65 protein-coding genes and 1 pseudogene (1 of these 66 only partly in view) are annotated in these 54,870 nt (G+C 61.7%); 49 read left to right on the top strand and 17 right to left on the bottom strand.

Translation table 11 applies throughout. The annotated features are described in order from the left end of the window. Window positions 1-207, bottom strand: a 207-nt coding sequence (locus PSV05_RS00475; RefSeq protein ID WP_300059868.1) for a hypothetical protein, incomplete at its 3' end; no start/stop codon positions are given. A 332-nt stretch (window positions 208-539) separates the two neighbouring features. Between PSV05_RS00475 and rpsJ the strand changes: the two genes are divergently transcribed. From rpsJ to PSV05_RS00625, 30 genes are all read left to right on the top strand, one after another. Further along, window positions 540-851 (top strand): 30S ribosomal protein S10, encoded by a 312-nt coding sequence (gene rpsJ / locus PSV05_RS00480; protein WP_223626372.1) that lies wholly within the window; start codon window positions 540-542, stop codon window positions 849-851. A gap of 11 nt (window positions 852-862) precedes the next feature. Next, the gene (gene rplC, locus PSV05_RS00485) at window positions 863-1,519 is read left to right on the top strand and encodes a 50S ribosomal protein L3 (RefSeq protein WP_300059874.1); all 657 of its coding nucleotides are present in this window, start codon (window positions 863-865) and stop codon (window positions 1,517-1,519) included. Window positions 1,520-1,521: 2 nt separating this feature from the next. Then, window positions 1,522-2,127: a 50S ribosomal protein L4 gene (gene rplD, locus PSV05_RS00490; RefSeq protein WP_300059877.1), complete on the top strand. Its 606-nt coding sequence runs from the start codon at window positions 1,522-1,524 to the stop codon at window positions 2,125-2,127. Next, on the top strand, window positions 2,124-2,423 hold the full coding sequence (gene rplW, locus PSV05_RS00495; RefSeq protein ID WP_300059880.1) for a 50S ribosomal protein L23: 300 nt from the start codon (window positions 2,124-2,126) through the stop codon (window positions 2,421-2,423). Before rplD ends, rplW begins: the two co-directional genes overlap by 4 nt. A gap of 11 nt (window positions 2,424-2,434) precedes the next feature. Continuing rightward, on the top strand, window positions 2,435-3,262 hold the full coding sequence (rplB, locus tag PSV05_RS00500; protein WP_300059883.1) for a 50S ribosomal protein L2: 828 nt from the start codon (window positions 2,435-2,437) through the stop codon (window positions 3,260-3,262). Between the two features lie 6 nt (window positions 3,263-3,268). Next, a complete protein-coding gene (gene rpsS / locus PSV05_RS00505; RefSeq protein ID WP_300059886.1) occupies window positions 3,269-3,541 on the top strand; it encodes a 30S ribosomal protein S19 in 273 nt (90 codons plus the stop codon). A 10-nt stretch (window positions 3,542-3,551) separates the two neighbouring features. Beyond that, on the top strand, window positions 3,552-3,887 hold the full coding sequence (rplV, locus tag PSV05_RS00510; protein ID WP_300059888.1) for a 50S ribosomal protein L22: 336 nt from the start codon (window positions 3,552-3,554) through the stop codon (window positions 3,885-3,887). 1 nt (window position 3,888) lies between these two features. Continuing rightward, complete coding sequence (gene rpsC, locus PSV05_RS00515) at window positions 3,889-4,632, top strand: 30S ribosomal protein S3 (protein ID WP_300059891.1); 744 nt, start codon at window positions 3,889-3,891, stop codon at window positions 4,630-4,632. 2 nt (window positions 4,633-4,634) lie between these two features. Continuing rightward, a complete protein-coding gene (rplP, locus tag PSV05_RS00520) occupies window positions 4,635-5,048 on the top strand; it encodes a 50S ribosomal protein L16 (RefSeq protein WP_300059894.1) in 414 nt (137 codons plus the stop codon). After that, window positions 5,048-5,233 (top strand): 50S ribosomal protein L29, encoded by a 186-nt coding sequence (rpmC, locus tag PSV05_RS00525; RefSeq protein ID WP_300059897.1) that lies wholly within the window; start codon window positions 5,048-5,050, stop codon window positions 5,231-5,233. The genes rplP and rpmC overlap by 1 nt, the downstream gene beginning before the upstream one ends. A 12-nt stretch (window positions 5,234-5,245) precedes the next feature. After that, window positions 5,246-5,509: a 30S ribosomal protein S17 gene (gene rpsQ, locus PSV05_RS00530; RefSeq protein WP_300059900.1), complete on the top strand. Its 264-nt coding sequence runs from the start codon at window positions 5,246-5,248 to the stop codon at window positions 5,507-5,509. 16 nt (window positions 5,510-5,525) lie between these two features. Next, the gene (gene rplN, locus PSV05_RS00535; protein WP_036167737.1) at window positions 5,526-5,894 is read left to right on the top strand and encodes a 50S ribosomal protein L14; all 369 of its coding nucleotides are present in this window, start codon (window positions 5,526-5,528) and stop codon (window positions 5,892-5,894) included. Between the two features lie 14 nt (window positions 5,895-5,908). Next, window positions 5,909-6,223 (top strand): 50S ribosomal protein L24, encoded by a 315-nt coding sequence (rplX, locus tag PSV05_RS00540; RefSeq protein ID WP_300059910.1) that lies wholly within the window; start codon window positions 5,909-5,911, stop codon window positions 6,221-6,223. A gap of 2 nt (window positions 6,224-6,225) precedes the next feature. After that, a complete protein-coding gene (gene rplE, locus PSV05_RS00545; RefSeq protein ID WP_300059913.1) occupies window positions 6,226-6,768 on the top strand; it encodes a 50S ribosomal protein L5 in 543 nt (180 codons plus the stop codon). An 8-nt stretch (window positions 6,769-6,776) separates the two neighbouring features. Further along, entirely contained in the window at window positions 6,777-7,082 is a 306-nt protein-coding gene (gene rpsN, locus PSV05_RS00550) for a 30S ribosomal protein S14 (RefSeq protein WP_300059916.1), read from the top strand. A gap of 190 nt (window positions 7,083-7,272) precedes the next feature. Beyond that, window positions 7,273-7,668: a 30S ribosomal protein S8 gene (rpsH, locus tag PSV05_RS00555; RefSeq protein WP_300059919.1), complete on the top strand. Its 396-nt coding sequence runs from the start codon at window positions 7,273-7,275 to the stop codon at window positions 7,666-7,668. Between the two features lie 13 nt (window positions 7,669-7,681). Next, window positions 7,682-8,209, top strand: a complete 528-nt coding sequence (gene rplF / locus PSV05_RS00560) for a 50S ribosomal protein L6 (RefSeq protein WP_300059922.1) — start codon at window positions 7,682-7,684, stop codon at window positions 8,207-8,209. Between the two features lie 44 nt (window positions 8,210-8,253). After that, window positions 8,254-8,607, top strand: a complete 354-nt coding sequence (gene rplR / locus PSV05_RS00565; protein WP_300059925.1) for a 50S ribosomal protein L18 — start codon at window positions 8,254-8,256, stop codon at window positions 8,605-8,607. Between the two features lie 180 nt (window positions 8,608-8,787). Continuing rightward, the gene (gene rpsE / locus PSV05_RS00570) at window positions 8,788-9,318 is read left to right on the top strand and encodes a 30S ribosomal protein S5 (RefSeq protein ID WP_300059928.1); all 531 of its coding nucleotides are present in this window, start codon (window positions 8,788-8,790) and stop codon (window positions 9,316-9,318) included. After that, entirely contained in the window at window positions 9,311-9,532 is a 222-nt protein-coding gene (rpmD, locus tag PSV05_RS00575; RefSeq protein WP_300059931.1) for a 50S ribosomal protein L30, read from the top strand. The genes rpsE and rpmD overlap by 8 nt, the downstream gene beginning before the upstream one ends. Then, window positions 9,532-9,975 carry a 50S ribosomal protein L15 gene (gene rplO, locus PSV05_RS00580; protein WP_300060102.1) on the top strand — a complete coding sequence of 148 codons (444 nt, stop codon included), beginning with the start codon at window positions 9,532-9,534 and terminating at the stop codon, window positions 9,973-9,975. Before rpmD ends, rplO begins: the two co-directional genes overlap by 1 nt. 7 nt (window positions 9,976-9,982) lie before the next feature. After that, window positions 9,983-11,335 (top strand): preprotein translocase subunit SecY, encoded by a 1,353-nt coding sequence (gene secY, locus PSV05_RS00585; RefSeq protein ID WP_300059934.1) that lies wholly within the window; start codon window positions 9,983-9,985, stop codon window positions 11,333-11,335. A 348-nt stretch (window positions 11,336-11,683) separates the two neighbouring features. Next, window positions 11,684-12,040, top strand: coding sequence for a 30S ribosomal protein S13 (rpsM, locus tag PSV05_RS00590; RefSeq protein WP_300059936.1), 357 nt, complete (start codon window positions 11,684-11,686; stop codon window positions 12,038-12,040). Window positions 12,041-12,050: 10 nt separating this feature from the next. Further along, window positions 12,051-12,443: a 30S ribosomal protein S11 gene (gene rpsK / locus PSV05_RS00595; RefSeq protein ID WP_300059939.1), complete on the top strand. Its 393-nt coding sequence runs from the start codon at window positions 12,051-12,053 to the stop codon at window positions 12,441-12,443. Window positions 12,444-12,462: 19 nt separating this feature from the next. Continuing rightward, a complete protein-coding gene (rpsD, locus tag PSV05_RS00600; protein ID WP_300059942.1) occupies window positions 12,463-13,092 on the top strand; it encodes a 30S ribosomal protein S4 in 630 nt (209 codons plus the stop codon). A gap of 49 nt (window positions 13,093-13,141) precedes the next feature. Further along, entirely contained in the window at window positions 13,142-14,140 is a 999-nt protein-coding gene (gene rpoA, locus PSV05_RS00605; protein WP_300059945.1) for a DNA-directed RNA polymerase subunit alpha, read from the top strand. Window positions 14,141-14,430: 290 nt separating this feature from the next. After that, complete coding sequence (gene rplQ, locus PSV05_RS00610; RefSeq protein ID WP_300059948.1) at window positions 14,431-14,805, top strand: 50S ribosomal protein L17; 375 nt, start codon at window positions 14,431-14,433, stop codon at window positions 14,803-14,805. Window positions 14,806-14,918: 113 nt separating this feature from the next. After that, window positions 14,919-15,437, top strand: coding sequence for a disulfide bond formation protein B (locus PSV05_RS00615; protein WP_300059950.1), 519 nt, complete (start codon window positions 14,919-14,921; stop codon window positions 15,435-15,437). 60 nt (window positions 15,438-15,497) lie between these two features. After that, window positions 15,498-16,877, top strand: coding sequence for a 3-deoxy-7-phosphoheptulonate synthase class II (locus PSV05_RS00620; RefSeq protein ID WP_300059952.1), 1,380 nt, complete (start codon window positions 15,498-15,500; stop codon window positions 16,875-16,877). Between the two features lie 8 nt (window positions 16,878-16,885). Then, window positions 16,886-17,881 (top strand): hypothetical protein, encoded by a 996-nt coding sequence (locus PSV05_RS00625; RefSeq protein ID WP_300059955.1) that lies wholly within the window; start codon window positions 16,886-16,888, stop codon window positions 17,879-17,881. Here PSV05_RS00625 and PSV05_RS00630 read toward each other — a convergent pair whose 3' ends face one another. The 3 genes from PSV05_RS00630 to typA all read right to left on the bottom strand — a co-directional run bounded on the left by PSV05_RS00630 (window position 17,882) and on the right by typA (window position 22,043). Further along, the gene (locus PSV05_RS00630) at window positions 17,882-19,513 is read right to left on the bottom strand and encodes an amidase (protein ID WP_300060104.1); all 1,632 of its coding nucleotides are present in this window, start codon (window positions 19,511-19,513) and stop codon (window positions 17,882-17,884) included. A 115-nt stretch (window positions 19,514-19,628) separates the two neighbouring features. Continuing rightward, window positions 19,629-20,126 (bottom strand): DUF2127 domain-containing protein, encoded by a 498-nt coding sequence (locus PSV05_RS00635; protein ID WP_300060106.1) that lies wholly within the window; start codon window positions 20,124-20,126, stop codon window positions 19,629-19,631. An 87-nt stretch (window positions 20,127-20,213) separates the two neighbouring features. Continuing rightward, complete coding sequence (gene typA, locus PSV05_RS00640) at window positions 20,214-22,043, bottom strand: translational GTPase TypA (protein WP_300059958.1); 1,830 nt, start codon at window positions 22,041-22,043, stop codon at window positions 20,214-20,216. A gap of 106 nt (window positions 22,044-22,149) precedes the next feature. Between typA and PSV05_RS00645 the strand changes: the two genes are divergently transcribed. The 5 genes from PSV05_RS00645 (at window position 22,150) to PSV05_RS00665 (ending at window position 25,756) form a co-directional block, all read left to right on the top strand. Beyond that, window positions 22,150-22,644 carry a peptidylprolyl isomerase gene (locus PSV05_RS00645; RefSeq protein WP_300059961.1) on the top strand — a complete coding sequence of 165 codons (495 nt, stop codon included), beginning with the start codon at window positions 22,150-22,152 and terminating at the stop codon, window positions 22,642-22,644. Window positions 22,645-22,837: 193 nt separating this feature from the next. Continuing rightward, the gene (locus tag PSV05_RS00650; RefSeq protein WP_300059964.1) at window positions 22,838-24,037 is read left to right on the top strand and encodes a pyridoxal phosphate-dependent aminotransferase; all 1,200 of its coding nucleotides are present in this window, start codon (window positions 22,838-22,840) and stop codon (window positions 24,035-24,037) included. Window positions 24,038-24,152: 115 nt separating this feature from the next. Further along, complete coding sequence (locus PSV05_RS00655; protein ID WP_300059967.1) at window positions 24,153-25,136, top strand: malate dehydrogenase; 984 nt, start codon at window positions 24,153-24,155, stop codon at window positions 25,134-25,136. Window positions 25,137-25,316: 180 nt separating this feature from the next. After that, window positions 25,317-25,460 carry a hypothetical protein gene (locus PSV05_RS00660; protein ID WP_300059970.1) on the top strand — a complete coding sequence of 48 codons (144 nt, stop codon included), beginning with the start codon at window positions 25,317-25,319 and terminating at the stop codon, window positions 25,458-25,460. After that, the gene (locus tag PSV05_RS00665; RefSeq protein ID WP_300059973.1) at window positions 25,457-25,756 is read left to right on the top strand and encodes a hypothetical protein; all 300 of its coding nucleotides are present in this window, start codon (window positions 25,457-25,459) and stop codon (window positions 25,754-25,756) included. The genes PSV05_RS00660 and PSV05_RS00665 overlap by 4 nt, the downstream gene beginning before the upstream one ends. Here PSV05_RS00665 and PSV05_RS00670 read toward each other — a convergent pair. Further along, window positions 25,727-26,752, bottom strand: a pseudogene (locus PSV05_RS00670) (IS3 family transposase). The gene PSV05_RS00665 and the pseudogene PSV05_RS00670 sit on opposite strands and share 30 nt — an antisense overlap. Before the next feature lie 65 nt (window positions 26,753-26,817). On the opposite strand from PSV05_RS00670, the gene PSV05_RS00675 reads away from it, so the two are divergent. From PSV05_RS00675 to PSV05_RS00695, 5 genes are all read left to right on the top strand, one after another. Then, window positions 26,818-27,264 carry a hypothetical protein gene (locus PSV05_RS00675; RefSeq protein WP_300059975.1) on the top strand — a complete coding sequence of 149 codons (447 nt, stop codon included), beginning with the start codon at window positions 26,818-26,820 and terminating at the stop codon, window positions 27,262-27,264. A gap of 108 nt (window positions 27,265-27,372) precedes the next feature. Further along, window positions 27,373-27,651 carry a hypothetical protein gene (locus PSV05_RS00680; RefSeq protein WP_300059978.1) on the top strand — a complete coding sequence of 93 codons (279 nt, stop codon included), beginning with the start codon at window positions 27,373-27,375 and terminating at the stop codon, window positions 27,649-27,651. Window positions 27,652-27,928: 277 nt separating this feature from the next. Further along, window positions 27,929-29,671, top strand: a complete 1,743-nt coding sequence (gene kaiC, locus PSV05_RS00685) for a circadian clock protein KaiC (protein ID WP_300059983.1) — start codon at window positions 27,929-27,931, stop codon at window positions 29,669-29,671. Then, the gene (locus PSV05_RS00690) at window positions 29,668-29,958 is read left to right on the top strand and encodes a circadian clock KaiB family protein (protein WP_300059987.1); all 291 of its coding nucleotides are present in this window, start codon (window positions 29,668-29,670) and stop codon (window positions 29,956-29,958) included. Before kaiC ends, PSV05_RS00690 begins: the two co-directional genes overlap by 4 nt. Beyond that, window positions 29,955-33,509, top strand: a complete 3,555-nt coding sequence (locus tag PSV05_RS00695; RefSeq protein WP_300059990.1) for an EAL domain-containing protein — start codon at window positions 29,955-29,957, stop codon at window positions 33,507-33,509. The genes PSV05_RS00690 and PSV05_RS00695 overlap by 4 nt, the downstream gene beginning before the upstream one ends. Before the next feature lie 94 nt (window positions 33,510-33,603). Here the strand turns inward: PSV05_RS00695 and PSV05_RS00700 are convergent, their stop codons facing one another. From PSV05_RS00700 to msrB, 6 genes are all read right to left on the bottom strand, one after another. Continuing rightward, window positions 33,604-34,002 (bottom strand): response regulator, encoded by a 399-nt coding sequence (locus PSV05_RS00700; RefSeq protein WP_300059993.1) that lies wholly within the window; start codon window positions 34,000-34,002, stop codon window positions 33,604-33,606. Then, window positions 34,002-36,164, bottom strand: a complete 2,163-nt coding sequence (locus PSV05_RS00705; protein WP_300059996.1) for an ATP-binding protein — start codon at window positions 36,162-36,164, stop codon at window positions 34,002-34,004. The genes PSV05_RS00700 and PSV05_RS00705 overlap by 1 nt, the downstream gene beginning before the upstream one ends. Further along, entirely contained in the window at window positions 36,157-37,158 is a 1,002-nt protein-coding gene (locus tag PSV05_RS00710) for a diguanylate cyclase (protein WP_300059999.1), read from the bottom strand. Before PSV05_RS00710 ends, PSV05_RS00705 begins: the two co-directional genes overlap by 8 nt. 181 nt (window positions 37,159-37,339) lie before the next feature. Continuing rightward, complete coding sequence (locus tag PSV05_RS00715) at window positions 37,340-38,803, bottom strand: dihydrolipoyl dehydrogenase (RefSeq protein WP_300060002.1); 1,464 nt, start codon at window positions 38,801-38,803, stop codon at window positions 37,340-37,342. 2 nt (window positions 38,804-38,805) lie between these two features. After that, the gene (msrA, locus tag PSV05_RS00720) at window positions 38,806-39,318 is read right to left on the bottom strand and encodes a peptide-methionine (S)-S-oxide reductase MsrA (protein ID WP_300060005.1); all 513 of its coding nucleotides are present in this window, start codon (window positions 39,316-39,318) and stop codon (window positions 38,806-38,808) included. Then, the gene (gene msrB / locus PSV05_RS00725; RefSeq protein ID WP_300060108.1) at window positions 39,315-39,797 is read right to left on the bottom strand and encodes a peptide-methionine (R)-S-oxide reductase MsrB; all 483 of its coding nucleotides are present in this window, start codon (window positions 39,795-39,797) and stop codon (window positions 39,315-39,317) included. Before msrB ends, msrA begins: the two co-directional genes overlap by 4 nt. Before the next feature lie 197 nt (window positions 39,798-39,994). Here msrB and prpB point away from each other — a divergent pair, with 197 nt between their 5' ends. The 3 genes from prpB to PSV05_RS00740 are packed head-to-tail and all read left to right on the top strand — an operon-like array spanning window position 39,995 to window position 42,541. Next, window positions 39,995-40,906, top strand: a complete 912-nt coding sequence (prpB, locus tag PSV05_RS00730; protein WP_300060008.1) for a methylisocitrate lyase — start codon at window positions 39,995-39,997, stop codon at window positions 40,904-40,906. A 2-nt stretch (window positions 40,907-40,908) separates the two neighbouring features. Further along, on the top strand, window positions 40,909-42,060 hold the full coding sequence (gene prpC / locus PSV05_RS00735; protein ID WP_300060011.1) for a 2-methylcitrate synthase: 1,152 nt from the start codon (window positions 40,909-40,911) through the stop codon (window positions 42,058-42,060). A 10-nt stretch (window positions 42,061-42,070) separates the two neighbouring features. Continuing rightward, window positions 42,071-42,541: a potassium channel family protein gene (locus PSV05_RS00740; RefSeq protein ID WP_300060014.1), complete on the top strand. Its 471-nt coding sequence runs from the start codon at window positions 42,071-42,073 to the stop codon at window positions 42,539-42,541. An 84-nt stretch (window positions 42,542-42,625) separates the two neighbouring features. Here PSV05_RS00740 and PSV05_RS00745 read toward each other — a convergent pair whose 3' ends face one another. The 3 genes from PSV05_RS00745 to PSV05_RS00755 form a co-directional block, all read right to left on the bottom strand. After that, a complete protein-coding gene (locus PSV05_RS00745) occupies window positions 42,626-43,255 on the bottom strand; it encodes a glutathione binding-like protein (RefSeq protein WP_300060018.1) in 630 nt (209 codons plus the stop codon). Between the two features lie 96 nt (window positions 43,256-43,351). Continuing rightward, window positions 43,352-43,813, bottom strand: coding sequence for a cell wall hydrolase (locus tag PSV05_RS00750; RefSeq protein ID WP_300060020.1), 462 nt, complete (start codon window positions 43,811-43,813; stop codon window positions 43,352-43,354). Window positions 43,814-44,096: 283 nt separating this feature from the next. Next, window positions 44,097-46,124, bottom strand: coding sequence for an NADPH-dependent 2,4-dienoyl-CoA reductase (locus PSV05_RS00755; protein WP_300060023.1), 2,028 nt, complete (start codon window positions 46,122-46,124; stop codon window positions 44,097-44,099). Window positions 46,125-46,394: 270 nt separating this feature from the next. Here PSV05_RS00755 and PSV05_RS00760 point away from each other — a divergent pair, with 270 nt between their 5' ends. The 3 genes from PSV05_RS00760 (at window position 46,395) to PSV05_RS00770 (ending at window position 48,876) form a co-directional block, all read left to right on the top strand. Further along, a complete protein-coding gene (locus PSV05_RS00760; RefSeq protein ID WP_300060026.1) occupies window positions 46,395-47,495 on the top strand; it encodes an OmpA family protein in 1,101 nt (366 codons plus the stop codon). A gap of 160 nt (window positions 47,496-47,655) precedes the next feature. Next, window positions 47,656-48,129, top strand: a complete 474-nt coding sequence (locus PSV05_RS00765) for a hypothetical protein (protein WP_300060111.1) — start codon at window positions 47,656-47,658, stop codon at window positions 48,127-48,129. A 9-nt stretch (window positions 48,130-48,138) separates the two neighbouring features. Further along, on the top strand, window positions 48,139-48,876 hold the full coding sequence (locus tag PSV05_RS00770) for a pseudouridine synthase (RefSeq protein ID WP_300060028.1): 738 nt from the start codon (window positions 48,139-48,141) through the stop codon (window positions 48,874-48,876). 31 nt (window positions 48,877-48,907) lie between these two features. On the opposite strand, the gene kbl is transcribed toward PSV05_RS00770, so the two are convergent. From kbl to PSV05_RS00785, 3 genes are all read right to left on the bottom strand, one after another. Further along, window positions 48,908-50,101, bottom strand: coding sequence for a glycine C-acetyltransferase (gene kbl / locus PSV05_RS00775; RefSeq protein ID WP_300060031.1), 1,194 nt, complete (start codon window positions 50,099-50,101; stop codon window positions 48,908-48,910). 48 nt (window positions 50,102-50,149) lie between these two features. Beyond that, entirely contained in the window at window positions 50,150-51,187 is a 1,038-nt protein-coding gene (gene tdh / locus PSV05_RS00780; protein ID WP_300060033.1) for an L-threonine 3-dehydrogenase, read from the bottom strand. 172 nt (window positions 51,188-51,359) lie between these two features. Next, the gene (locus tag PSV05_RS00785) at window positions 51,360-51,761 is read right to left on the bottom strand and encodes a DUF3224 domain-containing protein (RefSeq protein WP_300060036.1); all 402 of its coding nucleotides are present in this window, start codon (window positions 51,759-51,761) and stop codon (window positions 51,360-51,362) included. 226 nt (window positions 51,762-51,987) lie between these two features. On the opposite strand from PSV05_RS00785, the gene serA reads away from it, so the two are divergent. The 3 genes from serA to folC all read left to right on the top strand — a co-directional run. Further along, on the top strand, window positions 51,988-53,550 hold the full coding sequence (serA, locus tag PSV05_RS00790) for a phosphoglycerate dehydrogenase (protein WP_300060039.1): 1,563 nt from the start codon (window positions 51,988-51,990) through the stop codon (window positions 53,548-53,550). Window positions 53,551-53,553: 3 nt separating this feature from the next. Next, window positions 53,554-54,201: a histidine phosphatase family protein gene (locus PSV05_RS00795; protein WP_300060042.1), complete on the top strand. Its 648-nt coding sequence runs from the start codon at window positions 53,554-53,556 to the stop codon at window positions 54,199-54,201. 203 nt (window positions 54,202-54,404) lie between these two features. After that, a protein-coding gene (gene folC / locus PSV05_RS00800; protein ID WP_300060044.1) for a bifunctional tetrahydrofolate synthase/dihydrofolate synthase crosses the window boundary here: on the top strand, window positions 54,405-54,870 show its 5' portion. It continues 800 nt past the right edge of the window; only the first 466 of its 1,266 coding nucleotides appear in the window; it begins with the start codon at window positions 54,405-54,407; its stop codon lies beyond the right edge, outside the window.

A 54,870-nucleotide genomic window follows, 5' to 3' on the forward strand; every position in this document is an offset into this window, starting at 1 on the left:
ATCCGCGAAGGTGGCCGTACCGTCGGCGCCGGCGTGGTCGCCAAGATCATCAAGTGAGGCTCTTAAATTAAGAGCGCCGGCTGAGATAGAAGGACGCGCATCAGCGCGTCCTTCTGGCCAAATATCGGTGAGGCAGGATGCCGAACGTGCACTGCTCCCGGCATGGATACCGGTGAATCTAGAGAAAAATTGAAATCGCGCTTGCATCGGGCGGTTTCATGACGTTAGAATGCAAGACCACTAGCGGCAAGTCATTTCGGATTGCTCGCGGATAGCGAAAAGAGGTGCAGGAAGCACCTCGTATTCGCCAGACATGGAGATGTCGCGCGGCAGGGCCTCGTCCGTTCCGGAGATTTCCGGGACACATTGACGGGGCCACTCGTGCGTTCATGCAATCCATCTGGCGGACCGGGCAACCGGCCCGCTTTTTGTTTCAGCCGCTTTTCTTCACCAAGCGGTACTGCAAGACCGTTGTTTCCACGGGGTGTGGCGCACCTAGCCGTCCACCTGTCGCTCTTTAGATACAAAGGACTCCTCCCATGGCGGACCAGAAGATTCGCATCCGGCTGAAGGCGTTCGATCATCGTCTGATCGACCGTTCGGCCAGCGAGATCGTCGAGACGGCCAAGCGGACCGGCGCGCAAGTGCGCGGCCCGATTCCGCTGCCGACCAAGATCGAGCGTTACACCGTACAGACCTCGCCCCACGTCGACAAAGACGCGCGCGACCAGTACGAAACCCGCACGCACAAGCGCGTGCTCGATATCGTCGACCCCAATGACAAGACCGTGGACGCGCTGATGAAGCTCGAACTGGCTGCCGGCGTCGACGTCCAGATCAAGCTGACCTGAGGACGACACAGATGAGCGCGAAGAAATATTCGCTCGGCATCGTTGGTCGCAAGGCCGGCATGAGCCGCATGTTCACCGAGGACGGCAAGTCCATCCCGGTGACCCTGATCGAGGCCACCCCGAACCGCATCACCCAGGTGAAGACCGTCGAGACCGATGGCTACTCTGCTGTACAGGTGACTGCGGGCGTGAAGCGCGCCTCGCTATTGAACAAGCCGGCCACCGGCCACCTGGCCAAGGCCAAAGTGGAAGCGGGTCGCGGCCTGTGGGAACTGCGCGTGGAAGCCGATCAGATCGGTGGCTATGAAGTGGGCGGCGAGATCAAGGCCGACATCTTCAGTGAAGGCCAGATCGTCGACGTCCAGGGCGTGACCAAGGGCAAGGGCTTCCAGGGCACGATCAAGCGCTGGAACTTCAAGATGGGCGATGCCACCCACGGCAACTCGCTGTCGCACCGTTCGCCGGGCTCCATCGGCCAGCGCCAGACCCCGGGTCGCGTGTTCCCGGGCAAAAAGATGTCCGGCCACATGGGCGACGTCAACCAGACCACGCAGAACCTGCTGGTAGTCAAGGTTGACGCCGAGCGCGGTCTTATTGCCGTGCGCGGTGCCGTGCCGGGTGCGCCGGGTGGCGATGTGATCGTGCGCCCGACGAGCAAGGGAGTCTGATCATGGAACTCAACATCAACGGTAGCGCCAATACATTGTCGGTTTCCGACGCAGTGTTCGGCCGCGAGTTCAGCCAGGACCTGGTACATCAGGTCGTGGTGGCTTACCGCAACGCTGGTCGTGCCGGGACCAAGGCGCAGAAGACCCGTTCGGAAGTCAGAGGCACCACCAAGAAGTCGAAGAAGCAGAAGGGCGGCGGCGCGCGTCACGGCGCATTGACGGCCCCGATCTTCGTCGGCGGCGGCGTGACCTTCGCGGCCAAGCCGCGCAGCTTCGCGCAGAAGGTCAACCGCAAGATGTACCGCGCGGCGATGGCTGCGATCCTGTCCGAGCTGAATCGCCAGGGCCGGATCATGGTGGTCGAGGGCTTCGAGCTCGATTCGCCGAAGACCACCGGCATGATCGCCAAGCTCAAGGACCTCAACGTCGGCCAGCGTCCGCTGATCGTCACCGAGGACGCCACCGAGAACCTGTACCTGTCCGCCCGCAACTTGCGCTACGTGCAGGTCCGCGATGTGCAGGGCCTGGATCCGGTCGCGTTGGTTGGCGCCGACACCGTGGTGATGACCGCCGACGCGATCAAGAAAATCGAGGAGTGGCTGGCATGAGCACCGCCAATTTGTACGAAGTGATTCGTGCGCCGCGTGTGTCTGAAAAGACAGCGCGCCTGCAGGAAGTCTCCAACCAATACGTTTTCGATATCGCGAAGACTGCAACCAAGGCCGATGTAAAGGCCGCGATTGAGCAGATCTTTTCGGTCAAGGTTAAAGCGGTGAACGTGGTGAACGTGAAGGGCAAAGCCAAAGCCTTCAAGAATCGCCAGGGTCGCCGTAATGACTGGAAGAAGGCGTACGTCACGCTGGCCGAAGGCCAGTCGATTGACGTGATGACGGCCTCGGCCTGAGGAACTAGTCCATGGCATTGATGACATTCAAACCCACCTCGCCCGGCCGTCGTTCGATGGTCCGCGTGGTGACGCCGGGTCTGCACAAGGGCGCGCCGCATGCGGCGTTGCTTGAGCCGCAGAGCAACAGCGGTGGTCGTAATCACCACGGCCGCATCACCACCCGCCACATCGGTGGTGGCCACAAGCAGCATTACCGCGTGATCGACTTCAAGCGCGACAAGGAAGGCATCCCGGCGCGCGTGGAACGGATCGAATACGATCCCAACCGCACCGCGCACATTGCCCTGCTTTGCTACGCAGACGGCGAGCGTCGCTACATCATCGCGCCCAAGGGCCTGAAGGCCGGCGATCAGGTGATCGCGGGCCGTGATGCGCCGATCAAGGCAGGCAACACCTTGCCGCTGCGCAACATCCCGGTCGGCTCGACCGTGCATTGCATCGAGATGAAGCCGGGCAAGGGTGCGCAGATCGCGCGTGCCGCCGGCGCCGGCGTCCAGCTGGTCGCTCGTGAGGGCGTCTACGCGATGCTCCGCCTGCGTTCGGGCGAGATGCGCAAGGTGCCGGCCGAGTGCCGTGCCACCATCGGCGAAGTCAGCAATGATGAGCACAACCTCGAGAAGCTGGGCAAGGCAGGCGCCAAGCGCTGGCGCGGCGTCAGGCCGACTGTGCGTGGTGCTGCCATGAACCCGGTCGACCACCCGCATGGTGGCGGCGAGGCGAAGGCTGGCCAGGGCAACCCGCATCCGGTCACCCCGTGGGGCGTGCCGACCAAGGGTTACAAGACGCGCAAGAACAAGCGCACGCAGCAGTTCATCGTTCGCGATCGCAGGAGCTAATCGGCAATGGCACGTTCACTCAAGAAAGGCCCGTTCATCGACCATCATCTTCAGAAGAAGGTGGATGCCGCGAGTCCAAACAGCAAGAAGCCGATCAAGACCTGGTCGCGCCGCTCGACGATCCTGCCGGAGATGATTGGCTTCACCATCGCCGTGCACAACGGTCGCAACCACATCCCGGTGCTGGTCAACGAGAACATGGTTGGCCACAAACTCGGTGAGTTCGCCCTGACCCGTACCTTCAAGGGTCATGGCGGCGACAAGAAGAGCGGGAAGTAAGGAGATGACCATGGAAGCGAAAGCCATCCTGCGCAGTGCGCGCATCTCCGCCCAGAAAGTTCGTCTGGTCGCGGATCAGATCCGCGGGTTGTCGGCCGAACGCGCCGTCAACCTGTTGAAATTCTCGGACAAGAAAGCCGCCCACATGATCCGCAAGGTCGTGGAGTCTGCAATCGCCAATGCCGAGAACAACAACGGCGCCGACGTCGATGAGCTCAAGGTCAAGACCATCATGGTCGACGAAGGTCCATCGTTGAAGCGCTTCATGGCGCGTGCGAAGGGTCGTGGCACGCGCATCGTCAAGCGCACCAGCCACATCACCGTCATCGTCGGCGAGGGCAAGTAATATGGGTCATAAAGTCAATCCGATCGGCATCCGCCTGGGCATTTCCAAGGACTGGAATTCCAAGTGGTACGCCGGCAAGAAGCACTTCGCCGATTACCTGGCAGCCGACCTGAAGGTTCGCGAGATGCTTCGCAAGAAGCTGGCCCAGGCCGGCATCAGCAAGATCCTGATCGAACGTCCGGCCAACAATGCCCGCGTGACCATCCACACCGCCCGTCCGGGCGTGGTGATTGGCAAGCGCGGCGAGGACATCGAGAAGCTGCGCAAGGAAGTGTCGGACGTGATGGGCGTTCCGGCCCACATCAATGTCACCGAAGTGCGCAAGCCCGAGCTCGATGCACAGCTGGTCGCCGAGTCGATCGCGCAGCAGCTTGAGCGCCGCATCATGTTCCGCCGTGCAATGAAGCGTGCGGTCGGCAATGCGATGCGCCTGGGCGCACTGGGTATCAAGGTCAATGTCGCCGGTCGCCTAAACGGCGCCGAGATCGCGCGTTCCGAGTGGTATCGCGAAGGCCGCGTGCCGTTGCATACCCTGCGCGCGGACATCGATTACGGGTTCGCCGAAGCAAAGACCACCTACGGGATCATCGGGATCAAGGTGTGGGTCTACAAGGGCGAGATTTTCGATTTCAGCCAGGTCGGACAGGACAAGCAGGACGACTCACCGCGCAACGATCGCAATGATCGTGGCGACCGCGAGCGTCCGCGTGGCCCGCGCCGCGATCGTGGCGAAGCGAGGGATTAATCATGTTGCAACCCAAGCGAACCAAATACCGCAAGATGCACAAGGGTCGCAATGACGGCCTGGCATGGTGCGGCAATGCAGTCAGTTTCGGCGAGTATGGCCTGAAGGCCACGACGCACGGCCGTCTGACCGCGCGCCAGATCGAGGCCGCGCGTCGTTCCATCAGTCGTTACGTGAAGCGTGGCGGCAAGATGTGGATTCGCGTGTTCCCGGACAAGCCGATCACCAAGAAGCCGATCGAAGTCCGCATGGGCTCCGGCAAGGGCAACGTCGAGTACTGGGTCGCCGAGATCCAGCCCGGCCGCATGATCTATGAAATCGAGGGTGTCGATGAAACGACAGCGCGCGAGGCGTTCCGCCTGGCCGCAGCCAAGCTCTCGGTCAATACCACTTTCGTGACCCGGACGGTGCGCTGATGGAACTCAAGCAATTACGTCAGAAGTCGGCGGACGAGCTCAAGGCCCATCTGCTCGATTTGCAGAAAGAGCGCTTCGCGCTGCGCATGCAGAAGGCCACCGGCCAGCAAGCAAAGACCCACGAGGCCCGCCGCGTGCGTCGCGAGATTGCTCGCGTCAACACGCTGCTCGGGCAGCAGAAGTAAGGAGCTGCCGCGATGACCGAAATTACCAAGAAGCTGCACACGGTCGAAGGCCGCGTCGTCAGCAACAAGATGGACAAGACCGTGACGGTGCTGGTGGAGCGTCAGGTCAAGCACGCGCTGTACGGCAAGTACATCCGTCGCTCGACCAAGCTGCATGCCCACGACGCCGAGAATTCGTGCAACGAGGGCGATACCGTCCGCGTGGCCGAATGCGCGCCGATGTCCAAAACCAAGAACTGGCGCGTGGTCGAGATCCTCGCCCGCGCAGCCGAGTAAGGGAGCAGAGACAGCCATGATCCAGATGCAGAGCTATCTCGATGCCGCCGACAACTCGGGCGCCAAGGAACTGATGTGCATCAAGGTGCTGGGCGGCTCCAAGCGCCGCTACGCACACATTGGCGACATCATCAAGGTGACCGTGAAAGACGCGATCCCGCGCGGCAAGGTCAAGAAGGGCGACGTCTACGACGCCGTCGTGGTCCGCACCCGCAAGGGTGTGCGCCGCGCCGATGGTTCGTTGATCCGCTTCGACGGCAACGCCGCGGTGCTGTTGAACAACAAGCATGAGCCGATCGGCACCCGCATCTTCGGGCCGGTGACGCGTGAGCTGCGCTCCGAGAAGTTCATGAAGATCGTCTCGCTCGCGCCTGAAGTGCTCTGAGCAGGGGAACAGACATGAATCGTATCAAGAAGGGTGACCAGGTCGTGGTCACCACCGGCAACAAGAAGATCAAGGGCCAGACTGGCGAAGTCCTGCGCGTAGATGGTGAGCGCGTGTTCGTCTCCAACCTGAACCTTGTCAAGCGACACACCAAGCCGAATCCGCAAGCCGGTCAGCCCGGTGGCGTGATCGAGCGCGAGGCGTCGATCCACATTTCCAACGTGATGCCTGTCAACCCGGCGACGGGCAAGGGCGATCGCGTTGCAACCAAGGTGCTGGAGAATGGAAAGCGCATCCGCTTGTTCCGCTCCAACGGTGAGGCGATCTGATCATGAGCACGCGTCTTGAAAAGTTCTACAAAGAAGAGGTTGTGCCGAAGCTGATGAAGCAGTTCGGCTACACCAACGTGATGGAAGTCCCCAAGCTGACCAAGATCACGCTCAACATGGGCGTGGGCGAGGCGGCCACCAACAAGAAGATCCTCGAGAATGCGGTGGCCGACATGGCCAAGATCGCTGGTCAGAAGCCGATCGTCACCAAGTCGAAAGTCTCGGTGGCCAGCTTCAAGATCCGCGACGGTTGGCCGATCGGCGCCAAGGTGACCTTGCGTCGCGCCAAGATGTTCGAGTTCCTGGACCGCCTGATCAACATCTCGCTGCCGCGCGTGCGCGACTTCCGTGGCGTGTCGGGTCGTTCGTTCGACGGTCGTGGCAACTACAACATGGGCGTGAAGGAACAGATTATCTTCCCCGAGATCGACTTCGATGCTGTCGATGCGATGCGCGGCATGGATATCGCCATCACCACCACCGCGAAGACCGACGCCGAGGCCAAGGCCCTGCTCGAAGCCTTCCGCTTCCCGTTCCGGAACTGAGGACAGACATGGCCAAGACTTCCATGATCAACCGTGATCTCAAGCGCATCAAGCTTGCCAAGAAGTACGCTCCCAAGCGCGAAGCGCTGAAGAAGATCATCTCCAGCCAGGACGCATCCTACGAGGACAAGATGGATGCGGCGATCAAGCTGCAGAAGCTGCCGCGTGACTCCTCGCCGAGCCGCCAGACCACACGCTGTGTAATTACTGGTCGCCCGCGTGCCGTTTACAGCAAGTTCGGCTTGGGCCGCAACGCGTTGCGCCAGGCGACCATGCGCGGCGACGTGCCTGGCCTGCGCAAGGCAAGCTGGTAAGCCAGAAAATTTGGTAATAGTTCTGCTATAGTGGGCGGCTACCGCCCGTTTGGCAGGACGCCCCGCAAGGGGCAAACCGAAGGGCCCGCAGCGATGCGGGCCTTGCGACGCAGCAAAACATTGCGGTAACGCAATCACTACAACTCGAATTCGCATTACGCGGATATCGGTACTCATCAGGGAAACTTCCATGAGCATGACTGATCCAATCGCCGACATGCTGGTCCGCATCAAGAATGCGGCCGCTGTGGGCAAGCCGACGGTAAAGATGCCGTCTTCCAAGACCAAGGTCGCCATAGCCAACGTCCTCAAGAGCGAGGGTTACATTGGCGACGTGCGCATCACCCAGAACGGCGCCAAGGCCGAACTCGAGATCGGCCTGAAGTACTACGAAGGCAAGCCGGTGATCGAGACCCTGAAGCGCGTGTCGCGCTCGGGCCTGCGCCAGTATCGCGGCAAGGACGCGCTGCCCAAGGTCCTGAACGGCCTCGGCGTCGCCATCATCTCCACGTCCCGCGGCATCATGACCGACACCAACGCACGCCAGCAGGGCGTCGGTGGTGAAGTCCTGTGCATCGTGGCCTAAGGGAGTAACGACAATGTCCCGAGTCGCCAAGAAGCCGGTCGCCATCATCAAGGGTGTCGACCTGACCGTTCAGCCGGAACTGATCAGCGTCAAGGGCCCGAAGGGCACCCTGACCATTGCCAAGCCGGCTGGTATCGAAGTCAAGATCGAAGACGGCAACGCACTGCTGTCGGCCAACGATGTTTCGCTGGTGCCGCTGACCGGCACCCTGCGCGCGATCATCGCCAACATGGTGCATGGTGTGTCCACCGGCTTCGAGCGCAAGCTAGAGCTGGTCGGTGTTGGCTATCGCGCCGCCATGCAGGGCAAGGACCTGAACCTTTCGCTAGGGTTCTCGCACCCGGTGGTTTACGCGACGCCGGAAGGCATCACGATTACCACGCCGACGCAGACCGAGATCCTGGTCGCCGGTGCCGACAAGCAACAGGTCGGTGAAGTGGCCGCCAAGATCCGTGGGTACCGTCCGCCAGAGCCATACAAGGGCAAGGGCGTGAAGTATTCCGACGAAATCATCATCCGCAAGGAAGCCAAGAAGGCCTAAAGGCTCACCAGCCCCTGGCACTTCAGCTTTCGGAGACCAAGATCATGCTCAAGAAAATCGCCCGCCTGCGCCGCGCCAAGTCCACCCGCTCGCGCATCCGTATCCTCGGCGTGCCACGTCTGTCGGTGCTGCGCACTGGTCAGCACCTATACGCCCAGCTGTTCAGCGCCGATGGCTCAAAGGTGCTGGCTTCGGCCTCCACCGTGCAGGCCGACGTGATGGCCGGCCTGAAGAACGGCAAGAACGCCGAAGCTGCTGCCAAGGTTGGCCAGATCATCGCCGAACGCGCCAAGGCCGCTGGTTATTTGAAGGTCGCGTTCGACCGCTCTGGCTACCGTTATCACGGTCGCGTCAAGGCGCTGGCCGATGCGGCCCGTGAAGGTGGCCTGCAGTTCTGATTCACATTGAAGGCGTGGGGTTTCATCCCCATGCCTTGGGCTTGCTTTCTCGAAGCCTGCTTGCCGATGCAAGGTGCATCGGGCGCTTTGATCGGTTCCGGTCATGGCGAAACACCCGGTCCAGCCAACAACCATAAGCGGCAACGCCGCAAATATCCTTAATCAAGAAGAGACATCGAAATGGCAGATCCACGCGAATCCCGCGGTCGTCGCGACCGCGAAGAAGTCGATGACGGCATGATCGAGAAGCTGATCGCGGTCAACCGCGTCAGCAAGACCGTCAAGGGCGGCCGCCAGTTCACCTTCACCGCACTGACGGTGGTGGGCGACGGCGCCGGCAGGATCGGCTTCGGTTATGGCAAGGCGCGCGAAGTGCCGGTGGCCATCCAGAAGTCGATGGAATACGCCCGCAAGAAAATGAGCTCCGTCGAACTGAACAACGGCACCCTGTTCCATCAGGTGAAGGCTCGCCACGGCGCCGCCAACGTGTTCATGAAGCCAGCCTCCGAAGGTACCGGCGTAATCGCCGGTGGCGCGATGCGCGCCGTGCTGGAAGCGGTTGGCGTGAAGAATGTGCTGGCCAAGGCGGTCGGTTCACGTAACCCGATCAACCTGGTGCGTGCCACGATCCGCGGCCTGGAGTCGATGCACTCGCCTGCCAAGATTGCGGCCAAGCGCGGCAAGAAGGTGGAGGATCTGGCTCATGGCTAAGGACGACACCGCCCCGAAGGCGGCCTCAAAAGAGAGCCATGGCACCGTCACGGTGCGTCTGGTCAAGGGCCTGCGCGGTACCCAAGCACGTCATCGCCTGTCGGTGAAGGCGCTGGGCCTGGGCAAGCTCAACAGTGTCCGTGTGCTAAAGGACAGCCCGCAGGTACGCGGCCTGATCAACCAGCTGCACTACCTGGTCAAGGTCGAGGAGTAATCGATATGAAGCTCAATACACTCAAGCCCGCCGACGGCGCCCGTCAGGACGCACGCCGCGTCGGTCGCGGCATCGGTTCCGGCCTTGGCAAGACTTGCGGTCGCGGTCACAAGGGTTCGTTCGCACGTTCGGGCAAGGGCAAGATCAAGGCCGGTTTCGAAGGCGGCCAGATGCCTTTGTACAAGCGGTTGCCGAAGATCGGCTTCCATTCGAAGTCGTCCAATGACACTGCCGAAGTGTTGTTGTACCAGCTGGACAAGCTGCCGGCCGGTGACGTCGATTTCGCTGCCTTGCGCGCTGCAAAGCTCGTACCTCGCATTGCCAAGCGCGCCAAGATCGTGGTCAGGGGCGAAGTCACCAAGGCGTTCGCGCTGAAGGGCATCGCTGCCACCGCAGGTGCCAAGGCGGCCATCGAGGCTGCTGGCGGCAGCCTGGCGGAGTAAGACTGGCATGTCGCGAAACGCTGCTGCATTGTCCGGCTTGGCCGGTGCGGGCAAGTTCACTGAACTGCGCTCGCGCCTGCTGTTCGTGCTGGGTGCGCTGATCATCTACCGGATCGGCTGTTTCATTCCCGTGCCGGGCGTCAATCCGGCTGCGATGTTGCAGCTGATGGAGTCGCAGAAGGGCACCATTGTTGACATGTTCAACATGTTCTCCGGTGGCGCCCTGCATCGCTTCAGTATCCTCGCGCTGAACGTGGTGCCGTACATCTCCGCATCTATCGTGATGCAGTTGATGGTGCAGATCCTGCCCAGCCTGAAGGCGATGCAGAAGGAAGGCGAGTCCGGGCGTCGCAAGATCACCCAGTATTCGCGCGTTGGCGCAGTGTTCCTTGCAGTGTTCCAGGCTGCTGGTATCGCGATCGCATTGCAGCACCAGGGCGCCAGCAATGGCATCCCTGTGGTCTACAACCCCGGCCCCGGCTTCGTGATGACCGCGGTGATTTCACTGACCGCCGGCACCATGTTCCTGATGTGGATGGGCGAGCAGATCACCGAGCGCGGCATCGGCAATGGCGTTTCGCTGATCATCTTCGCCGGCATTGTTGCCGGCTTGCCTGGCGCCGTGATCAATACGTTGCAGCAGGCCAACAGCGGCGACATGCAGTGGATCACAGTGTTCTTCATCCTGGCCATCGTGATGTTGTTCACCTGGTTCGTGGTGTTCATGGAAAGCGGACAGCGCCGGATCACGGTCAATTACGCCCGCCGCCAAGGTGGCCGCAGTGCGTACATGAACCAGAGCTCGTTCCTGCCGCTCAAGCTCAACATGTCTGGCGTGATCCCGCCGATCTTCGCCTCGTCGATCATCATGTTTCCGGCCACGGCGTCCACCTGGTTCGGCCAGTCTGGCAGTACGGCTAACAACTGGCTGCAGAAGGCCAGCCAGATGCTGAACCCTGGTGAGCCACTGCATATGGTTCTGTACGCGGGCCTGATTATTGGCTTCGCGTTCTTCTATACCGCGCTGGTGTTCAACTCGCAGGAAACCGCCGACAACCTGAAGAAGTCCGGTGCCCTGATCCCGGGGATCCGGCCAGGCAAGGCCACCGCCGACTATGTCGATGGCGTGCTGACCCGGTTGACCGCGGCGGGTGCGGTGTACCTGGTGCTGGTCTGCCTGTTGCCGGAAATCATGCGCACCAAGCTGCAGACTTCGTTCTACTTCGGCGGCACTTCGCTGCTGATCGTTGTGGTGGTAGTGATGGACTTCATCGCGCAGATCCAGGCGCATTTGATGTCGCACCAGTACGAGAGCCTGTTGAAGAAGGCCAATCTCAAAGGCGGCTCGCGAGGCCGCTGAAGCAAGGCGGGTCTTGACCCGCCGGAGAACAGAAACAACCGCTGCGCCGGGCATTGAGCCCCGGCACGGCAACATGGGCGACCCGGGCGGCAGTCTCGCGCACGGGTGGTACCGAACCGATCCGCGCGCTTGAGTAGCGCGCGGGCAGGCCGCGAAAGTTTTTCCTAGGGAAAGCGATCAAGGTACTGCCAGTTCGGAGCCATCGCCGGAGCATGGGCACACTCCCCATGCCGGGCTTTCACGCTGTTATGGGTGGGGGCTTCCTGAAAACCCGAGACCACGCTATAATTTCATGTTCACTGCGCCGGATTGCCAAAAATCCGCTGCCTCGTTATCGGAGATCGCCTAATGGCGCGTATTGCGGGTGTCAACCTGCCTGCCCAGAAACACGTCTGGGTTGGGCTGCAAAGCATCTACGGCATCGGCCGTACCCGTTCCAAGCAGGTGTGCGAATCAGCCGGCGTTAATTCGTCGACGAAGATCCGCGACCTGTCCGAGCCCGACGTCGAGCGCTTGCGCGCCGAAATCGGCAAGATTGTGGTGGAAGGTGACCTGCGCCGAGAAGTCGGCATGGCGATCAAGCGCTTGATGGACCTGGCCTGCTATCGCGGCCTGCGTCATCGTCGTGGCCTGCCACTGCGTGGCCAGCGTACCCGTACCAATGCACGCACCCGCAAGGGTCCGCGCAAGGCCATCAGGAAGTAAGGGATAAATCATGGCCAAATCATCTACAGCTAAAACCAAGAAGAAGATCAAGCGCATCGTCACCGACGGCATTGCCCACGTGCACGCGTCCTTCAACAACACCATCATCACCATCACCGATCGTCAGGGCAATGCGCTGTCGTGGGCCACTTCGGGCGGCGCGGGTTTCCGCGGTTCGCGCAAGTCGACCCCGTTCGCCGCACAGGTCGCCGCCGAGAAGGCCGGCAAGGCTGCGCTCGATTACGGTGTGAAGTCGCTGGAAGTGCGCATCAAGGGTCCAGGCCCGGGGCGTGAGTCGGCCGTGCGTTCGTTGAACAACGTCGGCTACAAGATCATCAACATCATCGACGTGACGCCCATCCCGCACAACGGATGCCGTCCGCCGAAGAAGCGTCGCGTCTGACGCCGGGGAGCATAAGAAAATGGCTCGTTATACTGGTCCCACATGTAAGCTCGCCCGTCGCGAAGGCGCCGATCTCGGCCTCAAATCGCCGGCGCGCGCGCTCGATTCCAAGTGCAAGCTGGAGCAGAAGCCCGGTCAGCACGGTGCCAACGTGCGTCGCGGCAAGCTGTCCGACTACGCCACCCAGCTTCGCGAGAAGCAGAAGGTCAAGCGTATCTATGGCCTGCTTGAGCGTCAGTTCCGCAATTACTACAAGAAGGCCGCCACCAAAAAAGGCAACACCGGCGAGAACCTCCTGCAGATGCTGGAAACCCGCCTGGACAACGTTATCTACCGCATGGGTTTTGCAATCACCCGTCCGGCCGCTCGCCAGCTGGTCAGCCACCGCGGCGTGACCGTGAATGGCAAGTCGGTGAACCTGCCGTCGTTCGCGGTCAAGGCGGGCGACGCGATTGCCCTGTCCGAGCGCGCTGCAACCCAGATGCGGGTCAAGGAATCGATGACCGTTTCGCAGCAGATGGACCTCTCGCCGTCATGGGTCGAGGTCGATGCCGGCAAGTTCGCAGGTGTGTTCAAGGCCGTTCCGGATCGTGCAGACCTGCCCAGCGACATCAACGAAGCGTTGATTGTCGAGTTGTACTCGAAGTAAGCCATTGCCACCGGCCTGCGCCACGCGCAGGCCACAGGAGACACCACGAATGACGGTTACCGCCACCCAAGTGCTGCGTCCTCGCGGACCGCAGATCGAGCGTATCGCCGAGAACCGCGCCAAGGTCGTGATTGAGCCGCTGGAGCGCGGTTACGGTCATACCCTCGGCAACGCGTTGCGCCGCGTGCTGCTGTCCTCGATCCCCGGCTTCGCGATCACCGAAGTCGAGATCGACGGCGTGCTGCATGAGTACACCACGGTCGAAGGCCTGCAGGAGGACGTACTCGAAGTCCTGTTGAACCTGAAGGACGTTGCCCTGCGCATGCACAGCGGCGACACCGACACCCTGGAGCTGAAGAAGCAGGGTCCGGGCATTGTCACTGCTGCCGACATCAAGACCAGCCACAACGTCGAGGTGCTGAACCCCGACCACGTGATTGCCAGCTTGACCAAGGACGTTGCGCTGAACATGCGCCTGACCATCAGCCGCGGCTTCGGCTACCAGCCGGCTGCTGCGCGCCGTCGCCCGGACGAGGAGACGCGCACCATCGGTCGCCTGATGCTGGATGCCAGCTTCAGCCCGGTGCGTCGTGTCGCCTATTCGGTCGAATCCGCCCGCGTCGAACAGCGTACCGACCTCGACAAGCTGGTGCTTGACATCGAAACTAACGGCACCATCGACGCCGAGGAAGCCGTGCGCACCGCCGCCGACATCCTCAGCGACCAGCTGTCGGTGTTCGGCGACTTCACCCACCGTGATCGCGGTGCGGCCAAGCCAGTCGCCAGCGGTGTGGATCCGGTGCTGCTGCGCCCGATCGACGACCTGGAACTGACCGTGCGTTCGGCCAACTGCCTGAAGGCGGAAAGCATCTATTACATCGGCGATCTGATCCAGAAGACCGAAGTGGAGCTGCTGAAAACCCCGAACCTGGGCAAGAAGTCGCTCACCGAGATCAAGGAAGTGCTGGCCCAGCGTGGCCTGTCACTTGGCATGAAGCTCGAGAACTGGCCGCCGGCCGGCATCGCCTCGCACGGAATGATGGGGTAAGCAAGCGGCGTTTGCGCGGCATGCCGCGCGCCGCTTGCGAACGCCCGGCACGCTGCGCCGGGCAGGGCAAGCAAACGCGGCTAAGCCGCGGCCTTCGCCCTTGCTTTAGCTTCAAACAATGTACTTACAGCAACACGTAAACAGCCGACGGGTCAAAAGACCCGCGGCAATTCTGGCCAGGATGGCCGGTTCGGACCAACCGCAGTCCACTTGCTCGAAACTAATGAGCACAACGCCGGGATGGCGACAGCGAACTTCAATCGATCCAACATTCATCAGGAATCAATGCCATGCGCCACCGGAAATCCGGCCGTAAATTCAGCCGCACCAGCGCACACCGCCACGCAATGTTTTCGAACATGGCGGCTTCGCTGATCAAGAACGAACTGATCCGTACCACCCTGCCGAAAGCCAAGGAACTGCGTCGCGTTGCCGAGCCGCTGATCACCCTGGCCAAGGTTGATGGCGTGGCTAACCGCCGCCTGGCGTTCTCGCGCCTGCGCGACAAGGAAGCGGTGGGCACCTTGTTCACCATCCTTGGCCCGCGCTACGTCAGTCGCCCGGGTGGCTACCTGCGCATCCTCAAGTGCGGCTTCCGCGCCGGTGACAACGCGCCGATGGCGTACGTCGAGCTGGTCGATCGCCCGCAAGTGTCCGCCGAATAATCCTGCGGTAACCGCATGCGACATCGCAATATCGAAAACCCCGGTACTTCCGGGGTTTTTGGTTTTTGAGCGCGGTAGACGATAATCGAACGATTGCCTAATCAGGAGCACTCATGTCCCCGTTCCGTTGGTCGTTCCGCAGTCAGTTCCTGCTGGGTTTCGTGGCCTGTGCGGCATTGCTGGGGTACGCACTGTACGTGCAGTTCCAGTTGCAGATCCAGCCGTGTCCGTTCTGCATTTTCCAGAGGATCGCATTCGCGGCGCTGGGCCTGGTGTTCCTGGTCGGTGGCCTGCATTCACCGCGTGGTGCCGGTGCACGGCGGTGGTGGTCGTTACTGGCATTCATTGCTGCGGCGGTCGGGATGGGCTATGCGGGGCGACATTCGTGGGTGCAACTCTATCCGCCGGAAATGCCCAACTGCGGACCTGGGCTGAACTTCATGGTGGAAAGCCAGAGCTGGCTGGGCGCCGCGCGCCAGGTACTTATGGCGAATGGTGATTGCAGCGCCATCGACTGGAAATTCCTCGGCCTGAGCATGCCGATGTGGTGTCTGCTGTGGTTCATCGGTCTGGCGCTCTGGGCGTTGTACGCCGGATTCAAGCGCAGGCAGACCCATTTGTTCCGTCGGTAACGGTTGCGGTGGATGCGTGCGGACGCGATGATGCGACGCAACATCCCCCTGATTATCCCCATGCCGAACGCGCCTGCCATCCTCACTCCCGACGCCGAAACCTGGGCGCCTGACAGCTGGCGCGCGCGGCCTGCGCTGCAACTTCCGACCTATCCGGATCCCGCAGCCCTTCAAGGTGTGCTGGAAGAACTACACGCGCTGCCGCCACTGGTGACGTCGTGGGAAATCCTCGCACTCAAGCAGCAACTGGCCGATGCACAGGACGGCAAGCGCTTCCTGCTGCAAGGTGGTGACTGCGCGGAGACCTTCGCCGAGTGCAATTCACCGGTGATCTCCAATCGCCTGAAAGTGCTGCTGCAGATGAGCGTGGTGCTGGTACACGGGCTGAAGTTGCCGGTGGTTCGCGTCGGCCGCTTCGCAGGCCAGTACGCCAAGCCGCGTTCGGCGGACATGGAAACGATTGGCGATGTGACCTTGCCGAGCTATCGCGGCGACATGGTCAACGGACCAGCGTTCACCGCCGAGGCGCGAATCCCGGATCCGCGGCGCATGATCAAGGCGCACGCACGTTCGGCGATGACCATGAACTTCGTGCGCTCGTTGATCGACGGCGGCTTCGCTGACCTGCACCACCCGGAGTATTGGGACTTGGGCTGGGTAGGAAAAGCCGAGTTGGCAGAGGAATACCAGCGCATGGTTGGCGCGATTGGCGATGCGGTGCGCTTCATGGAAACGCTGTCCGGCGCGCAATTGCACAACGTCAATCGGGTCGATTTCTATACGTCGCACGAAGCGTTGCTGCTGCCGTACGAAGAAGCGCAGAGCCGGCAGGTGCCACGCCAGCACGGCTGGTTCAACCTCAGTACACACTACCCGTGGATCGGCATGCGCACCGCTGCGCTAGACGGTGCACACGTCGAATATTTCCGTGGTGTCCGCAATCCAATCGCGATCAAGATCGGGCCGTCAGTCAATCCGGACCAGCTGTTGCGGCTGATTGATGTGCTCAATCCCGATGACGAGCCCGGCCGCCTGGCTTTCATCCACCGGATGGGCGCTGTGCATGTGGCCAACAAACTGCCGCCGTTGCTGGATGCGATCAAGCGCGATGGCCGCCGCGTCCTGTGGATCTGCGATCCGATGCACGGCAATACCGAAGCCACCAGCAACGGCTACAAGACGCGTCGCTTCGACAATATCCGTGGCGAGCTTGAGCAGTCATTCGACCTGCATGCCGCTGCCGGAACGCGCCTGGGTGGCGTGCACCTGGAGCTGACCGGCGAGGACGTGACCGAATGCCTGGGCGGCGCGCGCGAATTGACCGAGCGCGACCTCGAACGCGCATATCGCTCCACCGTCGACCCGCGCCTGAACTATGAGCAGGCGCTGGAAATCGCGATGCTGATCGTGCGCAAACGCGGCCACATCGCCAGCGCATGATCGGCGCCTTGCTGCGGACCAGCCTGACACTGGTGTTGCTCGCATGCGTCTGCACGGCGCAAGCGGGTACGAATCTGCAACTGCAGGAAAGTGGCGTCGATGTGCGTCTTCGTGGGATTTCAACAGTCGATTCAAGCATCGCCTGGGCCAGTGGTCAGAAAGGCACGGTGCTGCGTACTGTCGATGGCGGCGCGCAGTGGCAGGCGGTGCATGTGGACGGCGCCGAGACACTGGATTTCCGCGACGTCGAGGCGTTCAGCGCCGAGGTCGCGGTGGTACTCAGCATCGGGCCAGGTGAAGCCTCGCGCGTGTACCGCACCGAAGATGGCGGCTGGTCGTGGACACTTGCGCTGCAAAACCAGGATCCGCGCGGTTTCTTCGACTGCATGGCATTCGAGGGCGAGCGTGGCTGGATGCTTGGCGACCCGGTTGATGGGCGCTACCAGCTATTCGCCACCGACAACGGCGGTCGCGACTGGCGACAGCTGGCAAATGGCCCGCGAGCGGAAACGGACGAAGCGGCATTCGCCGCCAGTGGCACCTGCATCGCGCGCCTGCATGGCGCATTGGCCGTTGCCAGTGGTGGCGCTAGGGCACGTGTTCACATTTTGCGCGATGGTCAGCAGGAATGGCAGACGGTCGACACCGGCATGGCACGGCGCAAGTCGGAAGCCGGCGTGTTCTCCGTCGCGCTGTTGGCCAAGGGCTGGTTTGCGGTTGGCGGTGACTATCGTGGCGAGTCCATGCCGGGCAATGCCGCCATCGGCACGGGCGAGACCGTCAAGCGGATCATCGCGCCACGTGGCTATCGCTCGGGTGCGGCTTGCGTGGGCGACACACTGCCATGCATTGCGGTCGGGCCGTCCGGCACCGACCTGTGGGACGGCAATCGCTGGCATGCGCTGGGCGATGTCGGATTCGACGCCATCGACCTGCACGGCAATATTGGCTGGCTCAGTGGCGATGCGGGACGGATCGCCCGCATCGTCATCGACGATGACTGATTACTTCTTCGGTTCGAAACTGACCGTCGGCAGGAAGTGCGGCGCCTTGCGCGCCTTGGTCGCCTGCTCGAACGCATAGCCCAGCTCCACAAGTCGCGCTTCGCTCCAGGCTGGGCCCATGAAGGTGATGCCCAATGGCAGGCCGTGGCTATCCCCCATCGGGATCGTGATACTGGGCGTACGTGCAACCGCAGCGGCGCCATAGCCGCTACCGGTGGAATGGTCGGCATTGATAAGGTCAGTTGGCCACGCAGGCGACATCGACGGTGCCACCAGCGCGTCGAGGTTCTGCTTCTTGAGCGCGGCCATGATCCCGTCAGGGCCTGCCAGCTTGCGTGCCTTGTCACGCGCAGCGATGTAGGCGGCATCGGTCAACGGGCCCTTGGCATTTGCCTGTTCGAAGATCTCCTGACCGAAGTAGGGCATTTCGGTAGCGGCATTGGCCTTGTTGAATTCGATCAGGCCGGTAAGGGTCTTGATCGGTGCATCGCTGGCAACGAGATAGGCCTCGAGGTCGGCCTTGAACTCGTACAGCAGGACCTGGTATTCGGCGTCATCCCACTTGCCTGCGGTCGGAATCTCCGCATCGACAACGGTGGCGCCAGCGGCCTTGAGCGCGGCAATAGCGCGTTCCATCGAAGCGTCCACGTCGGGCTGGTAGCCCATCAGCTTGCGCACCACGCCGATCCGCGCGCCCTTGAGCGCATCCGCTTTGAGATGAGTCGTGTAGTCGATGGCGTCGGGCGTCGTGCGTTCCGCCGAAGCGGCATCATTCGGGTCGGCTGCGGCAATCACGGTCAGCAGCGCCGCGGCATCGGCGACGTTGCGGGCCATCGGTCCGGCGGTGTCCTGGGAATGCGAAATCGGGATGATCCCGCTACGGCTGACCAGGCCCACGGTCGGCTTGATCCCGACCAGGCCCGCGACCGCAGATGGGCAGATGATGCTGCCGTCGGTTTCGGTGCCGATGCCGACGCTAGCCAGGTTGGCGGCGATCGCGGTACCGGTGCCGGCGCTTGAACCGCAGGGGTTGCGATCCAGCGCATAAGGGCTCTTGGTTTGCCCGCCGCGACCGCTCCAGCCAGAAGTTGAACGGGTTGAACGGAAATTGGCCCATTCACTGAGGTTGGTCTTGCCCAGAATCACTGCGCCGGCTTCGCGCAGGCGCTGGACCAGGAAGGCATCGGTCTTCGGATGATGATTGGCGAGCGCCAGCGAACCCGCCGAGTTCACCATCGGCATTGCATCGATATTATCCTTGAGCAGCACCGGAATGCCGTGCAGCGGTCCGCGCAATTTACCGGCCTTGCGCTCGGCATCCAGCGCGTCGGCATCCTTCAATGCATCGGGATTGGTTTCGATCACAGCGTTGAGCATCGGCCCGGCATCGTCGATCGCCGCGATGCGATCCAGATAGGCTTGGGTGAGCGCGCGGCTGCTCAGCGAGCCATCCGCCATCTTCGCCTGCAGCGAGGCGACGTCGGCTTCTTCGAACGCGAAAGCCGGAGCTGCCGCGGTTGATGCGGGCTTTGATGCAGCATCCTGCGACGGCGCTTGCTGTGACGGAGACTGCGAAGTGGCTTGGCAGCCAGCGAGCAGCAGCAACGAAATGGTGAGCGACAGGCGATGCATGGGCGCGAACTCCTTGAGGAATCCGCCAAGCATCGCCGCTACCGTTGGCAAGGGCAACTCGGCGACATCGATCAAGTCGCGCCAACTCAGTCCGAGTCGGCGTGGTTGCGTCAGTTCAGCGGCGACGCACGAACAGATCGTGTGCCAACACCCAGACCACGATCACATTGATCAGCACCACCACTGCTTCCAGCCAATGGCGATGCGTGGCAAACGCGTAGATGTCGAAGGGCAAGTACAGCGAGGCTGTGATGCAGCCGAGGAATGATGCCCAGGCCTTGGCCCGCCACAGGCCCCAGCCTTCGACGATGTGCAGGATGCCGTAGAGCAGCACCACGAATGCCGCGAAGTGCACCACGCCGGGATTGATGGACTGCGCCAGCCAGGCCATGGCGCCGTGGTCTGGATCGAGCTGAAAGCGGGCGATTAGCGCGTGCGCCCAGCGTTGCAGAGGTGCCGGACCAATGATTTCAAGTCCACTGGCAGCAAGCAATGCCAGCACGCCCTTGACGCCTTCCACCAGCGCAATCAGGTGCAAGCCCGGATGCGCATGCGGATCCGGGTTGTAGTGCGGCCCGTTTGGGTGCTGCTCGCTGTCGTGTTGCTCGCTCATGCCGCTGCTGGAGTCCGAAGCAGCGGCCATGATGCCAGCGATGCTTCACTGGCGTGCGAAAAGCGCATCGAGTTGATGCGCCTGGCCTCAGGCGGCGCGCGAGGCGCGCTTGCGGTCGGACTCGGTCAGTGCCTTCTTGCGCAGGCGGATTTCCTTCGGCGTGACCTCGACCAGTTCATCGTCCTCGATGAAATCCAGCGCCTGCTCCAGCGTGTACTTGATCGCCGGGGTCAGCTTGATCGCATCGTCCTTGCCCGAAGCGCGCATGTTGGTCAACGGCTTGGTCTTGATCGCATTGACGGTCAGGTCGTTGTCCTTGGAGTGGATGCCGACCAGCTGGCCTTCATAGACGTTGTCGCCTTCGGCCGCAAAGAGTTTTCCGCGCTCTTCCAGCGGGCCAAGCGAATAGGCCGGCGTGGCGCCCGGCGCATTGGCGATCATCACGCCGTTCTGGCGTTTGGCAATGGCGCCGGTTTCCTTCGGGCCGTAATGGTCGAACACATGGAACAGCAAGCCCGATCCTTGGGTCAGGGTGCGGAATTCGTTCTGGAAGCCGATCAGGCCACGCGCCGGGATCATGTAGTCCAGGCGCACGCGACCCTTGCCGTCGGATTCCATGTTCTTCAGCTGGCCCTTGCGCACGCCCAGCTTCTCCATCACGCCACCTTGGTGAATTTCCTCGATATCGACCACCAATTGCTCGACCGGCTCCATTTGCTGGCCGTCGATGTCCTTGATGATCACTTCCGGGCGCGACACCGCCAGCTCGAAGCCTTCGCGACGCATGTTCTCGATCAGCACCGACAGGTGCAGTTCGCCGCGGCCGGAGACCAGGAACTTGTCCGGGTCGGAGCCTTCTTCGACCTTCAGCGCGACGTTGTGCAGCACCTCGCGCTCCAGGCGCTCGCGGATCTGGCGGCTGGTGATGAACTTGCCGCCGCTGTGTTCCTTGCTGCCGGCGAACGGCGAGTTATTGACCTGGAACGTCATGCTGATCGTCGGCTCGTCCACGGTCAGCGCGGGCAGCGCTTCCGGGGTATCCAGCTGACAGATAGTGTCGGAGATGCTGAGGTCGGCCACGCCCGAGATGGCGACAATGTCGCCGGCTTCGGCTTCCTCGATTTCCACGCGCTCCAGGCCCATGAAGCCGAGCACCTGCAGCACCTTGCCTTGGCGCTTCTTGCCGTGGCGGTCGATCACGCTGACCGCCTGGTTGGTGCGCACCTTGCCGCGCTGGATGCGGCCAACGCCGATCAGGCCTACGAAGTTGTTGTAGTCCAGCTGGCTGATGCGCATCTGGAACGGGCCGTCCGGGTCCACGCTGGGCGCCGGCACATACTGCATGATCGCTTCGTACAGCGGGGTCATGTCGCCTTCGCGCGCAGCGTCATCCAGGCTTGCATAGCCATGCAATGCAGACGCGTAGACGATCGGGAAATCGAGCTGCTCATTGGTCGCGCCGAGCTTGTCGAACAGGTCAAACACCTGGTCGATCACCCAGTCCGGGCGTGCACCCGGGCGGTCGATCTTGTTGACGACCACGATTGGTTTAAAGCCCATCGCGAACGCCTTCTGCGTCACGAAGCGCGTCTGCGGCATCGGCCCGTCCATCGCGTCGACCAGGATCAGCACCGAGTCGACCATCGACAGCACGCGCTCGACCTCGCCACCGAAGTCAGCGTGGCCCGGGGTGTCCACGATATTAATGCGGTTACCGTTCCAGGTGATGGCGGTGTTCTTGGACAGGATCGTGATGCCACGTTCCTTTTCCTGGTCATTGCTGTCCATGACCCGTTCGGCAAGCATCATGCGCTCGTTGAAAGTACCTGATTGCTTGAGCAGGCAGTCGACGAGAGTGGTCTTGCCGTGGTCGACGTGGGCGACGATGGCGATATTGCGAAGGCGTTCAATGGACATGCGTAATGCGTGCCGGGTTCAGCCAGCACGGCTATCTGGGAAAGGAAGCCGGCTATTATAGCGGGCTGCGGCGCCCGCCGTATGACTCATTCCAGCAGGAGCCAAAATGTCCCTGAACGCCATCTTCGAGACCCCCCGAGGCCCGATCAACGTCGAGCTGTACCCGGACAAGGCGCCGCTGACGGTCGCCAACTTCGTAAATCTGGCCAAACGCGGCTTTTACGACGGCCTGTCATTCCACCGCGTGATCCCGGACTTCATGGTCCAGGGCGGTTGCCCGCAGGGCACCGGCACCGGTGGACCTGGCTACAAGTTCGAGGACGAAACCACTAACGGCGTGAAGCACGAGCGTGGCGTGCTGTCGATGGCCAATGCCGGTCCCAATACCAACGGCAGCCAGTTCTTCATCACCCACGTGGCCACGCCGTGGCTCGACGGCAAGCACACCGTGTTCGGCAAGGTGATCAGCGGCCTGGACGCGGTAGACGCGGTGAAGGGTGGCGACGAAATCACCTCGGTCAAGATCGAAGGCGATGCCGACGCAGTGCTGGCCGCCAAGGCCGATCGCGTGGCCGAATGGAACAAGATCCTGGCCGCCTGATCCAGCAACATGCGAGTCCCGACGGGCGGCCCTTGGTCGCCCGTTTTCGTTGCCGCAAGTCGCACGGCGCGCGGTGCGATGCCGGGATATGCACTGTGACAGGGGCAGGCAGCGCGGGGCTGCGTGGTAACATTCCAAGGCTTGATCCAACGTCCCAGCCGCCTTGCGCGGCTCCTAGCCTGAGGTTCCCCCGATGCCCCAACTCGCCCGGCGCATGGGTCGCGCCAAGCCCAGTGCCATCATGCAGGTCGCCGACAAGGCCAAGCGGCTGAAGGCCGAAGGCCGCGACATCATCAGCTTCTCGATCGGCGTGCCGAACTTCCTGCCGGGTGAGCATGTCTATGCCGCCGCGCGCGAAGCACTGGAGAAGGACAGCGGCCAGTACGGCAGCAACCGCGGCAGCGACGCGCTGCTGGACGCCTTCCTTGCCCACATCGAACAGATCGGCTTGACCGGTTATGGCCGGGTCAACTGCGCGACCGGCATCGGCGCCAAGCACATCATCTATAACCTGGCCGAGGCACTGCTGGATGAAGGCGACACGATCACCTTCCCGGTGCCGTATTGGACCAGCTACCTCGACATCGCCGAGATCGTGAACGCCAAGGTCGACCTGCTGCCGTGCCCGGCGTCGCAGGACTACAAGATGACCCCGGCGCAGCTCGATGCGGCGCTTGCGAAGAAGCCGAAGGTGTTCCTGTTCAATAACCCGTCCAACCCGACCGGCATGGTCTACACCAAGGCCGAGGTCACTGCGCTGGCCGATGTGCTGATGAAATATCCGGACACCTGGATCATCACCGACGACATCTACAACCGGATGCTGTTTGACGGGCTCGAGTACACCAATTTCGTGATGGCGCGCCCCGAATTGCATGACCGGGTGATCTTCATCGACTCCCTGTCCAAGACCTATGGCATGCCGGGTTGGCGTGTCGGCTTCATGGCCGGGCCGGAATCGGTGGCGCAGGCGGTGGCAGTGTTGAATTCAAACCACATCACCAATATCCCGGAGATCGTCAGCGCCGCCGCGATCGCTGCATTGTGCGGTCCGCAGGATGTGCCGACGCAGAAGAACGCCGAGTTCCAGGCCAAGCGCGACCAGGTCATGGCGGTGATGGATGCGATCCCGGGTATTGTTTGTCCGCGGCCGCAGGGCGCGTTCTACGTGTTCCCGGACATCAGCGCGTATTTCGGCAAGTCGCATGGCGACACGCTGGTCAGCAACGATGTCGATTTCTGCAACATGCTGCTGGAAACCAAGGGCGTTGCCTGCGTGCCGGGTTCGGCATTCGGCGAGCCGCGCGCTTTGCGCATCAGCTACACCTGCCCGACGCCGCAACTGGCACCGGGCCTGGCCCGCATCCAGGAATTCTGCGCCGAGCTCAAATGACGGATCGTGCCGTTCATCCTTCGACAGGCTCAGGGCGAACGGTTGCACGCAACGGATCTGAAAAGACCGTTCGTGGTGAGCCTGTCGAACCACGAACGTCCACTAGGAGATGCCAATGAAACCCCCCATCCGTGTCGCAGTCACCGGCGCCGCCGGCCAGATCGGTTACGCCCTGCTGTTCCGCATCGCTTCCGGGGAAATGCTGGGCAAGGACCAGCCGGTCATCTTGCAGATGCTCGAACTGCCGCTTGAGAAGGCGCAGGCCGCGCTCAAGGGCGTGATGATGGAACTGGAAGACTGCGCGTTCCCGCTGCTGGCCGGCATGGTCGGCACCGATGACGCCGACGTCGCGTTCAAGGATGCCGATGTCGCGATGCTGGTCGGTGCGCGTCCGCGTGGCCCGGGCATGGAGCGCAAGGACCTGCTGCTGGAAAACGCCAAGATCTTTACTGCACAGGGCGCCGCACTGAACAAGGTCGCATCGCGCGACGTGAAGGTGCTGGTAGTCGGCAACCCGGCCAATACCAATGCCTACATCGCGATGAAGTCGGCGCCCGATCTCAACCCGGCCAACTTCACTGCGATGCTGCGCCTGGACCACAACCGCGCGCTCAGCCAGCTGGCAGGCAAGGTCGGCAAACCGGTGAGCGAGTTGCGCAAGCTGGTGGTGTGGGGCAACCACAGCTCGACGATGTATCCGGATTACCGTTTCGCGACTGTCAGCGGCGCCTCGTTGAAGGATGCGATCAACGACGCGGACTGGAATGCCAATACCTTCATCCCGACGGTCGCCAAGCGCGGCGCGGCAATCATCGAAGCACGTGGCCTGTCGTCCGCGGCATCCGCGGCGAATGCCGCCATCTGCCATGTGCGCGACTGGGTGCTGGGTACTGATGGTGAGTGGGTGACCATGGGCGTGCCGTCCGATGGCAGCTACGGTATTCCGGAAGGCGTGATCTATGGCGTGCCGGTGACCTGCGTCAATGGCGTGTACACCCGTATCGAAGGCCTGCCGATCGATGACTTCAGCCGCGCGGCGATGGACAAGACCTTGGCCGAGCTTGAGGAAGAACGCGCGGGTGTTGCTCACCTGCTGTAATCGATAACGCCGCTGACGCGTTGCAAAGGGCTGGCCATGTGCCGGCCTTTTTTGCGTTTGTGATCAAGACAACCTGCTTCCGGTTGGGACCGGGCCGGATGTCCACGCAATGCATACTGCGTGCAGGGGAAGCCGCAGGCGGATGCCGAGGCTAGGTCACCCATTCGGCTTAATACGCCAATGTCCAACGGTTTGCAGGATGCAACCGACGCCATGAACGAGGGGAATTCGATGGTGCAGTCGGGGCGAATCGCCGCGGCGCGTGACGTGCGCGACCTGCAGAGCGAGGCACGGAACCTGTTCCCGCGGCGGCGTCGGCCATGATCCTTCGCCGCCTATCGCAATCACTCAAACAACAGAACTGGACGGCGATCTGGATCGAGTTCGTGCTGCTGGTGGTCGGTGTATTTCTCGGCATCCAGCTGGCGAACTGGAATGAAGAGCGCACCGAAGACATTCGGGCGCAGGCCTACCTGACGCGCATCCAGGACAATCTGCAAGCGGACGTGCAATTGATCGAGCGTCGCCAGATGTTCTGGGGCGAGGCCATCCACTATGGCAAGGGCGCGATCCATTACGCCGAACGGGTTCTACCCCGTTTCCACGGACTGTTGGGTTAAGAGTCTAAAGGCCTGATCTTGTGCGTCCAGCCTGCGCTGCATACGCGGGTTATGGAAGCGTTCGACGTAATCAAACACATCACTTCTTGCGTGGGCCAATGTCAGGTAGCGACGGCGATGCACGCGTTCGCGCTTGAGCACCCCGAAGAATCCCTCCATGGCTGCGTTGTCACCACAGTGGCCCACCGCACTCATGCTGCTGGTGATGTGGTGGTCCTTGAGAAACTTCTGGTAATCCGTACTGGTGAACTGCGTGCCGCGATCGGAGTGCAGGATCACGGGGTTGCGATCAGGGCGTTGCCAGCAGGCCATCATCACGGCCTTGAGCACCATGTGTCGGTCCTGCACGGGTGACATGGACCAGCCAATGATTTTGTTGGAGAACAGGTCCAACACCGCACACAAGTACAGCCAGCCTTCGCCGGTCTTGATGAAGGTGATGTCGACCACCCACTTGGTGTTCGGTTCCAATGCCTGGAAGTCGCGTTCCAGGTGATTACGCACATATGCCGGCCGCATGCCGGAGGGTTTGCGCCGCCACTGCCGCTTCTTTGGCACGCCGAACAGGCCCTTGCCGGCCATGAGACGTGCTACGCGGTTTGGGCAAGCGCTTTACCCAGTCGTGGAAGCCGCTGGGTGAGACCTTCAGGCAACGACACATGAGCCGGACCGGGTACTCGCTGCGGTGACGTCGGATCGCCTCGTACCTCAAGACGATTCCTTGGCAAAGAACGCCGCCGCATCTCGCAAAAAATCCCGCTCCTTCTTCACCCTGACCAGCTCAAGCTTGAGTGCCAGCAACTCCTGGTCTCTGGCCGTGCCTGCGCCAGGGAATGCCTTCTGTTCACCCGCATCCAGTTCGCGTCGCCAACGATGCAACTGATTGGCACGTATCCCCACGTCCCGAGCAACCTGGGAAACGCTCGTCCCAGGTAGCCTGGTCAGCCCAACCGCTTCACGCTTGAACTCGCCGCTGTACTTCTTCCGCTGTTGCATGACACTCCTCCTGCCCCATCATGGGGCTTAACTGAAGTGTCCGTGGTATCGGGGTAGAACCCGCCGTGGCCTACATCGCCGCGGCGTTCGCGTTGCTGCAGGGCGTCGACATCGTGGATCAGCAGTTCGGCTGGCCGGAAACACTGCAGCGCGGCATTATGCTGGCGCTGGTCTTGGCCAATCAGCGCCGCTACCGCGAGAGTACCAAGGAGATGGCGCGGGCCCTTGCGCTGGATCCGAACGATGTCACCACCAATTTCTGGAATGGCACCATCCTGGTCATAGTGGGCTATCGCAAACGGGGAGCGGCAGCCCTCGATCACGTGCTGCAACTCGATCCACTGTTACCCAATGCCCTGGTCTGGCGAGCTCGCATCCACACTGCTGATGGTGATTTGGAAATCGCCGAGCGTCAGTTGCAACGGGCTGCCGAGGGCGGGCATAGCTTTGTTGGCCTGGGCCAATACAAGCTGGATCTTGCACGCGGCGACCATGCCGCTGCGGTCACGTAGCTCACCAAGGGGTTGCGTTATTTCGGCCAGGGTTTTTCGTCGTAGGCAGCCGGGATCTTTGCGCGTAGTTGTCTGGGCGATGCCGCCGCCAAGCGGGAGGCCATGCGCTTGATCAACGACTATCTGGCGACGAAGCCGAAGGTGCTGTCGGGCATCGTCCCTTACGTGCTGATCTGCTCGGGTGAGGTGGACCGTGGTTTCGCGTTGTCGCAATCGGCGCCGACCAACAACGATTCGCTGCTGCTGTCGGGCCTCTTCAGCGGAGAGCAACCTGAAGTGCTGCCCACACCGGCATTCACGAAATTCGTGCTGACCGACTACTGGGATGAATTAGGTCGGTCGAATTCCTGCCGCAAGAACGACGCAGGCGAATACGTCTGCAAGTAGGGGCGGCGAATCACCTCAGGCGCCCGGTCTGCAGTCGATGCAGCGAAGCGGTGGATGCGGGTCCATGCCCAGCGCTTTCAGAAGCAATTCCGTGCCCTTGCGCGTCATCACATGTAGCGCTCGGCACCAAGAGGATAGTCCCCATTGAGGACAGTTGGCGGTCAGCTCTATCAGCGATTCGATCCAGGCCCTTGCTTGTGATTACATGTTGCAAGTAGTGGTCCCCTAGCTTAGTTGATTATTTATGCCGCCTGTCAATACACAAACTGGTGGAAAAATGAAAGCACTCCGCGTACCGCCGGGAAAATCCGTCAGCAAAGCACCCACCGGCATCATCGGACTGGACGAGATTACTGGCGGAGGCTTGCCGCGTGATCGCACAACCCTACTGATGGGTGGACCGGGTTCTGGCAAGACTATCTTCTCGCTGCAGTTCCTCGTCCACGGTGCACTGAATTGCGGGGAGCCTGGCATCTTCGTTGCCTTCGAGGAAACCTCCGAGCGCATCATTGCCAATGCCGAGAGTTTTGGTTGGGATCTCGCCAAGCTCAGTCAGAAAAAACTGATTTTCATAGATGCCAAGCCCCAGGCGGACATGATCCAGTCCGGGAATTTTGATCTTGGCGGCTTGCTCGCCGCACTCGACGCCGCAGTCAAGGCGACAGGCGCAAAGCGCATCGTCTTCGATGCGCTCGACGTCCTGTTGGCGTTCTTGCCCGATCTGGCCGCGCGCAAACAGCAAACATATGAACTGCACGAATGGCTGTTGTCACATCAACTCACCGGCATCATCACTACGAAAACGGACAAGGAAGAAGCCACGTCGCTTAACAAGCAGCAGTTCGGTTTCATGCAGTTCATGGTCGATTGCGCGGTCATCCTTAACCACCATGTGGTTCTCGGCGTGTCGCAGCGCAATTTGCGCGTGCAGAAGTATCGGGGCTCCAGCTTTGACGAGAACGAAGCGCCATTCTTGATCGGGGCTAGCGGCCTTCAGGTAAGCGCAACGCGCACGGTAAATCGCCAAGTACGAAAGGTGACCAGCGAGCGCGTCACCAGCGGCATAGAGCGACTCGATACGATGCTGAGTGGCGGCTACTACCGAGGCGCCAGCGTCCTGATCACCGGCTTTCCCGGCACGGCCAAGACGACGATTGCCGCTGCCTTCGCCGAGGCGGCCTGCGAACGGGGGGAGCACACTGCGTTTGTAAGCTTCGACTCGGATGCGAACGAGGTGATCCGCGACTTGGCCTCGGTCAACATCCGGCTCGAACGATTCGTCAAGAACGGATGCCTGCTCGTGGCCTCTGCCCGAAGCATTACCGGTAGCGCGGAAACTTACCTGGATCGCATCAAATCGCTGGCGATCGAGCACGCTGCGCGTTGCCTCGTGATCGATCCAATCTCCACCTGGTCGCAATCGGGCAACGACTTAAAAGTGCATAGCGTCTCGGAGCTGTTGACCGACTGGGCCAAGGCCCACGGCATCACGCTGGTCTGCACCAGCAATGTCGACGAGGCATCGCAAACCGAGCGAGGCCAGACGCTGCAGATTTTCACGCTCGCCGACACCTGGATCCAGCTCAGCTATCTGATGCAGGCCGGCGAGCGCAACCGTGGATTGTCCATCGTCAAGTCGCGCGGCACTGCGCATTCCAACCAGCTACGCGAGCTGATCTTGAGCGACGAAGGGGTGACTCTGGCGGACATCTATTCAGCCGGGGGCGAAGTGTTGATGGGAACGATGCGCTGGGAAAAGGAAAGCGCCGAGCGCGAAGCGCACGAAACAGCCAGCGTTTTGGCAACACTGAAACATGTCAACCTCGATGCGGAAGAAGCCGAACTGGAAGTGCGATTGAAGGCGATCCAGGTAGCGCTCGAGGCCAAGCGCGTCGAACAAGCGCTGTTGGCCACCACGATCCAGAGCCGCAAGGGTGATCTGTCACGCGGTCGTACCCGAATCAAGGAGTTGCGAGGCGCCGATGCGATCAAGCCCGAACGCAAGGCGAGGAAGCCATGAGTCGTCTGGCCATCTACAAATTCAGGCTCTACGTGGCCGGAGAGGGACCAAATTCCGCGCAAGCACGTGCGAACTTGGCAGCGATTTGTCGAGAATATTTGCCTGATCGTCACCAGATCGAGATCATTGACGTCATCAACGACCCCGAGCGAGCCTTGGCAGACCGCATATTCATGACCCCCACGCTGGTCAAACTGGCGCCACGCCCTGTCCAGTGCATTGTTGGAACACTCAGTCAGAAACAGATCGTCCTGCAGACCATGGGGATGGAATCCATAGACGTATGAATCCAGTCAAACCCAACTCATTGCTGGATCACAGCGAGGAAATCCACGCGTTGATCGAAACGCTGCACGCTACCGAGCAGCGTCTTGAAGAACTGACGGCGGGAGAAGTTGACACGGTTTCGAATCTCGCAGGCAGGACTGTGATGTTGCAGCATGCGCAGGAGCAACTGCGTCAAAACGAAGCGGTCAAACAGGCTGCCATCCTCAACGCATTACCGGCACATATCGCATTGCTTGATGCCCAGGGCGGCATTGTTTCGGTGAACGAGACATGGCGTCGGTTCGGGAGTGCGAATGACTTGCTGAGCCCGAAATTCGGAGTCGGCTTGAATTACGTCGAGATATGCGACAACGCCGATGGAGACAATGCAGCCGAAGCCCAGGAAGCCGCTTTCGGTCTTCGTGCCGTACTGGCTGGCGCGAGCAATCATTTTTCGCTCGAGTATCCCTGTCACTCGCCCAATGAGCAGCGCTGGTTTCAGCTGACCGTGACACCGGTGGCCGATGGCATGTCACTCGGCGCCGTGGTCATGCACCTCGACATCACCGAAAAACATCATGCGGAGAAGCGACTCCGCGACCTGGATCAGAAATACCGCACGGTGTTCAAAGCCTCCAGCGATGCCATCATGATCCTGGACGAAAATGGCTTCTCCGAGATCAATGATGCGACCTTGCAGATGTTCGGCTGCAAGGCGAACGGCGAATTGCTGGGCAAACACCCCAGCGAGGTATCGCCGCCTACCCAGCCCGGTGGCGAAGATTCGGTAGAGCTGGCCAGTAGACACATGGCCAAGGTGTTCAGAGGGGGGAGCCTTCAGTTCGAGTGGATGTTCCGTCGAATGAATGGCATCGATTTCCTGACCGACGTACTGCTGACCGCGATGGAGTTGGATGGCAAGCAGGTGGTGCAAGGCACCGTGCGCGACATTACCCGGCGCAAGGCAACCGAGGAGGAATTGACCTACAAGAGCACGATGTTGCAGACCCAGATCGAATCCTCGCTCGACGCAATACTGGTCGTTGACGAAACGTTACGCATCATCTCCTACAACCGAAATTACGTTTCCCTGTGGCAGCTGCCTGAGAGTCTTGTGGCTACCGGCAACCACGAGCTGATACTGCAGACCATCCTTGACCAGATCGAAGACCCCGTCGCATTCGCTGCCAGGGTCCACTATCTGTATGACCATCGCGACGAAAAGAGTCGCGAGGAAGTCCATTTGAAAGACGGTCGGCTGATTGACCGTTACTCGGCCCCTGTCACCGGCGCAGATGGCAAATACTACGGCCGCGTCTGGTATTTTAGGGATATTACCGAAAGCGCGAAATCAGCGGCCGATTTGCTCGAGTCGCGGCAAATGCTGCAGCTGGTGCTTGACACCATTCCATCGCGGGTATTCTGGAAAGATACTGAATTAAATTTTCTCGGCTGTAACAAATCCTTTGCGATCGACGCGGGATTCAGGTCGGCCGAGGAACTTGTTGGCAGGAACGATCTGGAAATGCTCTCGCTAGACAGAGCCAAATCATATCGCTCAAACGACCAGCTGGTTCTGGACGGCGGCAAGGCCATACTCGGCATAGAGGAATCGCAACCCACCTCGGACGGAAAAATCGGCTGGATACGGACCGACAAGGTCCCCATGACCAACGCCAAAGGAGTAATCACTGGAATATTGGGTACCTATGAGGACATCACCGAGCGAAAGGTGACGGAGGAACGCATCAAATACCTCAATCGGGTCTTTGTGGTCCAGACCGGCATCAACTCACTCTTGTTGCGCGTACAGAACCGAAATGAGTTGTTCAGGGAAGCGTGCAACATCGCCGTCGATTCGGGCGGGTTCAAAATGGCCATGCTGGGCATCCTCGATCAGGACACGATGCGGATCATCCCGGTCGCAGCCGCAGGCAAGGATGAGGAGCTGTTGAGCTCCATCCGCAACGTCCTGAATTCCGACGAGCTCGCCGCAAACACGATGTTCACGCGGGTTCTCCGTGAGAAAAAGACCATCGTGTCGAACGATTCGGCCAACGACACCCAGCTCATCTTTCAGAAAAACTACGCGGAGGCCGGGATTCGCTCGATGGCCATCTTGCCGTTGCTTGCATCGGGAAAGGCAATCGGCGCGCTTGCCCTGTATGCCAGTGAGATTGAATTCTTTCATGACCAGGAAATGGCGCTCCTGACCCAGCTGACCGACGACATCGTGTTCGCGATGGATCACATTGGACAGCAGGAGAAGCTCAACTACCTCGCCTACTACGATTCGCTGACTGGACTCGCTAACCGCAGCCTGTTTTTCGAGCGCGTGACGCAATACCTGCGCAGCGCGGAAAGCGGCGGGTACAAGCTCGCCATTGGCCTGATTGACCTTGAGCGTTTCAAAAGCATCAACGACAGCCTGGGCCGGTCGATGGGCGACGTGTTGCTGAAGCAAGTGGCGGCGTGGATGACGCAACGAGCGGGAGATGCCAGCCTGCTGGCGCATATCAATGCCGATCACTTCGCTGTCGTGCTGCCGGAGGTGAGCTCGGATGGCGACTTGGCAAAACTGATGGGACACCTGCGGGATTCTTTCCAGGGCCATTCCTTCCGGCTCAATGAAATCGCTTACCGCATTGGCTTCAAGGCTGGCGTCGCGGTATTTCCGGATGACGGCACTGACGTCGACACCTTGTTCAAGAATGCCGAAGCAGCGCTGAAGTTGGCCAAGACGGGCGGCGACCGGTATCTGTTCTATACGCAGGAAATGACCCTTGCGGTGGCGGAGAAGCTCGCGCTTGAAAACGAACTTCGCCGTGCCATCGACAACGAGGAGTTCGTGCTTCATTACCAGCCCAAGGTAGATCTGGCGACTGGCATGGTCACCAGCGCCGAGGCGCTGATTCGCTGGAATCATCCGCGGACAGGGCTGGTACCGCCGGGTAAGTTCATTCCCATCCTGGAACAAACCGGGCTGATCCATGAAGTGGGTCAGTGGGCCCTGCGCCAGGCGATCGCGGACTACCTACGCTGGCGCCGCGCTGGTCTGCTGGGCCTGCGTATCGCGGTGAACGTGTCGCCGTTGCAGTTGCGAAACCAGGAGTTCATCGCCGAGGTCGCGCAGGTGATCGGTATCGAACCAGGTGCATCGGCCGGCTTGGAGCTGGAAATCACCGAAAACCTGATCATGGAGGACGTCGGGCAAAACATCGCCATCCTCAAGACGCTGCGCGCCATGGGCATCACGGTAGCCATCGACGATTTCGGCACGGGTTACTCATCGCTCAGCCACCTGGCCAGATTGCCCGTGGACACGCTCAAGATCGATCGCTGCTTTGTCACCGACATGGCGATTTCCTCGGAAGGCCTGGCGCTGGTATCCACGATCATTACCCTGGCACATTCCATGAAGCTCAAGGTCGTAGCCGAAGGTGTCGAAACCGAGGAGCAAAAGCGGCTACTGCAGTTGCTGGGCTGCGATGAAATGCAGGGGTTCCTGTTCAGCAAGGCAGTGCCGGCGGATGAGTTCGAAGCACGCTTCTTGATGCAACGAACACACTGATTCGAAATGAGCACAGCAGTCGGTTGGCTGGAAATGCCTTCAATGCGGCATGGTGTTGGCGATGGTGCCGGGCTTTTCCTCTCCCTATCCGCTGCTAGATCCTGGCCCGCAGGCCTTGGTTGATCGATTCCACGAGCGCCTCTGCGTTCCATGGTTTGGCAAGGAAATCATGCAGCCCCGCTTCGTGGCGGGCACGATCGACGGCGGCGGTCTCGGCATGGCCGGACAGCATGATCTTGACGACCGACGGGAACCGCTTGTGCGCCTCAATCAGGAATTCATCACCCTTCATGCCGGGCATCAGCCAGTCCGACACGATCACCAGCAAGGTGTGGCCTTCTTCGGCCAGCTCGTCCAGCAGCTCCAGCGCTTCTTCGGCGCTTTCGGCCACATCGATCAAGAAATCATTGCCGAACGCGCGCCGAAGCTGGTCCTTCAACGCCGTCAGCACGATGATTTCGTCATCCACGCACAACAAAATTCCCTTGTTCATTATCCGGCTCCGTCGATCGGTAGATGCACGGTGAAGGTACTGCCACGCCCGACTTCACTTTCCACGGTAATCCTGCCCCTATGCTTTTCCACGATCTTGCGGACGATGTCCAGCCCCAAACCAGTGCCTTCGCCCGTGGCCTTGGTGGTGAAGAAAGGTTCGAATATCCGCTTCTGCACTTCAGGCGATATGCCGCAACCGGTGTCGCTGATCGACACCAGTGCGTCGCCGTTTTCCTGGCACAGGCTGATAGTCAGCGTGCCCTTGTGGTCCATCGCCTGCAGCGCGTTGTGAATCAGGTTGGTCCAGACCTGGTTGATCTCGTCGGGCAGGCAGCGCACCAGCGGGATCTCCTGGAATTGGCGGACAAGCTCGGTGCCGTGCTTGATCTGGTTCTGGTAAATGGTCAACACCGTCTCCAGTCCTTCGCTCAGGTTCGATTCCGTCCACACCTGAACGCCGCCGAAGCGTGAGAAGGACTTCAGCGCGAAGATGATCTTGGCAACCCGGTCCACCGCCGTGTTGATGTTCCCGGCGTTGGTGGAAATCGTGGAAATCCCGTAGGCGGTTTCCAGGATGCGGTCTGCGGCCGGATGCCGCAGCAGTGGCAGCATCTGTTTGAGGTCGGTGTGGGATTGCAATTGCACCAGCAGGTCGGCGTGATGCCGCGCGTGGTCCAGGCCCAGGGCCTCGAGTGCCGTGGTCACCTCACGCACGACGGCGCGTTCCTCGCGCGTACTGAGCATCTTCTTGGGCTTGTTCGCGCGTTCCACCAAGGCGCTGAAGCGCTCGCGGTCGGTTTTATCGAGATCGTCAAGCAAGGCCGGCAGGCCGAGCAGGGCGCTGTCGAGCGCATCGGAAATATTGTGGCCGCTGGATTTGATCGCGCCGATCGGGGTGTTGATCTCGTGCGCCACGCCTGCAATCAATTGGCCAAGCGCGGCCATTTTTTCCGAATGCACCAGATGCGCTTCGGCCTGGTGCAGGTCTTCCAGCGCCTTGGCCGCCTGTTTGCGTGCCTTTTCGGCGACAGCGAAGGCATCGGCGTTGGCCAGCGCAATCGCAGCGAATGCGGCGGCCGATCGGAACACTTCCAGCTCGCGTTCGTGATAGGCGTCAGCCTGGTGGCTTTGCACGGTCACCACGCCTATGCGGCGGCCGTTGGCGATCAGCGGACGGAATACCGCTGACAGGATCGGCGTGCTCTCGTTGAAGCAGCTGGCGCTGGGTGCATCGGCAAGTTGCGTTTCGTTGAACAGGGTCAGTTCGCGGTCCTCGCGGAACGTCAGTACCGCCAGCGAGGTCGGGTGGTCGAGTGGAAACGAGCTGGGTTCGTCGATCAAGCCGTCCTCCACATAAAACAGGAAGTCGAGCGCATCGCCCGCCGGCGAGAGCAAGGCGACGCCGAACACGTCCACCGGCAGCAGGGCGGAGAAGCGTTTCTCCAGCGTCCGGCAGATGGCCTCGGTGTCCAGGCTTCCGGTCAGGTCCTTGCCGATGTTGCCTACCAGCCGCAGCGTTTCGGCCGACACCGCAAGATCGTCCATCGCACGCTTGAGTGCTGCGTTGGCCTGCCAGCGCGCCGCCGTCGCCGCCACGTGGCTGGCCACGAAATTGAGCAGGTCCAGGTCGGCCTGCGTGTAGGTGATGTCGGCGCTATAACTTTGCACGATGATCAATCCGTACACTTGGTCCTGCGCGATCAGCGGTGCGCCCATCCAGCTGTTGAAGTCGACGACGCCGCGAGCGGCCAGGATCTCGCCCTGGTCGACCAGCGACTGGAACAGGTCGTTATCCATCAGCCACGGGAGGCGTGTGCGGATCACCAGCGAGGAAATGCCCTCGCCATAGGGGAAGGTCTCCTTGACCTGGCTCAGGTCCTCGTCCACCAGGTATTCCTGGCGGATCAGCCCATGCTCGGCATCGTAGGTGGCGATGATGAAGTTCTTGGCATACATCAGCCGGCCGACGATTTCGTGTAGTTGGGCGTAGTGTTCGTGCTCCGGACTGTCTGCGGTCGACAGCGAAGCGATCTCGTAAAGGGCGCGCTGCAGGGACTCGCCCTGGCGGCGTTCGGTCACTTCACGTTCGAGCTCGACCACGCGCTGCGTCAGCTGCGCGACGCTCGCCGGTTGCCGTGTGCTGGCTTCGGACTCAGTCAATTTCAATCTCCACGCGATTGCGGCCGCTGTTCTTGGCGCGATACAGGGCGGCATCGGCGCGGCCGAGCAGGCTGGCCACGGTATCGCCGTCCCGGTAGGAGGCCACTCCAAAACTCGCAGTAATCGGGTCCACCCCGGCGAAGGCATGGCCTTCGATGGCAGCACGCAGGTTTTCCGCCGCGGCGAGCCCGCCGTCGCGCGTGCTGTGCCGGCAGAGCACCACGAACTCCTCGCCACCCAGGCGGCCCACGGCGTCGGAATCACGGGTGCTACTGCGCAGGATGTCAGCAACGCCGGCCAGCACGATGTCACCGGCACCGTGGCCGTAAGTGTCGTTGACCCGCTTGAAGTGATCGATGTCGACCATGATGATGGCAAGATCGACCGCATAGCGGCGGCTACGCGCCAGTTCCTCTTCCATCTCTTCGTCGAGCTTGCGGCGATTGAACAGGCCGGTCAGTTTGTCGGTGACCGAGAGTATTTCCAACTGCTGGTTCTTTTCCACCAGCTCCTGGGTGCGCGCCGCCACCAGTGACTCCAAATCAGCGTTCATCTGGCGCAATTTTTCGTTTTGTTTGATCAGGTCGCGTTCCTGCTGGTAAGCGCGGATTGCCGCGCGCACAGTCAGCACGATGTCCTCGTTGAGGAAGGGCTTTTCCAGGAAACGATACAGATTGGCTTCGTTGATCGCACGCTTGACGCCGCTCACGTCGCTCTGTCCGGTCAGCAGGATCTTCACCGTGTTCGGCGAGCGTTCGTGCAGGCGCACCAGCAGTTCGTCGCCACGCAACCCTGGCATCATGAAGTCGGAGATGACCAGACTCAGTTCGCGCCCCTGCGCGCGAAGTTCAGCATCGATCTCTAGGGCCTCCTCACCGCTTTCGGCGAACTCGACCTGCAAGTGCTGGCCGAAATTCGTCGCCATCATCGTACGAAGTGCACTGAGTACAGTCGAATCGTCGTCTACGCACAGAATGATGTCGCAGTTACCCATGCGCCGTTCGCCTCAGGGTTCCGTTGCATTCAGTAGAACAGAATGCGCCGCCAGGGGCAGTCGGCACGTGAACGAGAAGGCCGAGTTGTGACCGGATTCGACAATTGCAAGCTTGAGCTAGCCCACGTGCGTCGATCCGGGCAGACGCTCGGTCACTCATGTCGTACTGGCGCCTACTGGCTCAGGCGCCTGGCCCGCAATCGATGCAATGCAACGGCGGATGCGGACCCATGCCCAGGTCTTCCAACAGCATTCGCAGTGCGGTGCGCAGGCCTTCCTCGATCACCGGGTGATAGAACGGCATGTGCAATACCTGTGTCACGGTCATCCGCAACTGGATCGCCCAGGCCAGCAGATGCGCAAGATGTTCGTTGTCCGGGCCGATCATCTCCGCGCCCAGCAAGAGTCCGCTGCCGTTTTCGCCATAGACGCGCAGCAGGCCCTGGTTGACCAGCATCACCCGTGAGCGGCCCTGGTCCTCGAACGAGACTTCGCCGGTCGCGAAGTCCACCCCATCCTTGATCAGTTGCGCGTGGCGCTGGCCGGCGAATGCGGCCTGCGGGTCGCAGAACACGATGCCTAGCTCTGTGCGTCTGGTGTGCTTGTAGACCATGGGGAAACTGGCAGCATTCTTGCCGGCCAGATGGCCTTCGTCGGCGGCCTCGTGCAACACCGGCATGTCATTGCTCGCATCGCCGGCGATGAAGATGTGGCTGCTGCCCGCCTGCATGCTCTGCGGATCGAACATAGGCACGCCTCGCGCATCCAGTTCCAGTCCGGTATTGGCCAGCCCCAGTTTGTCGACGTTCGGAACTCGTCCCGTGGCTGCGAGCAGATAGTCGAAGCGTTCGCTGCGGGCGCTTGCATCGTCGTCGGTGAAATACACGATCACGACATCACCGTCGCGTTCGACGCGTACGTCGCGCGCATCCAGGCTGGTCGGCATTTCCGCGCCGATGATCTTTTTTGCCACGTCGCGCACCGCCGGATCGCTGAGCCCGGCGATACTGCCGCCGCGGCCAAACAGGCGCACGCGTACGCCCAGCCGATGCAGGGCCTGACCCAGCTCTACGCCGATCACCCCAGCACCAAACACCGCGACCGAGTCGGGCAGGTCCTGCCAGTCGAATACATCGTCATTGACCACCAGGCGATCACCCGCAGCACGCAACGATTCCGGAATGCGTGGCCGCGATCCGGTCGCGATCACGATGCGGCCGGCGCGGAGACGTTCGAACGGCGGCTTAGTGCCATCGCTGGCCGCACTCAATCGCAGGGTATGCGGATCTTCGAACACGGCATGCGCACGCACCACATGTTTCTGGTCGAAATCATCCACCGCATCTTTCACGAAGCCGACGAAGCGGTCGCGTTCCTCGCGCACGCGTTTCATCACGGCGCGGCCATCGACCTTCCCGGCATCGCTGTGGATGCCGAAGGCGGGCAGGGCGGATAGGTGATGACGAGCCTCGGCCGGGGCGATCAGCAACTTCGACGGCATGCAGCCCACGCGCGCGCAGGTCGTACCGAATGGACCGCCCTCGATCAGCGCGATGCGATCAGTCTGCTTGCGCACCTCACGATACGCACCCATGCCGGCGGTGCCGGCGCCGATGATGGCGATGTCGACTTCGTGCATGCCCATCGTCATGCGCCTTCGCGGCGTGGCAGCCTCCATCCCGGCCGCAGGTAGTGGCAGGTATAGCCGGTCGGATAGCGTTGCAGGTAATCCTGGTGTTCGGGTTCGGCTTGCCAGAACGGACCGGCCGGCGCGAGTTCGGTCACCACCTTGCCTGGCCACAATCCGGAGGCTTCGACATCGGCAATCGTGTCCTCGGCGACCCGGCGTTGCTCATCGGAGGCGTAGAAGATTGCTGAACGGTAACTGGCACCGAGGTCGTTGCCTTGCCGGTCAGTCGTGGTCGGGTCATGGATCTGGAAGAAGAACTCGAGCATGTTGCGGAAGCTGGTTTGCGCGGGATCGAACACGATCTCGATCGCCTCGGCATGTGTGCCGTGGTTGCGATAGGTCGCGTTGTCCACGTCGCCGCCGGAATACCCCACGCGAGTGGAAAGTACGCCTGGCTGCATGCGGATCAGTTCCTGCATGCCCCAGAAGCAACCACCAGCGAGGAGTGCGGTTTCGGTGCTGTCAGTCATACGGTGTCTCCTGAGTCCGAGCCATCAAAGGACGTGCCTTCGAAAAGGTGAAGATAATCGCCATGGCCTTCGCGCTCTAGTGCATCGACCGGAATGAAGCGCAGCGATGCGGAGTTGATGCAATAGCGTAGGCCGCCGGCATCGCTCGGGCCATCGTTGAACACGTGGCCAAGGTGGCTGTCGCCATGGGTCGAACGGACTTCGGTTCGAATCATGCCGTGGTTGATGTCGCGGAGTTCGGCGACGTGCGCGGCTTCCACCGGCTTGCTGAAGCTGGGCCAGCCGCAGCCGCTGTCGAACTTGTCCAGTGAAGTGAACAGCGGCTCGCCAGAGACGATGTCGACGTACAGGCCGGGTTCCTTGTTGCCGTTGAAGGCGTTGTCGAACGGGCGTTCGGTACCGGACTCCTGGGTGACGCGGTGCTGCTCCGGGGTCAGGCGTGCAAGGGCTTCGGGGGTTTTGTCATAGGTCCGGCTCATCGTCTTGGTCATCGCTGCGCTCCGTGGCTGTACGGCTTGTTTACCTGTCTTAGATGTAGGGTCGGGTGAACCTGCGGGCAAGTGTCCCGGCACATGCCTATGGCTTGGCCAGATAGCCAAAGTCGGGGGCCGATCTGGTGACGTTGGGCAATCGACTAAGGTGATCCGCTAAAATACGGGTTTTCCCGGGAGGCTCCATGCGCGACCCGAATCCCTCCTCCGCGGGCGCCCGCTTCCGCGCCGCGATCAAAGCCGAAACCCCGCTGCAGGTCATGGGCGCGATCACCGCCTATGCCGGCCTGATGGCCAAGCGTACCGGCTTCCAGGCGCTGTACCTCTCCGGCGGCGGCGTGGCAGCCAATTCGCTGGGCATGCCGGACCTCGGCATCAGCACCATGGAAGACGTGCTCACTGACGCGCGCCGGATCGTGGATGCCACTGGCATGCCGCTACTGGTCGACATCGATACCGGCTGGGGCGGCGCGTTCAACATCGGCCGTACCATCCGCAATTTCGAGCGCGTCGGCGTTGCCGCGGTTCATATGGAAGACCAGGTCGGGCAGAAACGCTGCGGCCATCGCCCGGGCAAGGAAGTGGTGTCCACCGGCGAGATGGTCGATCGCATCAGGTCGGCAGTGGATGCGCGCAGCGATCCCGACTTCGTGATCATGGCGCGCACCGATGCCGCGGCGGTGGAAGGACTCGATGCCGCGATCGAACGCGCCGTCGCCTATGTCGAGGCCGGCGCCGACATGGTTTTCCCCGAAGCGATGACTTCGCTCGACGACTATCGCAAGGTCAAGGCTGCGGTAAAGGTGCCGGTCCTGGCCAACTTGACCGAATTCGGCAGCACGCCGTTCTATACCACCGACGAACTGCGCGATGCCGGCGTCGACATCGCCCTGTACTGCTGTGGCGCCTACCGCGCGATGAACAAGGCGGCGCTGCATTTCTACGAAACCGTCCGCCGCGACGGCACCCAGAAACACATCATCGACACCCTGCAGACGCGGGCCGAGCTGTACGACTTCCTGGGCTACCACGCCTACGAAGACAAGCTCGACGCGTTGTTTGAGGACGACAAGAAACACGACAACAAGGACGCCTGAGCATGAGCGACACACCAAGCACCCTGCCGAAGCCAAAGAAGTCGGTGGCACTCAGCGGCACGCCGGCCGGCAACACCGCGCTGTGCACGGTCGGCCGCAGCGGCAACGACCTGCATTACTGCGGCTACGACATCCACGACCTGGCGACCAAGTCGAGCTTCGAGGAAGTCGCGCACTTGCTGGTGCATGGCACGCTACCGACGCAGTCCCAGCTCAATGCGTACAAAACCAAGCTCAAGCGCTTGCGCGGCCTGCCCGCGATCGTGACCGATGCACTGGAACTCGTCCCTGCCAATGCACATCCGATGGATGTGCTGCGCACCGGCTGTTCGGTGCTGGGCACGGTGCTGCCGGAACGCGACGGCCACCCGGCCAGCGAAGCGCGCGAGATCGCCGACAAGCTGATCGCGAGCTTCGGTTCGATGCTGCTGTACTGGTGGCATTTCACCCGCAACGGTCGTCGCATCGACGTGGAAACCGATGACGATAACGTCGCCGCGCATTTCCTGCACCTTCTGCATGGGCAGGAGCCATCGCAGCTGCATGCCGATGCGCTGGACAAGTCGCTCATTCTTTATGCCGAGCACGAGTTCAATGCCTCGACCTTCGCCGCGCGGGTGATTGCCGGTACCGGCAGCGACATGCATAGCTGCATCACCGGCGCTATCGGCGCGCTGCGCGGGCCGAAGCATGGCGGCGCCAATGAAGTGGCGATGGACACCATCAGCCGCTACGACAATGCCGACGCCGCCGAGGCTGATATTCGCGCGCGGATGGAGAAGAAGGAAATCATCATTGGCTTCGGCCACCCGGTGTATACCATTGGCGATCCGCGCAATCCGATCATCAAGAAAATCAGCCGCGCCCTGTGCAAGGAAGGCGGCAACCAGGTGCTGTTCGACGTGTCCGAGCGCATCGAGAACCTGATGATGGACACCAAGAAAATGTTCCCGAACCTGGATTGGTACAGCGCCAGCGTGTACCACATGCTCGGCATCCCCACCCCGATGTTCACTCCGCTATTCGTGATCGCGCGCACCACCGGCTGGAGCGCGCACGTGATCGAGCAGCGCGAGGACGGCAAGATCATCCGCCCGAGCGCGAACTACATCGGTCCGGAAGACCGGGCTTACCTGCCGATCGACCAACGCTGAGGCTCGCGCATTGGACTGGCTGATCCCCAGCGGGCAGTTAGGCGAACACGTGCTTGTCGCGCTGGTGGCCTTCCTGGTCACGTCGCTGGTGGTAATCATCCATTACGAGGGCTTGCACTGGTTGGCCAAGCGCCATGCCGGACGTACGCCAAAGCACGACCATCGTGCGGTCCTGAAGATCATCTTCCAGCTGTTGGCCCTGCACATCGTCGAAATCTGGTGCTACGGGCTGGTGTACTGGGGACTGACCTGGGTACCAGATACCGGCTTCGTGCATGGCGAGCACGGCATGGATCGATTGTTCGATGCCGTGTATTTTTCCGCCGCCACGTTCAGTACCGTGGGCTTTGGCGACCTGTCGCCGGTGGGTGCGATCCGGCTCGTCGCTGGTCTGGAGGCGGTGACAGGCCTGCTGTTGATCACCTGGTCGGCATCGTTCACTTACCTGGAGATGTCGCGGTTGTGGACACGTCGTGGGTGACGCATCGGCATCGCACGACTGCCTTTCGGACAAAATGAAAAAGCCGTGCATTGCACGGCTTTTTTGCATGAAGCGATGCGTCGTTTACAGCAGGCCTTCAGCCTTGAGCGCGGCCTGCACGCCGGGATCTGCTTGCATCCGCTGCTTGAACGCGACCACGTTGGCCAGATCCGATACATCGATCTCCATCGCGTCAGCCCAGCGCAGGGTGATGTAGAAGTAGGGGTCGGCAACGCTGCGGAAGCCGGCCAGCCACTGTTTGTCTTCAAGCCTGGTGTTGGCGGTTTCGAAGAGCTCGCGGATGCGCTTGCGGGCCGCAGCCTTGATCGCATCGTGGTGGCTCGTGTCCTCGCTGAAAACGCCCGGGCTGAACAACGGACTGAATGATGGATGCAGGTCGGAGTTGCAGAATGCCAGCCATTTGCACGCAATCGCGCGTTGCTGTGCACTGCCGTCGCCAGCGAGTTTGGCATCGGGTGCGCTGTCTGCGATGTAGCCCATGATTGCCGCGTTCTGGGTCAGCACGAATTGCCCAACACCGGTGGCGGCAACATCGGTAAGGGCAGGCACGTTGCCTGAGGGATTGATCGCGAGGTACGCGGGTTCCTTCAAGGTCGTCGCATTCATGACCTCGAATTCGAACGGTTGGCCGGTCCATTGCAGGGCGATATGGTCGGCGGTCGAGCAGGCACCTGGTTTGGTATAGAGCTTCATCGGGTCTTCCTGTGTGTGGGCAGGCGACCACTATCCAATGTTGGCGATGAAGCTTCGATCATGTTGGGCGCAACGGATCGTTGCACCGGGCATGATTCAGGAGCGACGCGGCTTCAGGCTCTGCACCTTGTAGAAGGTATGGTCGCCAATCGTTGCGACTTCATAGGCGGTGCGCCAGCTCGGGCTGGCAATGGCGCTTGCGGCGAAATGGCTGGCACCAGGCACCACAAGCTTGCGTTGCGCAAGTGGCAGTGCCCAATTGCGTTCGGATTCAAGCGCGATCGTGACTGCTTCGGCCCAGGCTTCCGGATTGGACAACCGGGTTTGCGGCGAAACGATCGACGGGGCGAACTGCTTGCGCGCAGTCACCACCTGACACACGTTGCGGCCCCACAGGCCACTGTCGCGGCGACGCAGGGCGACTTCCGCCACCGCCTGCTGGCCGCGCACGGATTGATCCCGCGCCTCCAGGTAGACGGTAGTGGACAGGCACAGCGAATCGGCCGCCGGCTGTGGCAGTACATGCGTGGACAGCCAGAGGATCCAGGCCAGTTTCATGTCGAACTCCTTGCTCCGTTGCGGCGCGCGCGTCTCCGCGCGGTATTCGCACGGTTGGCAACACGTCATGGCGTACTGGGGAGGGCGGCAGCTCTGAGGCGGCCTTGTGCCCGGGCGCGAAAGCCGCAGGATTGCGTGCTCGTGCCGGTTCCCGCCAAGTCATGGGGCGGGAAAAGTTGGCGAACCTTAGGTGGGCAATCCCTAACGGCAGCTGAACAGAGGATCGGAAAGATCTGATTCGATTGGAGTTTTTACTCTCAATCGCATGCGCGGGAACCTTTGCTCAGAGGCTGGCGGCGAGACGACTGCCTTGTGCAATCGCGCGCTTGGCATCCAGTTCCACGGCTACGTCGGCACCACCGATCAGATGCACGTTCAGTCCCAGGGCGTGCAGTTCATCGAACAGGCTGCGTCGCGATTCCTGGCCCGCGCAGATCACGATGTGGTCGACTGCCAACGTCTGTTCACTGCCATCGATGCGCAGTTGCAGGCCGGTGTCGTCCACGCCCAGATACTCAACGCCTCCGAGCAACTTCACGCCCTTGGCTTTCAGCGTGGAGCGATGGATCCAGCCAGTGGTCTTGCCCAGCTTCGCGCCGAGTTTGCCGGCCGTGCGTTGCAACAGCCAGACCTGCCGTGCCGGCGGCTCCGGACGCGGGGAGGCCAAGCCACCGGCCGTATGGAAGTTCGCATCGACGCCCCATTCGGCCATCCAGCGCTTGGGATTGAGCGAGGGCGATTCGCCCTCCTGGACCAGGAACTCGGCGACATCGAAGCCAATCCCGCCGGCACCGATGATTGCAACCTTCTTGCCGACCGCGACGTGACCTTGCAACACATCCAGGTAGCCGATCACCTTTGGATGCTCCGAGCCTGGGAAATCCACGACGCGTGACGTCACCCCGGTGGCCATCACGATCTCGTCGAAATCTTTCAGTGCTTGTGCATCGGCGCGTTCGGACAGGCGCAGGTTCACGCCGGTGTCGGAAATGCGCTGGCGGAAATAGCGCAAGGTTTCGTGGAATTCCTCCTTGCCCGGGATCTGCTTGGCGAGGTTGAACTGGCCACCGATCTCGTCGGCGGCATCGAACAGGGTGACCCGATGTCCGCGCTCGGCGGCTACGGTGGCGCAGGCCAGTCCCGCTGGACCCGCACCAACGACCGCAATCGACTTTGGCGTGCTGGCCCGCAGGTAATTCAGTTCGGTTTCGTCGCAGGCACGCGGATTGACCAGGCAGCTGGCGCGCTTGTTCTCGAACACATGGTCCAGGCAGGCCTGGTTGCACGCGATGCAGGTATTGATGCGGTCCGCGCGTCCGGCACGGGCCTTGTTCGCCCATTCGGGATCGGCGAGCAACGGACGCGCCATCGACACCATGTCGACGGCGCCGCCTGCGAGGATCGCTTCGGCGACATCAGGCATGTTGATGCGATTGGTCGCGATCAGTGGCAGCTGCACATGCGGACGCAGCTTCGCGGTCACGCCCGCGAACGCGGCGCGCGGTACCGAGGTGGCAATGGTCGGGATGCGCGCTTCATGCCAGCCGATGCCGGTATTGATGATGCTGGCGCCGGCGGCTTCCACGGCCTTCGCCTGGGTGACAATGTCGTCCCAACCGTTGCCGCCCTCGACCAGGTCAAGCATCGACAGGCGGTAAATGAGGATGAAGTCGGGGCCGCAGGCCTCGCGCACGCGGCGCACGATTTCGACCGCGAAGCGCATGCGATTGGCTGCATCGCCGCCCCACTGATCGCCACGCTTGTTGGTGCGCGCTACCGTGAACTGGTTCAGCAGGTAGCCTTCCGAACCCATGATCTCGACGCCGTCATAGCCGGCTTCACGTGCAAGCCTGGCTGCATTCGCGAACGCGTTGATCTGGCGTTCGACGCCACCTGACGACAGCGCGCGCGGGGTGAACGGATTGATTGGCGCTTTCAGCTTGGAGGGAGCGACTGACAGCGGGTGGTAGGCATATCGGCCCGCATGCAACAGCTGCATGCAGATTTTCGCATCGTGCGCATGCACAGTCGAGGTTACTTGCCGATGTCGGCGAACATGCCACGGCCATGCCATGCGACCGGCGAAGGGCTTGAGCCAGCCGAGCATGTTGGGCGCGAATCCGCCGGTGACGATCATGCCGACGCCGCCCGCCGCGCGTTCGCCGAAATAGGTCGCCAGCTTTGGAAAATCCCGTGCGCGATCCTCCAGCCCGGTGTGCATCGACCCCATCAGGATCCGGTTGCGCAGGGTCGTGAAGCCCAGGTCCAGTGGACGGAACAGGTGCGGATAAGGTGTGGTGTCTGGCATCATTCAAGCATACCGGTGCGTATGGGTCTTGTATCAGATAGATTCCTGCCCAGGCCGGCCTTGTCAGGCTGAATAGCCCCAAGAACCCGGGCCAAGTGGCACTTGTTAAGGCTGGTGTAACAAGATTTTGCATCCCTGCAACTGTTATGGTAGCGTTAACACGGCTTTCACGGACCCACTCGTACTGTATGCGTGGGATGGCGTGCGGACACAGCCGTCTAGACGAAACAATTCAGGCGTCACTAGTTTCTATTACTGATCAAGGAGCTGAACATGAATAAGAAACTCCTCTGCACTGCCCTGTTGTTGGGTGGTATGGGTTTGGCGCACGCTGCGTCCGCCCAGGAGTTCGATGATCGCTGGTATGTCTCCGGTTCGACCGGCGTCAACTTCCAGGACAGCAATCGCGGTACCAACGATGCCCAGTTCTTGACCTTGGGTTTCGGCAAGTTCCTGAACCCCAACCTGTCGTTGGAAACGGAACTGAACTATCAGAATCCAGACAAGATCGCGAACTCGAACTTGTGGTGGAGCCAGTACGGCGTGTCGGTAGATGCGCGTTATCACTTCCGCAATGCGGATTCCAAGTGGTGGCCCTACCTGCGCGGCGGTCTCGGCTGGCAACGTCATGAGGAAGAGTTTGACGCCTACCCGAGCCCGAATTCACCGGGTCAGCACAAGGCCAGCAATCTTGCGGTCAACCTCGGCGCCGGCCTGCAGTTTGATTTCGGTCGCATGAACATGCGCACGGAAATCGGCACCCGCATCGATTTCGACGACCAGCAGGCCCGCCTGGGTCCGCAAGCCAGCCAATTCACTGACTTGCTGGGTTCCATCGGCATGACCATTGCATTGGGCCCAGAGCCGATGGCTCCGGTTGCCCCGGCGCCGGTTGCGGCGGTGTCGACCTGTGCGGACATGGATAGCGACGGCGACGGCGTCAACAACTGCAACGACAAGTGCCCGGATTCGCAGGCTGGCCAGACCATCGGTCCAGACGGCTGCCCGGTGCCGGTGTCGATCGACCTGAAGGGCGTGAACTTCGACTTCGACAAGTCGACCCTGCGCCCGGATGCGGTTGCGATCCTCAACGAGGCCATTGAGATCCTGAAGCGTTACCCGGATCTGCGCGTCGAAGTTGCCGGTCACACCGACTCGAAGGGCACGGACCAGTACAACCAGGCCCTGTCCGAGCGTCGCGCCACTGCGGTGTATGACTACCTGACCAGCAACGGCATCGCTGCCGGTCGTCTGGTGGGTCCGACCGGTTACGGCGAAAGCCGCCCGATCGCGCCGAACACCAATGCCGACGGTTCCGATAATCCGGAAGGTCGCGCACAGAACCGCCGCACCGAGCTGAACGTCCAGAACTGATCGGACGCCTCAGTTGCAAGATACGAAACCCGGCCTAGTGCCGGGTTTTGTTTTTTCCGATGACAGGTTTTGCAATTGCGGTTATTGCGCGCGCTACCTACACTGGCCGCATCGTTTTGTCGGGGAACACCAAGCCATGCATCGATCGTTGTTCGTGCTCATGTTGTTAGCGTCGCCGTTGATCGTGCACGCACAGTCCGCGAACACGGCATGTGGTTCGACGATGCAGCAGGCTACGCCGGTACGCCCGACCCTGCTGGCGCCATTGGCGATCGAACTCACGCCTGCCTCCACCCAGCTCGGCAACTCAGCCGGCGTATTGGGCCAGGCCTTCGATGAAGCGTTGTCGGTTGACAGCGTGTTGTTGCGGATCAAGCTGGACGGTTGCCAGCCCACCGCCTATGCGGCACCTGCAGGCAGCGTGGTGAAGCCGGACGATCCGGCAGGCTACAAGCCACGCACCGAGTTCGACAACACGCCCTGGCGCTTCAACATGACCCAGAACGGCAAGAACATGACCGCCGAGGAATTCGATGCGTGGATGAAGTCACGCGGCGTGCGTGTGGCGAAGGGCGCTGCACCGGCTCCGGCAACACCCGCGGCAATGCCAGCGGGTGCCGAGCAAACGAACTAGACGCGCCCCATGCGCAGCGGGCGTACCCGCGGCACTGGAACACGCCATGGCCTGGCTCGAGTACTTTCGAAACGAGGCCTATGTTCGCGGAGTGAAGCCGAGCGACGCATCCGCGACGGACGCGTGCAACTCGACGGACGGGTCGTTCGCGATCCCGAACATCCCACCGATGCGTTGAGTGCGGTCATCCTGATGGATGGCATAGAAACAGGCGCGACCACGCCGCGCTACCTGATGTTGAACAAATCGCGTGGACTGGTCACGACGCTTAGCGACGAGCGGGGCCGCGACACCGTCTATCGTTGCTTCGATGGCGCGAACCTGGGCTGGATTGCGCCGGTCGGCCGCTTGGACAAGGCCAGTGAGGGCCTCTTGCTGTTCTCGAACGACCCAGCCTGGGCGGCGCGCATCACCGATCCCTCGACGGGGCCCGGCAAGCGCTATCACGTGCAGGTCGACTGCATTCCGGACGCGGCGCTGCTGGCGCGCATCGCGCAAGGCATCGACATCGATGGTGAACACCTGTCTGCCGTAGATGTCAGTTTGCTGCGTGCAGGTGACAAGCATGCATGGCTGGAGATCACGCTGGACGAAGGCCGCAACCGGCAGATCAGGCGCTTGCTCCAAGCCTTCGACATCGGTGTATTGCGTTTGCTGCGGGTGGCGATCGGTACGCTGCAACTCGGTGAACTGCCAAAAGGCAAGTGGCGTCTGCTGACCGCCGCCGAAATCGAATCGTTCTCGTAGGGTGGACTAAGCCCACCCATGGTGTTGAGCGTCAGTCTTTGAGCACGCCGAGTTCGTGGCCGATGCGGATGAATGCATCGATTGCACGATCCAGGTGCTCGCGGGTGTGCGCGGCCGATATCTGGGTGCGGATCCGCGCCTGCCCCTTGGCCACGACCGGGAAAAAAAAACCGATGGCGTAGATGCCTTCTTCCAGCAATCGCTCGGCGAAACGTTGGGCGAGCGGGGCATCGTAGAGCATTACCGGGGAGATCGGATGCACGCCGGGGCGGATGTCGAAACCGGCGGCGGTCATCCGTTCACGGAAATACTGCGTGTTGGCCTGCAGTGTCTCGCGCAGGTCGCCCGCTGCGGCCAGCATCTGGAAGGCCTTGGTGCCGGCAGCCGCAACGTGCGGTGGCAATGAGTTCGAAAAAAGATATGGGCGCGAGCGCTGGCGCAGTAGTTCGACCACTTCTTTTTTCGCGGTGGTGAAACCGCCCAGCGCGCCACCCATGGCCTTGCCCAGGGTGCCGGTGAAGATGTCGATCTTGTCCATCACACCCTTGACCTCGGCGCTGCCGCGGCCGGTGGCGCCCAGGAAGCCGGTGGCATGGCATTCGTCGATATGCACCAGTGCACCGTACTTCGCGGCCAGTGCGGTGATCTCGTCCAGTGGCGCGATGAAGCCGTCCATCGAGAACACGCCATCGGTGGTGATCATGATCGTGCGTGCGCCATCGGCCTTGGCCTGTTTGAGCTGCACTTCCAGCTCGGCCATGTCGCAGTTCGCATAGCGATAACGCCTGGCCTTGCACAGGCGCACGCCATCGATGATCGAGGCATGGTTGAGCGCATCGGAAATGATCGCGTCGTTGTCGTCGAGCAGCGGTTCGAACAGGCCGCCGTTGGCATCGAAGCAGGCCGCGTAGAGGATCGTGTCTTCGGTGCCGAAGAACTCGGCGATCGTACGCTCCAGTTCCTTGTGCAGGTCCTGGGTGCCGCAAATGAAGCGCACGCTGGCCATGCCGAAGCCGTGCGAATCCAGCGCATCCTTGGCGGCTGCAATGATCTCCGGATTGTCGGCCAGGCCCAGGTAGTTGTTGGCGCAGAAATTCAACACTGTACGGCCGTCGGCCAGCTGGATTTCAGCCGATTGCGGCGACGCGATGATGCGCTCGGATTTGAACAGCCCGGCGGCGCGGATCTCGTCGAGGGTGTCGTTGTAACGCTGGGTCAGTGACATCGATGAATCCTTGTAGAGCGGGTCTTGACCCGCTAAGGGCAACTGCGGTCAATTCCAGCTCAAGACGATCTTGCCACTGCGGCCGGATTCCATCAGGTCGAAGCCCTTCTGGAAGTCGTCGATCGGCAACTGATGCGTGAGCACCTTGCCGAGCGGGAAGCCGGACAGTACCAGTTGCGTCATCTTGTACCAGGTCTCGTACATCTTCCGGCCGTAGATACCCTGCACGGTCAGGCCCTTGAAGATGATCTTGTCCCAGTCCGCGCCCGCGCCCTTGGGCATGATCCCGAGCATCGCGATCTTGCCGCCGTGGTACATGCAGTCGAGCATGTCGTTGAACGCGCGCGGGTTGCCGCTCATTTCCAGGCCGACGTCGAAACCTTCCATGTGCAAGTCGGCCATCACCTCCTTGAGCGAGGTATTAGTGACGTTGACCACGCGGGTCGCGCCCATGTCGGCGGCGAGCTTCAGGCGGAAATCGTTGACGTCGGTGACCACCACGTTACGCGCGCCGATGTATTTGCAGATGCCGGCGGCGATCACGCCGATCGGGCCGGCGCCGGTGATCAGCACGTCCTCACCGACCACGTCGAATTCAAGCGCGCAGTGCGCGGCATTGCCGTACGGATCGAAGAACGCGGCGAGTTCCGACGGGATCTGATCGGGGATCGGCCACAGGTTGGAGGCCGGCATCACGATGTATTCGGCGAACGCGCCAGCGCGGTTCACGCCGATGCCGACGGTGTTCGGGCACAGGTGCTGGCGGCCAGCGCGGCAGTTGCGGCAATGCCCGCACACGATATGACCTTCGGCCGATACGCGCTGGCCCAGCGTGTAGCCACCAACGCCAGGGCCGATCTCGACGATGCGGCCGACGAATTCATGGCCGATCACCAGGCCCGGTGTGATCGTGCGCTGGCTCCACTCGTCCCACAGGTAGATGTGCAGGTCGGTGCCGCAGATCGCGGTCTTTTCCAGCTTGATCAGCACTTCATTCGGCCCCGGGGACGGGACAGGCACCTCTTCCATCCAGATGCCCTTGGCCGCTTCGCGCTTCACCAGCGCCTTCATCATGGTCTGCGACATGCCCGTTCCTGTTGCGACGTGTAAGACCGCCATTCTAGCGCCGGGTGAGCTTCAGTCCTGCTGCGGCACTTGAATTGCCGGGCGACGGCGAGACCGGCGTGTGTTCGCTACGCGGCTCGAAATGCCGCTGCGCGAATCACGCGCCGGTCTCGCCGTCGCCCGGGTATCGCGTTCAAGCATCGCCAAGTTCGTAATCGAACGTATAGAAATGCTTGCCGTCGACGATGTCGATGGCGATCCGCCCGCGCAGGCCGGTGAGAGCGTCAGTGCCGGTGTCCGGCACCACGGTGAGATTGAGCGAAGGCGTGCCGCGGTCAAGGATGCCGTTGTGCTGGGCCAGGAAACTGCCGGCGCGGCCATCCAGCGTGCCGACGACGCGTTCGAGCGCGACATATGCGCCGGAGCCTTCCACCGGCGACATCGCCGCCAGCATGTGGACCACGCTGGTCGCCTCCAGTGGTCCATGGAACTGCTTGTCGAAGCGCATGTGGCCGATCTCGACACCATCGCCCATGTCCAGTGAGCCCTGCGGGATGCGCTTGACGTCGAATTCGCCCTTGGCCTGCATCAACATGTCCTGTTTTTTGTTAGTTGGTTGGTTGCGAGCGTAACGATACGTGGCCGCGCGCCGTGCGTCTGCTACGCTTGCCGGCGTCACGATTCCCATGCCAGCCGGCCCCGTCTCCTGACCCGCGTAGGAGCGCCCACTTGGGCGCGATCAATAACGCAAATGCGTCACAGGTTGCGCGCTGTGCCGGCTGCCGGGATCCGGGGACATTACCCCTAGAGGATCCTAAACAATGAAAGTGCTGGCGTGCGATGGGATCCATGATGATGGCTTGGCGCTTTTCCGCGATGCGGGATGGGACGTCGCCATCTCCGACCCGATCAAAGACCCCGACGCGCTGGTGCTTGCCTTGGCCGATTGCGATGCCGTGCTGGTGCGTTCCTCGACCAGGATCACCCTGGAGTGCCTGCAGGATGCAGCTCGCCTGAAGGTGATCGGGCGTGCCGGTGCCGGCGTGGACACGATTGATGTCGGGGCCGCCACCGCGCGCGGCATCGCGGTGATGAACGCACCGGATGGCAATACCTTGGCCGCTGCCGAACACGCGATCTCGCTGTTGTTCGCGCTGGCCCGGCATATCCCTGAAGCCGATGCGGGCATGAAGGCGGGCGGCTGGCCGAAGGCCGGCCTGATCGGGTTCGAACTGGAAGGCAAGAAGCTTGGCGTGATTGGCCTTGGGCGTATTGGTGGCACCGTGGCGCGCAAGGCACAGGGCATCGGCATGGACGTGGCTGCGTTCGATCCGTTCCTGCCAGCGTCCGCCGCGGGCAAGGGCAGCGTGCCGCTGAAGACGCTGGAGGACCTGCTGGCCTGGGCCGACGTGGTGACCCTGCACATCCCGCGTACCAAGGAGACGACGAATCTTTTATCCGAAGAACGCATGCGTTCGATGAAGCGGGGCGCGTACGTCATCAATGCCGCGCGTGGCGGCCTGGTCGATGAAACCGCGCTGCTGCAGCTGCTCGACGAAGGCCACTTGGCCGGCGCCGCGCTGGACACCTTCGTCACCGAACCGCTGCCGGTTGATTCGCCGCTGCGCGCGCATGCCAACCTGATCCTGACCCCGCATCTCGGCGCCTCCACAGGCGAAGCGCAGCAGGCGGTGAGCACGATTCTGGCCCGGCAAGTCATCGATTTCGTTGCCACCGGCGCGGTCGCCGGCTGCGTCAACCTGCCGCCGTTGACCGCCGAAGCCGCGCGCGAAGTTGGTCCGTGGATGCCGCTGATGACCTCGCTAGGCCGGCTTGCCGCACGCCTGGTGCCCGCACCGACCCGGCTCGACATTACCTATGCCGGTCGCACCGATGCGCTCGATACCCGCCCGTTGACGCGGCTGCTGGTGGCCTCACTGCTGGGCGTGCACTCCAGCCGCGTCACCCCGGTCAATGCATTGGCCGAAGCCGCCGGGCGCGGCCTGGTTGTTGCTGAAACTGTCGGCGGCGATGGCGACGGTTTCGACCGCCTGCTCAAGCTGCGCGTGAGTGACGGCAAGCGCAGCCGCGAGATCGAGGCGACCCTGCATCGTGGCCCGCGCGTAGTACGGATGGACGGCGTGGAGATCGAATTCGATCCACAGGCGCATGTACTGTTGCTACGCAACGAGGACCGGCCAGGTATGGTCGGTGCGGTTGGTTCGCAGCTCGGCACGCTCGGCATCAACATCGTCAACTTTGCGCTGGGCGCAGCCGGCGATGGCCAGGCCCGCGCGGCGATCACCGTGGATCGCACGGTCGACGACGCACAGCTGCAGGCATTGCGGGCGATGCCCGGCGTGCTGTCGCTGGCACAGGTGTAAGCCGTGCGCATCCTGTTGGCACGTCATGGTGAAACCCCCTGGAACGCGGAAGGCCGTTACCAGGGGCAAGAAGACATTGCCCTGTCCGACGTTGGCATCGCCCAGGCGACTGCACTCGGGCAGCGCTTGCGCGAATTGCACATCGACCGAACAGTCGCCTCGCCGCTGTCGCGTGCGCGGCGCACCGCCGAGCTTGCGCTGGGCGAGTCGCGGGCACCGAAGCTGATGTTCGACCAAGGCCTGAAGGAAATCGCGCATGGCAGTTGGGAAGGCCTGCTGGCGAGTGAAATCCACGAGCGCGACCCCGATCGCCTGCGCGCCTGGCGTGAGGCGCCGGAAAGCGTGCAGATGCCCGATGGCGGCGAATCATTGCAGCAGGTGCTGGATCGCGCGTGGCCGGCATTGGTGCGTGCATGCAGCGGCATGGGTGCGGAGAGCACGTTGTTGATCGTCGCCCATGATGCGGTCAATCGCGTGCTGCTGTGCCGGATCCTCGGCATCCCGCTGTCGCGGCTGTGGGGCTTTCGCCAGGCACCGACCACGCTCAACCTGCTGGAAGGCAAGGATGTCGATCATCTGGAGGTGGTGCGCCTGAATGATTGCAGCCACCACACCGCGCTGTTCGGCGAAGCGGTGCATCGGGCGTTGTAGTCCCATTCTGAAGCAGATGACGCCTACGCCGGATGGTGGCGAAAAGGGGTCAGAGAACATTTCCCTCAGATTCTCCTGCAACGCGCAGCGCCACATGGCAAATGTTCTCTGACCCCTTTTCGCAGACGGCGGTAGGCGGCGTCTGCAATTATCGCGCCGGTCTTGTCGCCGGTTAACGCCGCGGGTCGCTCATACTTGCTTCCGTGCAACGAAATCTCACCGACTGGCTGGCTTACATCGAGCAGCAACATCCGAAATCCATAGCCATGGGCCTGGAGCGCGTGCGTGATGTGGCTTCGCGCATGGAGCTGGGTAAGCCGGGTACGCACGTCATTACCGTGGGTGGCACCAATGGCAAGGGTTCGACGGTGGCTTTCATCGAGGCAATCGCGCGTGCCGGCGGCTACAAGGTAGGCAGCTACACCTCGCCACACCTGCTGCGCTACAACGAGCGTGTGCGTATTGATGGTGTGGACGCGAGCGATGCTGATTTGGTCGCAGGTTTTGAGGCGGTCGATGCCGCGCGCGGCGACACGCCACTGACCTATTTCGAATACGGCACGTTGTGCGCGCTGTGGCTGTTCGAGCGTGCCGGCCTCGATCTTGCGGTGCTGGAAGTCGGGCTGGGCGGGCGCCTGGATGCGGTCAATATCATCGATGCCGATGCGG

Source organism: Thermomonas sp. (assembly GCF_029945965.1).
In the GTDB taxonomy this organism is placed as follows: domain Bacteria; phylum Pseudomonadota; class Gammaproteobacteria; order Xanthomonadales; family Xanthomonadaceae; genus Thermomonas.

Bases quoted from the DNA above. Each gene is read 5' to 3' on its own strand.
- PSV05_RS00620 (WP_300059952.1), top strand. From the start codon at position 15,498: ATGCCGAACGCGCCTGCCATCCTCACTCCCGACGCCGAAACCTGGGCG.
- PSV05_RS00715 (WP_300060002.1), bottom strand. From the start codon at position 38,803: ATGGGCATGCACGAAGTCGACATCGCCATCATCGGCGCCGGCACCGCC.
- msrA (WP_300060005.1), bottom strand. From the start codon at position 39,318: ATGACTGACAGCACCGAAACCGCACTCCTCGCTGGTGGTTGCTTCTGG.
- PSV05_RS00615 (WP_300059950.1), top strand. From the start codon at position 14,919: ATGTCCCCGTTCCGTTGGTCGTTCCGCAGTCAGTTCCTGCTGGGTTTC.
- secY (WP_300059934.1), top strand. From the start codon at position 9,983: ATGTCGCGAAACGCTGCTGCATTGTCCGGCTTGGCCGGTGCGGGCAAG.
- PSV05_RS00770 (WP_300060028.1), top strand. From the start codon at position 48,139: ATGCGCAGCGGGCGTACCCGCGGCACTGGAACACGCCATGGCCTGGCT.
- rpsS (WP_300059886.1), top strand. From the start codon at position 3,269: ATGGCACGTTCACTCAAGAAAGGCCCGTTCATCGACCATCATCTTCAG.
- rpsK (WP_300059939.1), top strand. From the start codon at position 12,051: ATGGCCAAATCATCTACAGCTAAAACCAAGAAGAAGATCAAGCGCATC.
- PSV05_RS00690 (WP_300059987.1), top strand. From the start codon at position 29,668: ATGAGTCGTCTGGCCATCTACAAATTCAGGCTCTACGTGGCCGGAGAG.
- rpsD (WP_300059942.1), top strand. From the start codon at position 12,463: ATGGCTCGTTATACTGGTCCCACATGTAAGCTCGCCCGTCGCGAAGGC.
- rpsM (WP_300059936.1), top strand. From the start codon at position 11,684: ATGGCGCGTATTGCGGGTGTCAACCTGCCTGCCCAGAAACACGTCTGG.
- PSV05_RS00650 (WP_300059964.1), top strand. From the start codon at position 22,838: ATGCCCCAACTCGCCCGGCGCATGGGTCGCGCCAAGCCCAGTGCCATC.
- rplE (WP_300059913.1), top strand. From the start codon at position 6,226: ATGAGCACGCGTCTTGAAAAGTTCTACAAAGAAGAGGTTGTGCCGAAG.
- rpsH (WP_300059919.1), top strand. From the start codon at position 7,273: ATGAGCATGACTGATCCAATCGCCGACATGCTGGTCCGCATCAAGAAT.
- PSV05_RS00785 (WP_300060036.1), bottom strand. From the start codon at position 51,761: ATGTTGATGCAGGCCAAGGGCGAATTCGACGTCAAGCGCATCCCGCAG.
- rplC (WP_300059874.1), top strand. From the start codon at position 863: ATGAGCGCGAAGAAATATTCGCTCGGCATCGTTGGTCGCAAGGCCGGC.
- rpmC (WP_300059897.1), top strand. From the start codon at position 5,048: ATGGAACTCAAGCAATTACGTCAGAAGTCGGCGGACGAGCTCAAGGCC.
- PSV05_RS00745 (WP_300060018.1), bottom strand. From the start codon at position 43,255: ATGAAGCTCTATACCAAACCAGGTGCCTGCTCGACCGCCGACCATATC.
- kbl (WP_300060031.1), bottom strand. From the start codon at position 50,101: ATGTCACTGACCCAGCGTTACAACGACACCCTCGACGAGATCCGCGCC.
- rpsJ (WP_223626372.1), top strand. From the start codon at position 540: ATGGCGGACCAGAAGATTCGCATCCGGCTGAAGGCGTTCGATCATCGT.
- rpsE (WP_300059928.1), top strand. From the start codon at position 8,788: ATGGCAGATCCACGCGAATCCCGCGGTCGTCGCGACCGCGAAGAAGTC.
- msrB (WP_300060108.1), bottom strand. From the start codon at position 39,797: ATGAGCCGGACCTATGACAAAACCCCCGAAGCCCTTGCACGCCTGACC.
- rpsQ (WP_300059900.1), top strand. From the start codon at position 5,246: ATGACCGAAATTACCAAGAAGCTGCACACGGTCGAAGGCCGCGTCGTC.
- rplW (WP_300059880.1), top strand. From the start codon at position 2,124: ATGAGCACCGCCAATTTGTACGAAGTGATTCGTGCGCCGCGTGTGTCT.
- PSV05_RS00630 (WP_300060104.1), bottom strand. From the start codon at position 19,513: ATGCATCGCCTGTCGCTCACCATTTCGTTGCTGCTGCTCGCTGGCTGC.
- rplP (WP_300059894.1), top strand. From the start codon at position 4,635: ATGTTGCAACCCAAGCGAACCAAATACCGCAAGATGCACAAGGGTCGC.
- PSV05_RS00765 (WP_300060111.1), top strand. From the start codon at position 47,656: ATGTTGTTAGCGTCGCCGTTGATCGTGCACGCACAGTCCGCGAACACG.
- PSV05_RS00635 (WP_300060106.1), bottom strand. From the start codon at position 20,126: ATGAGCGAGCAACACGACAGCGAGCAGCACCCAAACGGGCCGCACTAC.
- typA (WP_300059958.1), bottom strand. From the start codon at position 22,043: ATGTCCATTGAACGCCTTCGCAATATCGCCATCGTCGCCCACGTCGAC.
- rplF (WP_300059922.1), top strand. From the start codon at position 7,682: ATGTCCCGAGTCGCCAAGAAGCCGGTCGCCATCATCAAGGGTGTCGAC.
- rplB (WP_300059883.1), top strand. From the start codon at position 2,435: ATGGCATTGATGACATTCAAACCCACCTCGCCCGGCCGTCGTTCGATG.
- PSV05_RS00695 (WP_300059990.1), top strand. From the start codon at position 29,955: ATGAATCCAGTCAAACCCAACTCATTGCTGGATCACAGCGAGGAAATC.
- prpB (WP_300060008.1), top strand. From the start codon at position 39,995: ATGCGCGACCCGAATCCCTCCTCCGCGGGCGCCCGCTTCCGCGCCGCG.
- rplQ (WP_300059948.1), top strand. From the start codon at position 14,431: ATGCGCCACCGGAAATCCGGCCGTAAATTCAGCCGCACCAGCGCACAC.
- rplD (WP_300059877.1), top strand. From the start codon at position 1,522: ATGGAACTCAACATCAACGGTAGCGCCAATACATTGTCGGTTTCCGAC.
- PSV05_RS00700 (WP_300059993.1), bottom strand. From the start codon at position 34,002: ATGAACAAGGGAATTTTGTTGTGCGTGGATGACGAAATCATCGTGCTG.
- rpsC (WP_300059891.1), top strand. From the start codon at position 3,889: ATGGGTCATAAAGTCAATCCGATCGGCATCCGCCTGGGCATTTCCAAG.
- PSV05_RS00645 (WP_300059961.1), top strand. From the start codon at position 22,150: ATGTCCCTGAACGCCATCTTCGAGACCCCCCGAGGCCCGATCAACGTC.
- PSV05_RS00710 (WP_300059999.1), bottom strand. From the start codon at position 37,158: ATGGGTAACTGCGACATCATTCTGTGCGTAGACGACGATTCGACTGTA.
- PSV05_RS00760 (WP_300060026.1), top strand. From the start codon at position 46,395: ATGAATAAGAAACTCCTCTGCACTGCCCTGTTGTTGGGTGGTATGGGT.
- tdh (WP_300060033.1), bottom strand. From the start codon at position 51,187: ATGTCGCAGACCATGATGAAGGCGCTGGTGAAGCGCGAAGCGGCCAAG.
- rpmD (WP_300059931.1), top strand. From the start codon at position 9,311: ATGGCTAAGGACGACACCGCCCCGAAGGCGGCCTCAAAAGAGAGCCAT.
- PSV05_RS00655 (WP_300059967.1), top strand. From the start codon at position 24,153: ATGAAACCCCCCATCCGTGTCGCAGTCACCGGCGCCGCCGGCCAGATC.
- prpC (WP_300060011.1), top strand. From the start codon at position 40,909: ATGAGCGACACACCAAGCACCCTGCCGAAGCCAAAGAAGTCGGTGGCA.
- rplV (WP_300059888.1), top strand. From the start codon at position 3,552: ATGGAAGCGAAAGCCATCCTGCGCAGTGCGCGCATCTCCGCCCAGAAA.
- rpsN (WP_300059916.1), top strand. From the start codon at position 6,777: ATGGCCAAGACTTCCATGATCAACCGTGATCTCAAGCGCATCAAGCTT.
- serA (WP_300060039.1), top strand. From the start codon at position 51,988: ATGAAAGTGCTGGCGTGCGATGGGATCCATGATGATGGCTTGGCGCTT.
- PSV05_RS00750 (WP_300060020.1), bottom strand. From the start codon at position 43,813: ATGAAACTGGCCTGGATCCTCTGGCTGTCCACGCATGTACTGCCACAG.
- rplR (WP_300059925.1), top strand. From the start codon at position 8,254: ATGCTCAAGAAAATCGCCCGCCTGCGCCGCGCCAAGTCCACCCGCTCG.
- rplN (WP_036167737.1), top strand. From the start codon at position 5,526: ATGATCCAGATGCAGAGCTATCTCGATGCCGCCGACAACTCGGGCGCC.
- rpoA (WP_300059945.1), top strand. From the start codon at position 13,142: ATGACGGTTACCGCCACCCAAGTGCTGCGTCCTCGCGGACCGCAGATC.
- kaiC (WP_300059983.1), top strand. From the start codon at position 27,929: ATGAAAGCACTCCGCGTACCGCCGGGAAAATCCGTCAGCAAAGCACCC.
- PSV05_RS00665 (WP_300059973.1), top strand. From the start codon at position 25,457: ATGATCCTTCGCCGCCTATCGCAATCACTCAAACAACAGAACTGGACG.
- rplX (WP_300059910.1), top strand. From the start codon at position 5,909: ATGAATCGTATCAAGAAGGGTGACCAGGTCGTGGTCACCACCGGCAAC.
- PSV05_RS00660 (WP_300059970.1), top strand. From the start codon at position 25,317: ATGTCCAACGGTTTGCAGGATGCAACCGACGCCATGAACGAGGGGAAT.
- PSV05_RS00755 (WP_300060023.1), bottom strand. From the start codon at position 46,124: ATGATGCCAGACACCACACCTTATCCGCACCTGTTCCGTCCACTGGAC.